At 73.0% G+C, this 56,540-nt stretch carries 51 protein-coding genes and 1 pseudogene (2 of these 52 cut by a window edge); 13 read left to right on the top strand and 39 right to left on the bottom strand.

Annotation, left to right across the window (positions count from 1 at the left end; translation table 11 throughout):
• From ACIQG9_RS21145 to ACIQG9_RS21135, 3 genes and pseudogenes are all read right to left on the bottom strand, one after another.
• Positions 1-657: pseudogene (locus ACIQG9_RS21145) on the bottom strand (3-hydroxyacyl-CoA dehydrogenase family protein); its annotated part reaches 285 nt to the left of the window's first position; the annotation flags it as partial.
• Positions 658-913: 256 nt separating this feature from the next.
• On the bottom strand, positions 914-1,978 hold the full coding sequence (locus tag ACIQG9_RS21140; RefSeq protein ID WP_400404890.1) for an alpha/beta fold hydrolase: 1,065 nt from the start codon (positions 1,976-1,978) through the stop codon (positions 914-916).
• Between the two features lie 232 nt (positions 1,979-2,210).
• Entirely contained in the window at positions 2,211-2,687 is a 477-nt protein-coding gene (locus ACIQG9_RS21135; protein ID WP_400404887.1) for an FHA domain-containing protein, read from the bottom strand.
• A gap of 195 nt (positions 2,688-2,882) precedes the next feature.
• On the opposite strand from ACIQG9_RS21135, the gene ACIQG9_RS21130 reads away from it, so the two are divergent.
• A complete protein-coding gene (locus tag ACIQG9_RS21130; protein WP_400404885.1) occupies positions 2,883-4,382 on the top strand; it encodes an aldehyde dehydrogenase family protein in 1,500 nt (499 codons plus the stop codon).
• Between the two features lie 144 nt (positions 4,383-4,526).
• Here ACIQG9_RS21130 and nucS read toward each other — a convergent pair whose 3' ends face one another.
• Complete coding sequence (gene nucS, locus ACIQG9_RS21125; RefSeq protein ID WP_400404882.1) at positions 4,527-5,186, bottom strand: endonuclease NucS; 660 nt, start codon at positions 5,184-5,186, stop codon at positions 4,527-4,529.
• A gap of 71 nt (positions 5,187-5,257) precedes the next feature.
• Between nucS and ACIQG9_RS21120 the strand changes: the two genes are divergently transcribed.
• Positions 5,258-5,875 (top strand): DUF4126 domain-containing protein, encoded by a 618-nt coding sequence (locus tag ACIQG9_RS21120; protein WP_400404880.1) that lies wholly within the window; start codon positions 5,258-5,260, stop codon positions 5,873-5,875.
• A gap of 160 nt (positions 5,876-6,035) precedes the next feature.
• Here ACIQG9_RS21120 and ACIQG9_RS21115 read toward each other — a convergent pair whose 3' ends face one another.
• Positions 6,036-6,632 carry a hypothetical protein gene (locus ACIQG9_RS21115; RefSeq protein WP_400404878.1) on the bottom strand — a complete coding sequence of 199 codons (597 nt, stop codon included), beginning with the start codon at positions 6,630-6,632 and terminating at the stop codon, positions 6,036-6,038.
• 1,265 nt (positions 6,633-7,897) lie between these two features.
• On the opposite strand from ACIQG9_RS21115, the gene ACIQG9_RS21110 reads away from it, so the two are divergent.
• Together ACIQG9_RS21110 and ACIQG9_RS21105 are read left to right on the top strand one after the other, a co-directional pair.
• Positions 7,898-8,344, top strand: coding sequence for a hypothetical protein (locus tag ACIQG9_RS21110; RefSeq protein WP_400404876.1), 447 nt, complete (start codon positions 7,898-7,900; stop codon positions 8,342-8,344).
• 73 nt (positions 8,345-8,417) lie between these two features.
• Entirely contained in the window at positions 8,418-8,714 is a 297-nt protein-coding gene (locus ACIQG9_RS21105) for a DUF1540 domain-containing protein (RefSeq protein ID WP_400404874.1), read from the top strand.
• Positions 8,715-8,925: 211 nt separating this feature from the next.
• On the opposite strand, the gene ACIQG9_RS21100 is transcribed toward ACIQG9_RS21105, so the two are convergent.
• Positions 8,926-10,932 carry a protein meaA gene (locus tag ACIQG9_RS21100; protein WP_400404871.1) on the bottom strand — a complete coding sequence of 669 codons (2,007 nt, stop codon included), beginning with the start codon at positions 10,930-10,932 and terminating at the stop codon, positions 8,926-8,928.
• A 152-nt stretch (positions 10,933-11,084) separates the two neighbouring features.
• Between ACIQG9_RS21100 and ACIQG9_RS21095 the strand changes: the two genes are divergently transcribed.
• Together ACIQG9_RS21095 and ACIQG9_RS21090 are read left to right on the top strand one after the other, a co-directional pair.
• Positions 11,085-11,930: an ABC transporter ATP-binding protein gene (locus ACIQG9_RS21095; protein WP_400404869.1), complete on the top strand. Its 846-nt coding sequence runs from the start codon at positions 11,085-11,087 to the stop codon at positions 11,928-11,930.
• A complete protein-coding gene (locus tag ACIQG9_RS21090; RefSeq protein WP_400404868.1) occupies positions 11,930-12,775 on the top strand; it encodes an ABC transporter permease in 846 nt (281 codons plus the stop codon). The genes ACIQG9_RS21095 and ACIQG9_RS21090 overlap by 1 nt, the downstream gene beginning before the upstream one ends.
• Before the next feature lie 150 nt (positions 12,776-12,925).
• Here the strand turns inward: ACIQG9_RS21090 and ACIQG9_RS21085 are convergent, their stop codons facing one another.
• Both ACIQG9_RS21085 and murA read right to left on the bottom strand, forming a co-directional pair.
• Positions 12,926-13,774, bottom strand: a complete 849-nt coding sequence (locus ACIQG9_RS21085; protein ID WP_400404865.1) for a 3-hydroxyacyl-CoA dehydrogenase family protein — start codon at positions 13,772-13,774, stop codon at positions 12,926-12,928.
• A 125-nt stretch (positions 13,775-13,899) separates the two neighbouring features.
• Positions 13,900-15,339, bottom strand: coding sequence for a UDP-N-acetylglucosamine 1-carboxyvinyltransferase (gene murA, locus ACIQG9_RS21080; RefSeq protein WP_400404862.1), 1,440 nt, complete (start codon positions 15,337-15,339; stop codon positions 13,900-13,902).
• On the opposite strand from murA, the gene ACIQG9_RS21075 reads away from it, so the two are divergent.
• Positions 15,338-15,910: a cob(I)yrinic acid a,c-diamide adenosyltransferase gene (locus ACIQG9_RS21075; RefSeq protein WP_400404859.1), complete on the top strand. Its 573-nt coding sequence runs from the start codon at positions 15,338-15,340 to the stop codon at positions 15,908-15,910. The two genes, murA and ACIQG9_RS21075, sit on opposite strands and share 2 nt — an antisense overlap.
• The gene (locus ACIQG9_RS21070; RefSeq protein ID WP_400404856.1) at positions 15,886-16,305 is read left to right on the top strand and encodes a VOC family protein; all 420 of its coding nucleotides are present in this window, start codon (positions 15,886-15,888) and stop codon (positions 16,303-16,305) included. Before ACIQG9_RS21075 ends, ACIQG9_RS21070 begins: the two co-directional genes overlap by 25 nt.
• Positions 16,306-16,405: 100 nt before the next feature.
• Here the strand turns inward: ACIQG9_RS21070 and ACIQG9_RS21065 are convergent, their stop codons facing one another.
• The 3 genes from ACIQG9_RS21065 to ACIQG9_RS21055 all read right to left on the bottom strand — a co-directional run bounded on the left by ACIQG9_RS21065 (position 16,406) and on the right by ACIQG9_RS21055 (position 19,435).
• The gene (locus ACIQG9_RS21065; RefSeq protein WP_400404853.1) at positions 16,406-17,128 is read right to left on the bottom strand and encodes a DedA family protein; all 723 of its coding nucleotides are present in this window, start codon (positions 17,126-17,128) and stop codon (positions 16,406-16,408) included.
• Positions 17,129-17,558: 430 nt separating this feature from the next.
• Positions 17,559-18,257 (bottom strand): response regulator, encoded by a 699-nt coding sequence (locus tag ACIQG9_RS21060; RefSeq protein WP_400404851.1) that lies wholly within the window; start codon positions 18,255-18,257, stop codon positions 17,559-17,561.
• On the bottom strand, positions 18,254-19,435 hold the full coding sequence (locus ACIQG9_RS21055; RefSeq protein WP_400404848.1) for a sensor histidine kinase: 1,182 nt from the start codon (positions 19,433-19,435) through the stop codon (positions 18,254-18,256). Before ACIQG9_RS21055 ends, ACIQG9_RS21060 begins: the two co-directional genes overlap by 4 nt.
• Positions 19,436-19,564: 129 nt before the next feature.
• Between ACIQG9_RS21055 and ACIQG9_RS21050 the strand changes: the two genes are divergently transcribed.
• The gene (locus ACIQG9_RS21050; protein WP_400404846.1) at positions 19,565-20,161 is read left to right on the top strand and encodes a class I SAM-dependent methyltransferase; all 597 of its coding nucleotides are present in this window, start codon (positions 19,565-19,567) and stop codon (positions 20,159-20,161) included.
• A gap of 12 nt (positions 20,162-20,173) precedes the next feature.
• On the opposite strand, the gene ACIQG9_RS21045 is transcribed toward ACIQG9_RS21050, so the two are convergent.
• The 13 genes from ACIQG9_RS21045 to glyA form a co-directional block, all read right to left on the bottom strand.
• Positions 20,174-20,629 carry a DUF2550 domain-containing protein gene (locus ACIQG9_RS21045; RefSeq protein WP_400404843.1) on the bottom strand — a complete coding sequence of 152 codons (456 nt, stop codon included), beginning with the start codon at positions 20,627-20,629 and terminating at the stop codon, positions 20,174-20,176.
• A gap of 12 nt (positions 20,630-20,641) precedes the next feature.
• Positions 20,642-20,920, bottom strand: a complete 279-nt coding sequence (locus ACIQG9_RS21040; RefSeq protein WP_400404841.1) for a F0F1 ATP synthase subunit epsilon — start codon at positions 20,918-20,920, stop codon at positions 20,642-20,644.
• 148 nt (positions 20,921-21,068) lie between these two features.
• Positions 21,069-22,211 (bottom strand): LCP family protein, encoded by a 1,143-nt coding sequence (locus ACIQG9_RS21035; protein WP_400404839.1) that lies wholly within the window; start codon positions 22,209-22,211, stop codon positions 21,069-21,071.
• A 291-nt stretch (positions 22,212-22,502) separates the two neighbouring features.
• On the bottom strand, positions 22,503-23,942 hold the full coding sequence (gene atpD / locus ACIQG9_RS21030) for a F0F1 ATP synthase subunit beta (RefSeq protein WP_400404837.1): 1,440 nt from the start codon (positions 23,940-23,942) through the stop codon (positions 22,503-22,505).
• Positions 23,942-24,871: a F0F1 ATP synthase subunit gamma gene (locus ACIQG9_RS21025; RefSeq protein ID WP_400404835.1), complete on the bottom strand. Its 930-nt coding sequence runs from the start codon at positions 24,869-24,871 to the stop codon at positions 23,942-23,944. The genes atpD and ACIQG9_RS21025 overlap by 1 nt, the downstream gene beginning before the upstream one ends.
• Before the next feature lie 9 nt (positions 24,872-24,880).
• The gene (atpA, locus tag ACIQG9_RS21020) at positions 24,881-26,521 is read right to left on the bottom strand and encodes a F0F1 ATP synthase subunit alpha (RefSeq protein WP_400404832.1); all 1,641 of its coding nucleotides are present in this window, start codon (positions 26,519-26,521) and stop codon (positions 24,881-24,883) included.
• A gap of 87 nt (positions 26,522-26,608) precedes the next feature.
• On the bottom strand, positions 26,609-27,430 hold the full coding sequence (locus ACIQG9_RS21015) for a F0F1 ATP synthase subunit delta (RefSeq protein ID WP_400404829.1): 822 nt from the start codon (positions 27,428-27,430) through the stop codon (positions 26,609-26,611).
• On the bottom strand, positions 27,430-27,969 hold the full coding sequence (locus ACIQG9_RS21010) for a F0F1 ATP synthase subunit B (protein WP_400404826.1): 540 nt from the start codon (positions 27,967-27,969) through the stop codon (positions 27,430-27,432). The genes ACIQG9_RS21015 and ACIQG9_RS21010 overlap by 1 nt, the downstream gene beginning before the upstream one ends.
• 27 nt (positions 27,970-27,996) lie before the next feature.
• Entirely contained in the window at positions 27,997-28,233 is a 237-nt protein-coding gene (locus tag ACIQG9_RS21005) for a F0F1 ATP synthase subunit C (RefSeq protein ID WP_400404823.1), read from the bottom strand.
• Positions 28,234-28,300: 67 nt separating this feature from the next.
• Entirely contained in the window at positions 28,301-29,098 is a 798-nt protein-coding gene (atpB, locus tag ACIQG9_RS21000; RefSeq protein ID WP_400404820.1) for a F0F1 ATP synthase subunit A, read from the bottom strand.
• Positions 29,099-29,109: 11 nt separating this feature from the next.
• Complete coding sequence (locus ACIQG9_RS20995; protein ID WP_400404817.1) at positions 29,110-29,346, bottom strand: hypothetical protein; 237 nt, start codon at positions 29,344-29,346, stop codon at positions 29,110-29,112.
• Between the two features lie 174 nt (positions 29,347-29,520).
• Positions 29,521-29,952 (bottom strand): hypothetical protein, encoded by a 432-nt coding sequence (locus ACIQG9_RS20990; RefSeq protein ID WP_400404815.1) that lies wholly within the window; start codon positions 29,950-29,952, stop codon positions 29,521-29,523.
• On the bottom strand, positions 29,945-31,234 hold the full coding sequence (gene glyA, locus ACIQG9_RS20985; RefSeq protein ID WP_400404813.1) for a serine hydroxymethyltransferase: 1,290 nt from the start codon (positions 31,232-31,234) through the stop codon (positions 29,945-29,947). Before glyA ends, ACIQG9_RS20990 begins: the two co-directional genes overlap by 8 nt.
• Before the next feature lie 35 nt (positions 31,235-31,269).
• On the opposite strand from glyA, the gene ACIQG9_RS20980 reads away from it, so the two are divergent.
• The gene (locus ACIQG9_RS20980) at positions 31,270-32,733 is read left to right on the top strand and encodes an SDR family oxidoreductase (RefSeq protein ID WP_400404810.1); all 1,464 of its coding nucleotides are present in this window, start codon (positions 31,270-31,272) and stop codon (positions 32,731-32,733) included.
• A gap of 96 nt (positions 32,734-32,829) precedes the next feature.
• Here the strand turns inward: ACIQG9_RS20980 and ACIQG9_RS20975 are convergent, their stop codons facing one another.
• The 4 genes from ACIQG9_RS20975 to prmC form a co-directional block, all read right to left on the bottom strand.
• The gene (locus ACIQG9_RS20975; RefSeq protein WP_400404806.1) at positions 32,830-34,947 is read right to left on the bottom strand and encodes a transglycosylase domain-containing protein; all 2,118 of its coding nucleotides are present in this window, start codon (positions 34,945-34,947) and stop codon (positions 32,830-32,832) included.
• A gap of 146 nt (positions 34,948-35,093) precedes the next feature.
• Positions 35,094-35,705, bottom strand: a complete 612-nt coding sequence (locus tag ACIQG9_RS20970) for a phosphotyrosine protein phosphatase (protein ID WP_400404803.1) — start codon at positions 35,703-35,705, stop codon at positions 35,094-35,096.
• Positions 35,706-36,350, bottom strand: coding sequence for an L-threonylcarbamoyladenylate synthase (locus tag ACIQG9_RS20965; RefSeq protein ID WP_400405186.1), 645 nt, complete (start codon positions 36,348-36,350; stop codon positions 35,706-35,708).
• On the bottom strand, positions 36,350-37,237 hold the full coding sequence (gene prmC, locus ACIQG9_RS20960) for a peptide chain release factor N(5)-glutamine methyltransferase (RefSeq protein WP_400404800.1): 888 nt from the start codon (positions 37,235-37,237) through the stop codon (positions 36,350-36,352). Before prmC ends, ACIQG9_RS20965 begins: the two co-directional genes overlap by 1 nt.
• A gap of 135 nt (positions 37,238-37,372) precedes the next feature.
• Between prmC and ACIQG9_RS20955 the strand changes: the two genes are divergently transcribed.
• Entirely contained in the window at positions 37,373-38,917 is a 1,545-nt protein-coding gene (locus tag ACIQG9_RS20955) for a diguanylate cyclase domain-containing protein (protein WP_400404797.1), read from the top strand.
• Between the two features lie 86 nt (positions 38,918-39,003).
• Here ACIQG9_RS20955 and prfA read toward each other — a convergent pair whose 3' ends face one another.
• The 4 genes from prfA to thrB form a co-directional block, all read right to left on the bottom strand.
• A complete protein-coding gene (prfA, locus tag ACIQG9_RS20950) occupies positions 39,004-40,092 on the bottom strand; it encodes a peptide chain release factor 1 (RefSeq protein WP_400404794.1) in 1,089 nt (362 codons plus the stop codon).
• Between the two features lie 106 nt (positions 40,093-40,198).
• The gene (rpmE, locus tag ACIQG9_RS20945; protein WP_400404791.1) at positions 40,199-40,423 is read right to left on the bottom strand and encodes a 50S ribosomal protein L31; all 225 of its coding nucleotides are present in this window, start codon (positions 40,421-40,423) and stop codon (positions 40,199-40,201) included.
• 620 nt (positions 40,424-41,043) lie between these two features.
• Positions 41,044-43,224: a transcription termination factor Rho gene (rho, locus tag ACIQG9_RS20940; protein ID WP_400404788.1), complete on the bottom strand. Its 2,181-nt coding sequence runs from the start codon at positions 43,222-43,224 to the stop codon at positions 41,044-41,046.
• 296 nt (positions 43,225-43,520) lie between these two features.
• Positions 43,521-44,465 (bottom strand): homoserine kinase, encoded by a 945-nt coding sequence (gene thrB / locus ACIQG9_RS20935; RefSeq protein WP_400404785.1) that lies wholly within the window; start codon positions 44,463-44,465, stop codon positions 43,521-43,523.
• A 107-nt stretch (positions 44,466-44,572) separates the two neighbouring features.
• On the opposite strand from thrB, the gene ACIQG9_RS20930 reads away from it, so the two are divergent.
• The gene (locus tag ACIQG9_RS20930; protein WP_400404782.1) at positions 44,573-45,058 is read left to right on the top strand and encodes a hypothetical protein; all 486 of its coding nucleotides are present in this window, start codon (positions 44,573-44,575) and stop codon (positions 45,056-45,058) included.
• A 7-nt stretch (positions 45,059-45,065) separates the two neighbouring features.
• On the opposite strand, the gene ACIQG9_RS20925 is transcribed toward ACIQG9_RS20930, so the two are convergent.
• From ACIQG9_RS20925 to argS, 7 genes are all read right to left on the bottom strand, one after another.
• Positions 45,066-46,310 carry an MFS transporter gene (locus tag ACIQG9_RS20925; RefSeq protein ID WP_400404780.1) on the bottom strand — a complete coding sequence of 415 codons (1,245 nt, stop codon included), beginning with the start codon at positions 46,308-46,310 and terminating at the stop codon, positions 45,066-45,068.
• An 11-nt stretch (positions 46,311-46,321) separates the two neighbouring features.
• Positions 46,322-47,134: a polysaccharide deacetylase family protein gene (locus tag ACIQG9_RS20920; RefSeq protein WP_400404777.1), complete on the bottom strand. Its 813-nt coding sequence runs from the start codon at positions 47,132-47,134 to the stop codon at positions 46,322-46,324.
• Positions 47,135-47,323: 189 nt separating this feature from the next.
• Positions 47,324-50,599: an efflux RND transporter permease subunit gene (locus ACIQG9_RS20915; RefSeq protein ID WP_400404775.1), complete on the bottom strand. Its 3,276-nt coding sequence runs from the start codon at positions 50,597-50,599 to the stop codon at positions 47,324-47,326.
• A gap of 232 nt (positions 50,600-50,831) precedes the next feature.
• Positions 50,832-51,881, bottom strand: a complete 1,050-nt coding sequence (thrC, locus tag ACIQG9_RS20910; protein WP_400404772.1) for a threonine synthase — start codon at positions 51,879-51,881, stop codon at positions 50,832-50,834.
• 117 nt (positions 51,882-51,998) lie between these two features.
• On the bottom strand, positions 51,999-53,312 hold the full coding sequence (locus tag ACIQG9_RS20905) for a homoserine dehydrogenase (RefSeq protein ID WP_400405183.1): 1,314 nt from the start codon (positions 53,310-53,312) through the stop codon (positions 51,999-52,001).
• Positions 53,313-53,320: 8 nt separating this feature from the next.
• The gene (lysA, locus tag ACIQG9_RS20900; protein ID WP_400404770.1) at positions 53,321-54,706 is read right to left on the bottom strand and encodes a diaminopimelate decarboxylase; all 1,386 of its coding nucleotides are present in this window, start codon (positions 54,704-54,706) and stop codon (positions 53,321-53,323) included.
• Positions 54,707-54,752: 46 nt separating this feature from the next.
• Entirely contained in the window at positions 54,753-56,417 is a 1,665-nt protein-coding gene (gene argS / locus ACIQG9_RS20895) for an arginine--tRNA ligase (RefSeq protein WP_400404767.1), read from the bottom strand.
• A 98-nt stretch (positions 56,418-56,515) separates the two neighbouring features.
• On the opposite strand from argS, the gene ACIQG9_RS20890 reads away from it, so the two are divergent.
• Positions 56,516-56,540: the 5' portion of a DUF3105 domain-containing protein gene (locus ACIQG9_RS20890; RefSeq protein ID WP_400404764.1), read on the top strand. Its footprint extends 791 nt past the window's final position; 25 of the gene's 816 nt are visible here — the first part of the coding sequence; the start codon lies at positions 56,516-56,518; its stop codon lies beyond the right edge, outside the window.

The following is a 56,540-nucleotide window of genomic DNA, read 5'->3' as shown; positions in this document are numbered from 1 at the left end:
CGCCGCGTCGATGTCCTCCCGGCTGGCGTACCGGGCCTCGACCATGCTCACCGCGTGGTTGAGGTAGCCGAAGAGCAGCGCGTTGGCGATGAAGCCGGCCCGGTCGTTGATGGTGACGTCGACCTTGCCGAGCCGGTTGCAGAGCGCCTCGACGTCGGCGACCACGTCGGCGGAGGTGACCACCGTGCGGACCACCTCGACCAGCTTCATCACCGGGGCCGGGTTGAAGAAGTGGATGCCGATGACCTGGTTGGGCCGGCCGGTGGCGACCGAGATCTCGGTGACGCTCAGCGACGAGGTGTTGGTGGCCAGGATCGCCTCGGGCTTGCAGACCCGGTCCAGCTCGGCGAAGATCCGCTGCTTCAGGTCGAGGTGCTCGGGGACCGCCTCGATCACCAGGTCCACCGAGTGCAGCGCGCCCAGCCCCACCTGGAAGTCGACCCGGGAGTGCAGGGCGTCCCGGTCGACCTCGGCGAGCTTGCCCTTCGCCACCGCCCGGTCGGTCGAGCCCTTCAGGGTGGCCCGGCCGCGCTCCAGGGCCGCCTCGGAGATCTCCACCGCGACGACGTCGACACCGTTGCGGGCGAACACCTCGACGATGCCGGCACCCATGGTGCCCAGACCCACCACACCCACTCTGGTGAACTCGCGCGCCACGACCGGCCTCCCCTGGTTGACTCCGCCGCCGACATGAACGGCCGCTAAGGTTATGCGCCGGAGTCTGCCACGTGACGCTGTGTTGTCGAGACGCCGTGGGATATTTCACGCACCACGCCCAGGACGCCGTGACGGCCCCTGCTCCGGCTGCCCTTCACCGCCTCCATCACGCCCTCGCCGCAGCCCGGCCGGACGGTCACCGGGACCCGGTCAGGCCGTCGCGGTGGCCCCGATCGGGCCGGTGCCGCCGCCCCGGTCAGGCGGTCAGCGTGGTTCCCGTCAGGGCCAGCAGTTCGGCGACGAACTCGGCCGGGCGTTCCAGGTGTGGGCTGTGCCCGCAGCCCGGCAGGGCGACCTCCCGGTAGCTGCCACCGGCGGCGGCGTACCGCTCCAGCACCGCCCGGGTCTGGCCGATCATCGGCTGTGGCGGGCACGCCTGCTCCCCCGGCCAGCCGGGCACCACGCCCAGCGACCCCAGGTACGCCAGGTCGAACAGCGAGGTGTCGGAGACGATCACGTCGGCCTCGCCGCGTACCCAGGTGACCGGCGGCTTGACCTCGACGGCGACCAGCTCGTCGGCGATCCGGAAGTGGGCCGGGGCGAGCGCGTTGAGCACTCCCCGGTCGCCCGGTGCGGTGCCCGGCCAGTGCGGCGAGGCCACCGCCGTGCCAGGGTAGTTGTCGTCGCCGGTGGCGGTGGAGAGCAGGCTGTCCAGCAGCAGCTCCTCGTCGTCGGCGATGCCGGCCGGGTCGGCCACGTAGGCGGTCCGCAGCACGGTGCGGGGGCTGGTCGGCGCGTCCGCGCTCCGGTCACCGGCAGCCAGCCGGGCCACGAAGTCGGCGTTGACGCTGCCCGCCCCGGTGCCGGCGAAGTCGGGGGTGGTCGGGGTGCCGGCCAGGTCCCGGGTGCCGCCGAAGCCGTACGGGGAGACCGGGGCCTCCAGCAGCAGCCCGGGCACCCGGTCGGGCCGGTCGACCAGCAGGCGCATCGCCACTCCCCCGCCCAGGGAGTGCCCGACCACCACTGGTCGGGCCCCGGGGGCGAAGAGTCCCGGGGCGTCGAGCAGGGCGGCCAGGTCGTCGGCGAAGTCGGCCAGCCCCCGGCCCGCGTCGACCGGGGCGGTCTGCGTCCCCCCGTAGCCGCGCAGGTCGGGTGCGACCAGCCGGAGCGTCGCCGGAAGCCGCCGCAGCAGTGGTTCCCAGAAGGCCGAGGACGAGCCGTTGCCGTGCACCAACAGCACCGGTACGCCGTCCGGCGGCCCGGCCACCCGGACCCGTTGGCTGATGCCGTTGGCGGTCACGGTCCGCTGCGCGATCTCCATCCGGGGCATGCTGCCACGGGTACCCGGACCGGTCCATGGTGCGGCGACCCACCACCCGGCCACCCGCTATGTGTCCGGTCCCCGGTCGACGCCACCCAGGGCCCGGCCCGGCCCATGCCGCCCAGGGCGTCCTGCTCAGTGACCGCCAGGGTCTGCGGGGTCGGCGCGGTTCTCGCCGGTCACCGGGTGGGACGGGGCCGGATCACCCGCCGTCCCGCCTAGCGGGGCCGGATCAGCGGCCGTCGACGCCGACCGGGGCCGGCACCGGAGTGGTGGTCGGCCTGCTGTCGGGCGGCCCGGCGGCCCGGGTCGGCAGCGGCAGGGTCGGGCGGTAGTCCCGGCGGCCACCGCCGATGCCCCCGGCGAAGCTCAGCCCGACCGGGTCGGTGGTGGCCAGGCCCGGGTCGAAGTAGCGCAGCTCGGTACGGCCCAGCCGGATGACGTCGCCGTCGGTGAGCGACTCGACGCCGGTGATCCGCCGGTCGTTGAGCCAGGTCCCGTTGGTGGAGCCCAGGTCGACCAGGGTCACCCCGGCCGTCGTCAGCCGCACCTCGGCGTGCCGCCGGCTCAGGTGCGGATCGGCCACCGCGATGTCGGCGGTCGGCGCCCGGCCGATCACCTGCGGCCGTGGGCTGACGCGGAAACGCGCCCCACGCATCGGCCCGCCGGCCACCGTCAGCAGCGGCATCAGTTCCGGATGATCCTCCATGGACAGTCAGCTCCCCACCCACCGTCGCCCCGCGGCCCAGCCTGCCAGCTCCGCGTGACCACCTCACCACCCGCCCGGTCACCTCCGCGACGCCTCAAGGACAACTCCGCTCCACCAAACAGGCGGCGGCCCGGACCCGCCGGCAACCACCACCGGGACCTACCGGCCGGTAGCTTCCGGGTCTAGACTTCCGCCATGACGGCTGTGCATGTCCCGGGCACCCCGGTCATCTCCGACGGCCGGCTGGTGTCGACCAGCCCGGCCACCGGCGCGGAGGCCGGCAGCCTCCCGGTCGCCACCGCCGAGGACGTCGCCCGCGCGGTGGCCCGCGCCCGGGCCGCCGGCGAGTGGTGGGCCGCTCTCGGCTTCACCGGCCGCCGGGAACGGCTGCTGCGCTGGCGTGCCCTGCTCGCCCGCCGGATCGAGCAGCTCGCCGAGCTGGTGCACGTCGAGGGCGGCAAGCCGGTCGGCGACGCGGTCGTCGAGATCCTCACCGCCATCGAGCACGTCGACTGGGCGGCCCGCAACGCCCGCCGGGTGCTGGGGCCGCGCCGGGTCCGCTCCCGGCTGATCCTCGCCGAGTTCTCCGGCCACCTCGAATACCAGCCGCACGGGGTGGTCGGCGTGATCGGCCCGTGGAACTATCCGGTCTTCACCCCGATCGGCTCCGCCGCGTACGCGCTCGCCGCCGGCAACGCGGTCGTCCTCAAGCCCAGCGAGTACACCCCGGCGGTCGGGCAGTGGCTGGTCGACACCTTCGCCGAGGTGGTGCCGGAGCAGCCCGTGTTCACCGCCGTGCACGGCCTCGGCGACGTCGGCGCGGCGCTCTGCCGGTCAGGCGTCGACAAGCTCGCCTTCACCGGCTCCACCGCCACTGCCAGAAAGGTGATGGCGGCCTGCGCCGAATCCCTGACCCCGGTGCTGATCGAGGCCGGCGGCAAGGACGCCATGATCGTCGACGCGGACGCCGACCTGGACGCCGCCGCCGAGGCCTGCGTCTGGGGCGCGCTGACCAACGCCGGCCAGACCTGCATCGGCATCGAACGGGTCTACGCGGTCGACCCGGTCTTCGACGCCTTCGTCGGCAAGGTGGTCGCCCGCGCCGAGCGGCTCACCGTCGGCGCGGACGGGGCCGACATCGGCCCGATCACCATGCCCAGCCAGATCGAGGTGATCCGCCGGCACATCGACGACGCGATCGCCGCCGGCGGTCGGGCGGCGCTGGGCGGGCCCGCCGCCGTGCAGCCGCCGTACGTGCACCCGACCGTGCTGGTGGACGTCCCCGAGTCCTCGGCCGCCGTCCGCGAGGAGACCTTCGGGCCGACGCTGACCGTCACCCGGGTACCCGACGCCGACGAGGCCGTACGCCGGGCCAACGCTCTGTCGTACGGCCTGGGTGGTGCGGTCTTCGGCCGCCGCGACGCGGTGGCGATCGCCCGACGGCTGCGCTCGGGGATGGCCTCGGTCAACTCGACGCTCACCTTCGCCGGGATGTCCACGCTGCCGTTCGGCGGGGTGGGCGACTCCGGGTTCGGCCGGATCCACGGCGAGGACGGGCTACGCGAGTTCGGCCGGGCCAAGTCGATCACCAAGCGGCGGGCCCGGTCACTGCTGCCCTCGATGACGTTCGAGCGGACCCCGGCCGACGTGGCCCGCATCGTCCAGGCCGCCAAGCTGATGTACGGCCGCCGTTGAGCACGCCCGCGATGCGGCCCGGTCGGGGCACGCCCGTCCCTGTCGAGGGGGCGGGGCGGGGTGGCGTCCTCGCCGGCCAGCGAGGCGATGCCGCGGGGCGGCGCGGCTTGGGGCACGCCTCGCCCGACGACGGGTGGCCGGCTGTCAGAACAGGGTCAGCTCGTCGCGCTCGATGCCGCGCAGCTTGTCGTAGTTGACGACCACGCAGCGGATCCCCCGGTCGGTGGCGAGCACCCGGGCCTGCGGCTTGATCTCCTGAGCGACGAAGACACCGGTGACCGGGGCGAGCAGCGGGTCCCGGTTCATCAGTTCGAGGTAGCGGGTGAGCTGCTCCACCCCGTCGATCTCGCCGCGCCGTTTGACCTCGACGGCGACCGCGCCGGAGTTGGCGTCGCGGCAGAGCAGGTCGACCGGGCCGATCGCGGTCATGTACTCGCGCCGGACCAGGGTGAAGCCCTCGCCGAGCGCCCCCGGGTTGGCCGCCAGCAACTCCTGGAGGTGCGCCTCGACGCCGTCCTTGCGCAGCCCCGGATCGACGCCCAGCTCGTACGAGGTGTCCTGGAAGACCTCCTCCAGGGTGATCCGCAGTTCCTCGCCGGCCTTGTTGACGACCCGCCACACGCCGGGTGCCTCTTCCAGCCGACAGGGCGGGCTCATCCAGTTCAACGGCTTGTACGCCCGGTCGTCGGCGTGGATCGACACCGACCCGTCCGCCTTCACCATGAGCAGTCGGGTGGCCGGCGGCAGATGAGCCGAGAGCCGTCCGACGTAGTCCACCGAGCACTTCGCAATCACCAGCCGCACCCGACGAGACTAGCCGAGGACCGGCCCGTCGCCGTCGAGCGGCACTGGCGTGCCGGTGCGATGCTGAGACGGTGTTCGAAGTCCTCACCGGTACCGGGCTCGCCGCGTCGGCGGGCCTGAACGCCTACATCCCCCTGCTCACCATGGGCGTGCTCGCCCGTTACACCAGCCTGATCGACCTGCCCAGCGGCTGGCAGTGGCTGGGCAACGGGTGGACCCTGCTGATCCTGGCGGTGCTCCTCGCGGTCGAGGTGGTCGCCGACAAGGTGCCGGTGGTCGACCACGTCAACGACGTGGTGCAGACGGTCATCCGCCCGACGGCGGGTGGCCTGGCCTTCGGGGCGGGCGCGGGCTCGGAGACGGTGACGGTCAGCGACCCGGGCGGGTTCTTCACCTCGCACCAGTGGGTGCCGGTGGTGACCGGCGTGGTCATCGCCCTCGGTGTGCACCTGCTCAAGTCGGCGGCCCGGCCGGTGGTCAACGCGACCACGGCGGGTTTCGGAGCCCCGGTCGCCAGCACCGCCGAGGACGCCACCAGCGTGGTGATGTCCCTGGTGGCGATCATCCTGCCGGTGCTGGTACTGGCGTTCGCGCTCGGCCTGGTGGCATTCGTCGTGTGGTTCCTGCGCCGACGCCGGGAGCGCCGCCGGGAGCGGGAGGCCGCCCGCGCCGCCGGCTACCGGGTCTGACCTCCCAGGTACGCCCCCGTCCGATCCTCCAGGTACGCCCGGCCTGCCCCCGTCTGACCTTCCGGGTACGCCCGGTCTCGTCCGGGCAGCAGCCGAGACGCCGCTGGCCGGCACCCCGGTTCGGGGTGCCGGCCAGTCTGCTGGTCGTGATCGGTGAACGTCAGCCGTTCCAGTGCTGGGCGACGAGGTCGGCGGCCTGCTGCTCCCACTGCGCGTACGCGTCCGGGTACGCCGACACCTGCACCGTCTGGGCGGCCTCGGTCAGCGGCATGTCCCGCCAGCCGTCGACCTGCTTGAGGCCCTTCTGGAACGCCATGGTCGAGTAGACCGGATCGGTGATCTGCTCGGGGGTGCCCCAGCCGGAGGAGGGGCGCTGCTGGAACAGGCCCAGCGAGTCGTGGTCGTTACGGTCGCCGAGGTGGCCCAGGTTCTCCAGCTTCGACTCCTGCAGGGCGGTACCGACAGAGATCACCGCGGCCCGCTCGTTGAGGCCGGACTTCTTGGTGGCGGCGACGATCGCCTTCACGTTGGCGGTCTGCTCGTCGTTCAGGTCGATCCGCGACTGGGCACCCTGCGTGCCGTGCGGGATCAGCTTCGCGGCGTCGGGCTTGTCGGCCTGCACGGCCACGGCGACGGGCTTGGCGTCGACCGTGGGGGCGGTCGTGGTGGTGTGGTTCAGCGGACCGGCGGCGAGACCACCAGCGAAAGCCAGACCAGCAATACCGAGCACACTCTTACGCAGAATCGTCGTGTTCATCGAGGGCTCCTTCATAGGGGGACGACACCCACCACCGGCCCGAAGGCCGACAGTGCCCGACAGGAAAGAGGGGGCCGGGCACCAGGGGCGTAAGCACCACAACAGGGCACTCAGGAAACAACACGGGGAAAAGACTCAGAAGATCACCGGCTGGGGCCGACACGCGCCAGCGGGCTCGCTGGGGGTCGCGCGGCGAGCGGGGGCTCGCGTTGCCGGGACCATGCACAACGACCCGCCAGCCACCGACATTCCCGCCGGCCCGGGGCCGCTGCTGCGGTCGTACCGAGGTGTAACCACCGGGGGCCCGCCACCATTCCGCCACCAGCGTGCCGCCGGTCACCCGGAACCGCGCACCGGCCCCAACAACGGACAACCGACCCGACGCCGACCCCGACCCACGCCCAGGCCCACGCCCACGCTCAGGAAAAGCGCACGCCCACGCCACCCGCCACCCCGCCACCCGCCACCCGCCACCCGCCACCCGCCACCCGCCACCCGCCACCCGCCACAAAACGTACATAAATCACCGAACGGGGCGCGCATGCCGCCACCGAAACGGGTTACACCACAGGCATCCGCCGGTTCGGGTGCATCTGTTGTCGCCATCGCAGCAACAAACGCACCCGAAGGGAGGCAGCGCGACATGATCGTTCGAGTTGCTCAGGCATGAGCCGGTGCCGGCCGCCTTCCTCCTGACCGGCAGGCGGGTCGAGGGCTACCCGGAACGACGCGACGGGCGACCGGTGCGGCGTAACGAACGACAGCCACCGCGACGACCCGGCCATTGATCGGTGAGGCTTAGCGAAGGGCTACCCGGAACAACCGCCGAGTGACCGGTGAGGCATAGCGAACGGGGGCCACCCGGAACGACGCGGCGGGTGACCGGTGCGGCGTAACGAACGACAGCCACCGCGACGACCCGGCGACCAACCGACAGGGGCCTGGTGGGCAGCGGCCCGTTCGTCGGACTACTGGATCCGACCAGGCTCGCCGGCCAACAGGCGGACGTGGTGCGCGGCGACCCGTTCGCGGAGCAGGGCTGACCTCAACTCGGGTCTCTGCTCTCCCAATCCCGGACAGCGACAGCGACCCCACACGGACGGCGGATCGACCACAGCCCCACCGGCGGTCGCGACCGGGACCAGCGCCCCAGCTCCCACCGGCGTCGTGCCACGGCCCGTCGGGGCCGGCCATCGCGGCCGGGGTGGGCGGGTCGAGCGCCCTGACCCGCACGGGCGTTGCGCGCGGGTCTTAGCCTGCGGCCCATGACCTACCAGCCGATCCCGGCCGCCCCGCGCGGCAACCGCACCCTCCGGACGGTCCTCGTCGTCGTCGGCATCGTGTTGGCGGTCTGCTGTGTCGGCGGCGCGGTCGGTGGTTGGTTCATCTACGGGGCGGCGAAGGACACGCTGACGCCGGTCCGCGAGGCCACCACCACGTACCTGGACGCCGTGCGGGCCGGCGACCACCAGCGGGCGTACGACCAGCTCTGCGCGCGGGAGCGGGAGCGGACCACGGCGGCGGAGTTCGCCCAGCGGCAGACGACCCAGCCCCGGCTGGTCGGGTACGACGTCGACGGCGTGCACGTCAACAACACGAACGGCCTGGTCCGGGGCACCGTGACGGTGCGGCTGACCACCGACGGCGGCGGTACGCGTACCCAGGTGTTCACGCTGCTCAAGGAGGACGGCGCCTGGCGGGTCTGTGGGTGACGGCCGGCGGAAGTCGAACACGGCACCCTCTCAAATGCCTAATATCGGGGCATAAGCCGAGAGGGAGGTCGCCATGACCGCAGCGATGGAGATGCCCCGCGTGCAGGAGTGCGCCGCGTCGTCCTGCGCCTACAACCACACCAACGACTGCCACGCGTTCGCCATCACGATCGGCAGCAGCGACCACGCCCACTGCCACACGTTCGTGGAGTTGCCGGTGCGCGGCGGGATCGACCAGCTCATCGCGCAGGTGGGCGCGTGCAGCCGGGCGGACTGCCAGCACAACTCCGAGCTGGAGTGCCGCGCCCCGGCGATCACCGTCGGCCCGGACAACGACATGGCCGACTGCATGACATACCAGAGCCGCTGAGCGCAGGGGGCCCGCCGCGTGGCGGGCCCCGCCGCATCAGATCAGGCCGCCGTGCTCCCGGGCCCCGCCGCATCAGGCCAGGCCGCCGCCCTCCCGGACCCCACCGCATCAGGCCAGGCCGCCGCCCTCCCGGACCCGCCACATCAGGCCAGCCCGCCCTCCCGGCCCCGCCGCATCAGATCAGGCCGCCGCCCTCCCGGACCCCGCCACGTCAGACCAGGCCGTTGCCCTCCCGGATCACGGTGACCAGCTCGTCGATGATGCCGGTGAGGGCGAAGTCCTTCGGGGTGAAGACCCGGGCCACCCCGGCGGCGCGCAGCGCGTCGGCGTCCCCGGCGGGGATGATGCCGCCGACCACCACCGGCAGGTCTCCCCGGCCGGCGGCGCGCAGCCCGTCCAGCACCGCCGGCACGGCCGCCAGGTGCGAGCCGGAGAGCACGGAGAGGCCGACCAGGTCGACGTCCTCTTCCACGGCGGCGGCGACGATCTGCCCGGCGGTCAGCCGGATGCCCTGGTAGACCACCTCGAAGCCGGCGTCACGGGCCCGTACCGCGATCTGTTCCGCGCCGTTGGAGTGCCCGTCCAGGCCGGGCTTGCCGACCAGCAGCCGCAGCCGGCCGCTGCCCAGCTCCCGGGCCGTGGCGGCGACCCGCTCCCGGACCGCCGCCAGGGTGGCGTCCCCGCCGGCCCCGGCCGCCCCGGTCAGCCCGGTCGGCGCCCGGTACTCGCCGAAGACCTGCCGCAGCGTGCCCGCCCACTCGCCGGTGGTCACCCCGGCCCGCACGCAGGCCAGCGTCGCCGGCATCAGGTTCGTCGTGGTCGCGGCGTCCGCGCGGAGCCGGGCCAGTGCCGCGTCCACCGCCGCCGCGTCCCGCCCGGCCCGCCATTCGCGTACGGCGGCGGTGGCGGCCGTCTCGACGGCCGGGTCGACCCGCTCGACGGCCTGGGCACCGGCGGCGGTCAGTGGGGACGGCTCGGTCTCGGTGAACCGGTTGACGCCGACCACCACGTCGGCGCCGGACTCCAGCCGGCGCCGGCGCTCGGCCAGCGAGCCGACCAACGCGCTCTTGAGGTAGCCGGTCTCCACGGCGGCCACCACGCCGCCCAGCTCCAGCACCTTCGCCAGCTCGACCCGCGCCCCGGTGACGATCCCGTCGACCAGCGCGGTCATCACGTGCGAGCCGGCGAACAGGTCGGGGTACTCCAGCAGGTCCGACTCGTACGCCAGCACCTGCTGCATCCGCAGCGACCACTGCTGGTCCCAGGGGCGGGGCAGGCCGAGCGCCTCGTTCCAGGCGGGTAGCTGCACCGCGCGGGCCCGGGCGTCCCGGGAGAAGGTGACGCCGAGCATCTCCAGCACGATGCGCTGGATGTTGTTCTCCGGCTGGGCCTCGGTCAGGCCGAGCGAGTTGACCTGCACGCCGTAGCGGAACCGGCGCTGCTTCGGGTCCCGCACGCCGTAGCGCTCGCGGGTGATCTCGTCCCAGAGCGCGCCGAAGGCGCGCATCTTGGCGATCTCCTCGACGAAGCGCACCCCGGCGTTGACGAAGAAGGAGATCCGCTGGACGACGTCGCCCATCCGCTCGGCGGGCACCTGCTCGGAGTCGCGCACGGCGTCGAGCACGGCGACGGCGGTCGCGAGGGCGAAGCCGACCTCCTGCACCGGCGTCGCGCCGGCCTCCTGGAGGTGGTACGAGCAGATGTTGACCGGGTTCCACCGGGGCATCTCGCCCAGGGTGTACGCGATGACGTCGGCGGTCAGCCGCAGCGACGCCGCCGGCGGGAAGATGTACGTCCCCCGGGACAGGTACTCCTTGATGATGTCGTTCTGCGTCGTCCCGGCGCAGCGGGCCAGCTCGGCGCCCTGCTCGGTGGCGACGGTGCCGTAGAGGCCGAGCAGCCACATCGCCGGCGCGTTGATCGTCATCGAGGTGTTCATCCCGGCGAGCGGCAGGCCGTCGAAGAGGGCCCGCATGTCGCCCAGGTGGGCCACCGGCACCCCGACCCGGCCGACCTCGCCGGCGGCCAGTTCGTGGTCCGGGTCGTAGCCGGTCTGGGTGGGCAGGTCGAAGGCGACCGAGAGGCCGGTCTGCCCCTTGGCCAGGTTGCGGCGGAAGAGGGCGTTGGTGGCCGCGGCGGAGGAGTGCCCGGCGTACGTGCGCATCACCCAGGGGCGGTCGCGCTCCGGCAGCCGGCCCGGGAGAGCCTTCTCGTCCATGGCCGGAGTTTAAGTTACCGTTCAGTAAAACGGGCTGTGGAAAACCACACAGGTCCATGGAGCGGACCACCGGGCACAGCCGGCGCGGCATGGCGGACACCACCACACCCCCGGGCAGCCGGCACCGGCCCGCAGGTCGCACACTGGACGTCATGGATGACGAGCTCGCGATCTCCGTACGGGGACTGCGCAAGGCGTACGGCGACAACGTCGCGGTGGCGGGGGTGGACCTGGACGTCCGCCGGGGCGAGGTGTTCGCCCTGCTCGGCCCGAACGGCGCGGGCAAGACCACCACCGTGGAGATCCTGGAGGGCTACCGGCGGCGCGACGCCGGCGAGGTGCGCGTACTCGGCAGCGACCCGGCCCGGCCGGCGGCGGACTGGCGGTCCCGGGTCGGCATCGTGCTCCAGGGCACCGGCGAGTTCGACGAACTGACCGTCGCCGAGGTGGTCCGGCACTTCTCCGGCTTCTACCCCGGGGCCGACGACCCGGACAAGGTCGTCGAGCGGGTCGGGCTGGGGGCCAAGGCGAAGGCCCGCACGCACACCCTCTCTGGCGGGCAGAAGCGCCGGCTCGACGTGGCGCTGGGCATCATCGGCCGCCCCGAGCTGCTCTTCCTCGACGAGCCGACCACCGGTTTCGATCCGGAGGCCCGGCGCGAGTTCTGGGAGCTGATCCGGGACCTGGCCGCCGCCGGCACCACCATCGTGCTCACCACCCACTACCTGGACGAGGCCGAGTCCCTGGCCGACCGGGTCGGGGTGATCGCCGCCGGGCGGGTCGTCGAGGTGGCCCCGCCGAACCGGCTCGGCAACCGGCAGGACGCCCTGGCGACGGTCTCCTGGCGTACCCCGGACGGGACGCCGGAGACGGCGCAGAGCGCGACGCCGACGGCCCTGGTGGCGGAGCTGGCCGCGCGCTTCGGCGGTGAGGTGCCCGGTCTCACGGTGACCCGGCCGACCCTGGAAGACGTCTACCTGAGCATGATCGGACACTGATGACCACCACCACGAAGCCGGCGGCCCCGGTCGCCGCCCACCCGGCCCGGCGGATCGGGCCGGGCGCGCTCGCCCTGCGGCAGGGCCGACTGGAGATCACCCAGTTCCTGCGCAGCCGGGAGTCCGTCGTCTTCACGATGGGCTTCCCGATCATCATGATCCTGATCTTCGCGTCGATCTTCGACGGGACGATCGGCGGCGGGGTGAAGTTCACCCAGTACTTCATCACCGGCATGATCGCCACCGGCCTGATGACGGTGAGCTTCCAGAACCTCGGCATCTGGATCCCGATCGAGCGGGACCGGGGCGTGCTCAAGCGCTACCGGGGCACCCCGATGCCGAAGTGGGTCTGGTTCGCCGGCAAGGTGCTCATGGTGGTGGCGATCGGCGTCGCCGAGACCGCGCTGCTGCTGGTCGTCGCCGTGGCCCTGTTCGACCTCGACCTGCCCGGCACCGCCGGCAGGTGGTTCACCTTCGGCTGGGTCGCGGTGCTCGGGGTGACCGCCTGCACCCTGTGCGGCATCGCCATCTCGTCGCTGGCCCGCACCGCGCGCAGCGGTTCGGCCGTGGTCACCCCGGTCTCCCTGGTGCTCCAGTTCGTCTCCGGGGTGTTCTTCGTCTTCACCGACCTGCCCGCCTGGATGCAGCAGGTCGCGGCGCTCTTCCCACTGAAGTGGATGTGCCAGGGGCTGCGGGCGGTGTTCCTGCCGGACAGCTTCGGCGCCCAGGAGCCCGGCGGCTCCTTCGAGCTGGGTCGGGTCGCCCTGGTGCTCGCGCTCTGGTGCGTCATCGGCCTGGTCCTCTGCCTGACCACCTTCCGCTGGACCACCAAGCGCGACGGCTGACCCACCGCGCCCGCCCCACCGCCCCACCCCGTCCCGTCCGCGCCGGTCCGGGGTCGGCCATGGTCAAATGCGTCTCGCCGAGGTAGCGGTGTCTGCTCAATGGCGACACCGCTACCTCGGCGGGATTGCGAACCTGCCCAGCGACGGGAGTCAGTACGAGTAGAAGCCCTGGCCGGTCTTGCGGCCCAGGTCGCCGGCGGTGGCCATCCGCTGGAGCAGCTCCGGCGGGAAGAACTTCTCGTCGGCGGTGTCGGTATAGATGTTCTTCGTCGCGTTCAGCAGCACGTCCACGCCGGTCAGGTCGACCGTGGCGAGCGGGCCCATGGCGTGACCGAAGCCCAGCTTGCAGGCGGTGTCCAGGTCCTCTGCCGACATCACCCCGGACTCGACCAGCTTCACCGCCTCCATGGCCAGCGCGCAGATCAGCCGGGTGGTGACGAAACCGGCGATGTCCCGGTTGACCACCACGACCGTCTTGCCGATCCCCTCGGCGAACGCCTTCGCGGTGGCGATGGTCCCGTCGCTGGTCTTGTAGCCCCGCACCAGCTCGCAGAGCTTCATCATCGGCACCGGCGAGAAGAAGTGGGTGCCGACGACCGCCTCCGGCCGCTCGGTCACCGTGGCGATCTGGGTCACCGGGATGGCCGAGGTGTTGGTGGCCAGCACCGCGTCGGACTTGCAGATCTTGTCCAGCGCGCGGAACACCTCGTGCTTGATCTCGATCTTCTCGAAGACCGCCTCGACCACGATGTCCGCGTCGGCCGCCGCCTCCAGCTCGGTGGTCGGGGTGATCCGGCCCAGGGTCGCCTCCACCTCGGACGGGTCGATCTTCCCCTTCTCGGCGAACTTCGCCAGCGACCTGCGGATGCCGTCGAGGCCCCGCGTGGTGGCCGCGTCGTCCACGTCCCGCAGGGTCACCTGCCAGCCCGCCTGCGCCGCCACCTGGGCGATGCCGGAGCCCATCAGCCCGGCCCCGACGACCGCGAGTCGACCCGCCATCTGCTTCTCCCTCGCTGCGTGTGAGTGTCTGACAGCACCCTAGTCGGCGAGCCTGAACGACGGCTAAGCCCCTCGTACGCGCCTCGGCGGGACGACCGGCCCGGTCGCCCCGCGAATGGACCGACTCAGATGGTCAGGTCGGGCGCCTCCGGGGTGGTGCCCCGCTCCACCTCGACGCCGAGCGCCCGCAGGTCGGCCACGAAGTCGGGGTAGCCCCGGTCGACGTGGTGCACGTGGGAGACCTCGGTGACCCCGTCCGCGCAGAGCCCCGCGATGATCAGACCGGCGCCGGCCCGGATGTCGGTGGCCCGCACCGGGGCACCGGAGAACCGGTCCCGGCCCCGGACCACGGCGTGGTGGCCGTCGGTCTTGATGTCCGCGCCGAGACGCATCATCTCGTTGGCGAACATGAACCGGCCGTCGAAGATGTTCTCGGTGATCAGGGACGCGCCGTCGCTCACCGCGGCGAGCCCGATCGCCATCGGCAGCAGATCGGTGGCGAAACCGGGGTACGGCAGGGTGACCACGTCGACGGCGGACGGCCGGTCGTCGGCGCGTACCCGGAAGGCGTCGCCCCGGGTCTCCACCAGCGCGCCGGCCGCCACCAGCTTGTCCAGCGCGACCTCCAGGTACGCCGGGTCGATCCCGGTGACCGTGACGTCCCCCCGGGTCATCGCCGCGCCGAAGGCCCAGGTGCCGGCGACGATCCGGTCCCCCACCGTGGCGTGCCGTACCGGACGCAGCTCGGACACCCCGACGATCCGCAGGGTGGAGCTGCCGCAGCCGGAGATCCGGGCACCCATCCGGTTGAGCATGGTGCAGATGTCGACGATCTCCGGTTCCCGGGCCGCGTTGTCGATCACCGTCGCGCCCCGGGCCAGAACCGCCGCCATCACCAGGTTCTCGGTGGCGCCCACGCTCGGGAAGTCCAGCACGATCTCCGCGCCGTGCAGGCCGTCCGGGGCGGCGGCGATGACGAAGCCGTGCTCACCGGAGATCTCCGCGCCCATCCGGGCCAGCCCGGCGATGTGCATGTCCAGGCCCCGGGAGCCGATGGCGTCGCCGCCCGGGTGGGCGACCCGCACGTACCCCCGGCGGGCCAGCAGCGGGCCGAGCACGCAGATCGACGCCCGCAACCGGCGGACCAGGTCGTAGTCGGCCTCCGTACCGGGCCGTTCGGGCACGTCGATGACGACCGAGCGGGACCGGGCCAGCCCGCCGTGCGCGACCATCGGGTCCACCGGGTCGTCCGCCTCGAACCGCACCCCGCACCCGAGCCGGCGCAGCACCTCGCCCATGATCGCGATGTCGGTGATCCGGGGGACGTTGGTGATCACGCTGCGCCCCGGCGCGAGCAGCGCCGCCGCCATCAACTTGAGCGCCGAGTTCTTCGCGCCGACCACGTGCACCGTGCCGGCCAGGCGGGCGTCCCCGCCCACCCGGATGACGTCGACGTCGTCGACCGCCGGGTCACCGGCGTCACCCGGCCCCACCCCCGCCGGCCAGCCGGCCGGCTCCGGCCGGGCCGGGATCGTCAGGTCAGGTATCCGTAGGCTGTGCGTCATGGCCGTCCACCTCACGCGCATCTACACCAGGGCCGGCGACGCCGGCATGACCAGGCTGAGCAACAACGAGCAGGTGCCGAAGACCGATCCGCGGATCGCCGCGTACGCGGATGTCGACGAGTGCAACGCCGCGATCGGCGTGGCGCTCGCCCTCGGGCAGCTCGACGACGAGCTGCGGGCCGTGCTGGAGTCGATCCAGAACGACCTGTTCGACGTCGGCGCCGACCTGGCCACCCCCGTCGAGCCGGACCCGGAGTACCCGCCGCTGCGGGTCACCGAGGAGTACGTGGAGCGCCTCGAAGGCTGGTGCGACGAGTACAACGGGCGCCTGAGCAAGCTCGACTCCTTCATCCTCCCCGGCGGCACCGCGGGCGCGGCGCTGCTACACGTGGCACGGACGATCGCCCGGCGCGCCGAACGGGCGGCCTGGGCCCTGGTCGCCCACGATCCGGATCGCACCAGCCCCCTTCCGGCAAAGTATCTCAACCGGCTCTCCGACCTGCTGTTCATCCTGTCAAGAACGGCAAATCCGGCCGGCGATGTGCTATGGGTGCCGGGCGGCAAGCGCTGAGCGCCGGCGCGCTGCACCACGTCGAGCTCTGGGTACCCGATCTCGACGCCGCGAAGCGGAGTTGGGGCTGGCTGCTCGGTGAACTCGGCTGGACGCCGTACCAGGACTGGCCGGCCGGGCGGTCCTGGCGGCTCGGCCCGACGTACCTGGTCATGGAGCAGTCGCCCGCGCTCACCGGGCGGATCCACGACCGGCTCGCCCCCGGGCTCAACCACCTGGCGTTCCACGGCGGTCCGCCCGCCGCGGTGGACCGGCTGGTCGCCGCCGCCCCGGCCCACGGCTGGACGCTGCTCTTCCCCGACCGCCACCCGCACGCCGGCGGCCCCGACACGTACGCCGGCTACCTCACCGACCAGCAGGGCTACGAGGTCGAACTGGTCGCCGGGACCGACTGACCGGCACCGCCGGGAGCTGGCAGGTCGGACAGGACGTGGGCTGACAGGTGGGACAGGACGTGGGCCGGCGCGCGGGTCAGTACGTGGGCCGGCGCGCGGGTCAGGACCGGTCCAGCGCGCCCCGGCGGGTCGGGGCGCTCCGCCCGGCACCCGGCCGCCGGGAACCGGGCACCCGCCATCGCGGTGGCCGACCCGACCGGGCCGCCCCGGAACAGCGCCGGACCGGAGCCCGCCGACGACGAACCCGGCGTACGGTCAGCGCGACCGCGACGGCCGCGACCAGCACCACCGCGGCAGCGGACGGCAGCCCGGCGGACGCCGCGCCGGCCGCCCAGCCGAGCAGCACCGTGCCGGGTACCCAGACCAGCACCGCGACCCCGTCGAAGAACACGAACCGGGGGTACGGCAACCCGGCCGCGCCGGCCACCCGGGGCACCAGGGTACGCACGAACGCGGTCCACCGGCCGAGCAGCACCGCCGTACCGCCCCTGGCGGCGATCAGCGCCTCGGCCCGCCGCCAGCGGTGCTCGCCGACCCACCGCCCCAGCCGGCCGGCACGCAGCCGGGGCCCGAACAGTCGGCCCTCCAGGTAGCCGAGCTGGTCCCCGACGAAGGCCGCGAGGGTGGTGACGGCGAGCGCCACGCCGAGGTCCAACCGACCGGCCCGGGCCAGCAGCCCGACGGTCAGCATCGTGGTCGCCGCCGGCAGTACCACCCCGACCAGCAGGCCCACCTCGGCGGCGAGCACCGCCGCCGCGATCAGCAGGACGTACCCGGGCGGCAGGGTGCCGAGGCGGTCCAGCAGGGAATCCACGAAGGTCATGTCAGCAAGCGTGGTGCACCGACCCGGCCCCGCCGGTCCTCCCGGCGGCCGGGCCGGATCCTCCGGGTGGCCGGTCGGCCCCCTAGGGCGATGACCACCCAACCGCTACCGGTTGTCCCGAGCGGTGGATCCGCGCGGTCAGTCGATCTCGCGCCATGGACGACCGACGTGGGGCACCCCGCTGCCGTCGGGGTGGGGCTTTGTGCCGTTCGTGGGCGGGGCGCCGTGCCGACGGGGCGGGGCGCCGTGCCGACGGGGACACCTTCACTCCGAAGCGGTATGCCGCTCTGTCATATTTATGCCGCAGGGGCATAGCGGTGTCCCGGCATACCATTGCCGGGCGGAGAGTTTTCGGGCGGAATGTCGGGTTTTGTCGAGCGGCTGGGTGGGGGTCGGGGCGGTCAACCCGGCCGACGTCCGGACGCGGCGCCTAGGGAGCAGCCAGGGTGGGCACCGGGTTGAAGTCGTCGTCCACCAGTCCGAGCCGGTGCGCCACCACCGCCGCCTGCACCCGGTTGCGCAGGTCCAGCTTCTCCATCGCCGCCGAGACATGGGTCTTCACCGTGGTGACCCCCAGGTGCAGGCGGGCACCGATCTCCGCGTTGGACAGGCCGGTGCCGACCAGCGCCAGCACCTCCCGCTCCCGGGGGCTGAGCAGCCGCAGCCCCGGCTGCGGCACCCTGGTCTCCGGCCGCAGCTCATGGTTGTGGGCGGCGATCGCCCGGCGGACGATCCGGGCCAGCACCGGCGGTGCCACCAGCGCCTCGCCCCGGGCCGCCCGGCCCACGGCGTCGATCAACTCCTCGGGCGCGCCGTCCTTCACCAGGTAACCGATCGCCCCGGCGCCCAGCGCGCCGTAGACGTCGGCGTCGTCGGCGAAGGTGGTCAGCACCACGACCCGGACCCCTGGTTGCCGGCCGAGGATCCGGCGGGTCGCCTCGATGCCGTCCATCCGGGGCATCCGCAGATCCATCAGGACGATGTCGGGGCGCAACCGCTCCGTGAGACGGACCGCCTCGTGACCGTCGCCCGCCTCGCCGACGATCTCGAAACCGCCGGCGGTGCGTAACAGCAGGCCCACGCCGGCCCGGACCAGCGCCTGGTCGTCCACCACGAGCACCCGGATCACGGAGCCTCCCGTACCGGCAGCCGGGCCAGCAACCGCCACCCGCCGGCGTGGGTCGGGCCGGCGGTCAGGGTGCCGCCCAGCAGCCCCACCCGCTCCCGCATCCCGGCCAGGCCGTGCCCGGACGAGGGCAGGACCGGGCCGGGCCGGGGGTGCTCCGGGCCGCTGTCGCGCACCTCGACCAGCAGCCCGACCGGCTCCGACCGGACGACCACGGTGGCGCTCGCGCCCGCACCGGCGTGCTTGAGGCTGTTGGTCAGCGCCTCCTGGATCACCCGGGCGGCGGTGGTACGCACCACCAGCGGTGTGCTGGCCGCCCGGTCGTCGATGGTGACCCGCACGGCCAGGCCGGCGGCCCGGACCAGCCGCTGCGCCTCGGTGATGATCTGCTCGGGCTCCACCATCGGCGCGCCGCCCTCGATCGCCTCCGGGTCACGCAGCACCTCCAGCAGCTCGCGTAGCTCGTCCAGCACCCGTCCGGCGGTGGACCGCAGGTCGCCGAGCGCCGCCACGGCCTCGTCCACCCGCCCGGTCCGCCGGGTGGCGTACTGGGCGGCCCCGGCCTGGAGGGCGATCGCCGCGACGTGGTGGGCGACGATGTCGTGCAGGTCCCGGGCGATGCTGGCCCGCTCGGCGAGCCGGGCGGCCCGGGTCTGCATCTCCTGCCGCGACTCGGCGTCCCGGGCCCGCTCCTCGGCCACCATCGCGGCGTTGCGCAGCCCCCGCAGGTAGCGGCCGAAGGCGACCGGCGCGGCCGACGACCCGACCAGCATGGCCAGCCGGAGCAGACCCGCACCACCGGCCAGCACGGCCGGCGGGCCCGAGGCGACCACCGTGTAGACCACGACCGCGAGGAACAGCGCGAAGGCCGCGCCGGTGGCCGGCCAGCCCGCCCGGTACGCGACGAACCCCAGCGCCGCCGCGGCGCACAGCAGCGGGGTTCCCGTGCCGAACGGCGCGAGCTGGACCGCGGCCAGCATCAGCGCGATCTCCAGCACCAGCACCGGCCAGGGCCACCGGCGCACCCCCACCAGGGCCAGCCCCGCGGTCGCGGCGAGCACCGCGTTGACGCCCCGGTCGGTGACCCCCGGGGTCACGCTGTTCAGACTGCTGGCCAGCCCCAGCCCGGCCGCGACCAGCCCGAGCAACAGCTCCGGCCACCAGGCGCGTCCACCTCTCACCCGGCCAACCCTACGGAACGCCCGACCGACGGCGGTCCTCCCAGCGGTCGCCCGACCTCCTCCGGGTGGCCGGTCCACCGGCCACCGGAGCGATCCGGCGTCCCGGCTGCCGTTCCTAGCCTCGGCGGCATGAGCGATTCGTGGACGTTCCTCAGCCAGTTCTCCCGGCATCCGTTCACCGTCGGCGCGGTGGCCCCCAGCGGGCCGGGGCTGGCCGCCGACATCACGGCGGCGGTGCCCCGCACGGGGGACCCGGTGGTGGTCGAGCTGGGCCCGGGTACGGGCGCGTTCACCCACGCCATCCAGCGCCGGCTCGGCGGTCGGGGTCGGCACCTGGCGCTGGAGGTCAACCCGCGCTTCGCGGCGCGGGTGGCGCGGCGGTACCCGACGGTGGAGGTGGTGCTCGGCGACGCGGCGGCGCTCGGTGGCCTGTTGGCCGCGCGCCGGCACCCGTCCGCCGACGTGGTGGTCAGCGGCCTGCCCTGGGCGGCGTTCCGCGAGGGCCGGCAGCGCAGCGTGCTGGACGCGGTGGCGGCCGGGCTGGCCGACGGGGGCGCGTTCACCACGTTCGCCTACCGGCACGCGCTGTGGACACCGCCGGCCCGGCGCTTCCGCAGCCTGCTGGAGCGGGTGTTCGACGAGGTCACGGTGGGCCGTACGGTCTGGGGGAACCTGCCGCCGGCACTGGTCTACCACTGTCGCCGCCCGGTACGCGCCGGAGGCTGACGGCGCGGCGGGTCAGGCGGCGGGCCAGTCCTGGGAGGCCAGACGCGGCGAGGCCGCCCCGGGTGGGGCGGCCTCGAGCCAGGAGAGGAAACCGGTGACCGTGGAGCGCGCCATGGCGATCTCGACCGGAGCATGCTGACTGGTACAGCGGATGATCACCCAGTCGGCGGGCATGGAGAGGCGTTCCTGCCCCTCGGCGAGGCGCCGCCGCTCCACCACCAGCTCCTTGCGGGAGAGCACCCGCTTGGGCCGCAGCGCGAAGCTGAACATCCGGTACCACCGGAGTTCGTCGCCGACGAAGCGGGCGAAGCCCGGGGACCAGCCGCGGCCGTCCAGGACGGTGGTGACCCGGACGCTCAACCGGATGATGCCCCCGCTGAGGGTGACCAGGGCCCGCCGGAGGAAGAGGATCAGGAGCGCGGCGAGGATCACCGCGATACCGATTCCGATCCCTTCCACGATCCTCATCGGCGGGTCGGCTCAGCGGGCCGGGGTGGCCGGGGTGGCGCTCTCGGCGAGGACCGTCACGCCCTCACCGGTCACCGACAGGAAGCCGCCGGCGATGTCGTAGGCGACCTGCTGACCGCCGGCCTGCTTGATCCGGACCTGGCTCGGCTCCGCGAGCTGGCCGAGCAGCGGCGCGTGGCCGGGCAGCACGCCCAGCTCGCCCTCGGTCGTCCGGGCGACGACCATCTCGGCCTCGCCGGACCAGACCTTCTCCTCGACGGCTACGAGCTCGACGTGAAGCTGCTGTGCCACGCTGTCTCCTTGCTGCGGCGGCGGATTGTCGAAAGTCTAGTCCCGCCGGCGGGAGCAACCCAACGCGGGTGGCGAGACCTGCACCACCCGGGTGGCGACACGCCGGTGCCGGGCCGGCGCGGAGCCGGCCCGGCGGGTGCTCGGGGCGTCACTTGGCCTTGTTGCGGAACTCCGGGTGTTCCAGCATGAAGGCGTCCAGTTGCTCGTCCCTGAGGGCGGCGAAGAAGTCGTCGGCGACGGGGAGCAGCCGCTCGCCCCGGTAGGCGGAACCGGTGCCGATCCCCTCCCCCGGCAGCTTGATCAGCTCGACGTTCTCCGAGCGGATGCCCTTGAGCGCGATGGCGAAGTCGACCACGCTGCTGCCCCGGCCGTTGAAGGTGAGCGACTGGCCGGCGGCCCGGATCACCCGGTCCAGCATGATCGGGTTGGTCACCACGTCGGCGCTGAACGCCTGGTTGACCATGGCCTTGATGAACTGCTGCTGGTGCCGCTGCCGGCCGTAGTCGGAGTCGGGGACGCCGTTCTTCGGGTAGCGCTGCCGGACGTAGTCCAGCGCCTGCCACCCGCTCAGGTGCTGGTCGCCCTTCTTGTACACCGCCTGCGGGCCGATGTAGCCCGCGCCGTTCGGGTTGCCCTTGCGGTGCGTGCCGTCCGGCTCGCGGTGCTCGGAGCGCACCTCCCGCTCGATGTACATGTCGACGCCGCCCATCGCGTCGACGATCTTCTGGAAGCCGGTGAAGTTGATGATCGCGCCGGCGTCGAACCGGTCGATCCCGATCACCTTCTGTACGGTCTTGGCGAGCAGTTCGAAGCCCTGCGGCGTGCTCGGGTTCTCGCCCTGCACGATGCTGCCGTGCGACATCGCCCCGTTGATCTTGCCGGAGCCGCCCCGGTAACCCGCCTTGTCGAACTTCGGGATGTCGACGTACAGGTCACGCGGGATGGAGAAGATGTACGCCCGGTCGAGCGACTCCGGCACGTGCAGCACCATGATCGAGTCGGCCAGCGGCGGCGTCTCCGGATTCCGGGGGTCGATGCCCACCAGGAGGATGTTCAGCGGCCCCTTGACGTTGCTCTTACGCTCCTGCGCCCCGGCCGCCTGGTCGCCGAAGAGGTCGGCCTTGCCCACCGAGCCCTCGTAGCGGGACAGCAGCGCCTCGTAGCCCACCAGCACCGCCCCGCTGAGCACCATCAGCACCACCCCGAAGATGGTGCACGTCCGGGCCCAGCGCGGCACACCCGACCAGATGGACGACTTGCCGCCGCCCTTGCCGGCCTTACCCACGAGCATCTCCATTCGTCGCGCCCACGACAAGGAGACGGGCGCACGCAGCCGAAAAGTTGCACCGGATCGGCGCCCGTCGCGGGCGCCGCGCCCGAAACGGTACCCCGCTGCGGTGGGAACCGGTTACCCGGCAACCGGGCAGCCGGCGCGACCAGCCAACCGACGGGCGAAGGCCGGCTGCCACCCCCGTGACCGGAGGGCGGCGGTCACCCGACGGGCGAAGGGCCACCAGCCACCCGACGGGCGAAGGCCACCCCGGCGAACCGGGGTGGCCTTCGTCAGACGCCTGTCGGAGGGTCAGCCCTCCGCCATCAGCTCCTTCGCCTTGCGCTCCAGGTCCTCCAGACCGCCGCACATGAAGAAGGCCTGCTCGGGGAAGTGGTCGTACTCGCCCTCGCTGATCTTCTTGAACGCCTCGATGGTCTCCGCGATCGGGACCGTCGAACCCGGCACGCCGGTGAACTGCTCGGCGGCGTAGGTGTTCTGCGACAGGAAGCGTTCGATCCGCCGCGCCCGCTGCACGGTGATCTTGTCTTCCTCGGAAAGCTCCTCGATACCGAGGATGGCGATGATGTCCTGCAGGTCCTTGTACTTCTGCAGGATCCGCTTGACCTCGGTGGCGACCGCGAAGTGCTCCTCGCCGACGAACTCCGGGGCGAGGATCCGGGACGAGGACGCCAGCGGGTCCACGGCCGGGTAGATGCCCTTGTCGGAGATCGACCGCTCCAGGTTGGTGGTCGCGTCGAGGTGGGCGAACGTGGTGGCCGGAGCGGGGTCGGTGTAGTCGTCCGCCGGCACGTAGATCGCCTGCATCGAGGTGATGGCCTGGCCCCGGACGGAGGTGATCCGCTCCTGGAGTTCGCCCATCTCGTCGGCCAGGGTCGGCTGGTAACCCACGGCGCTCGGCATCCGGCCGAGCAGCGTGGAGACCTCGGAACCGGCCTGGGTGAAGCGGAAGATGTTGTCGATGAAGAGCAGCACCTCCTGCTTCTGCACGTCACGGAAGTACTCCGCCATGGTGAGCGCGGAGAGCGCGACCCGCAGCCGGGTGCCCGGCGGCTCGTCCATCTGGCCGTAGACCAGCGCGGTCTTGTCGATGACGCCGGACTCGGTCATCTCGGCGATGAGGTCGTTGCCCTCACGGGTGCGCTCACCCACGCCGGCGAAGACCGACGTACCACCGAAGTTCCGGGCCACTCGGGTGATCATCTCCTGGATGAGCACCGTCTTGCCCACGCCCGCGCCACCGAACAGGCCGATCTTGCCGCCCTTGACGTACGGGGCGAGCAGGTCGATGACCTTGATGCCGGTCTCCAGCATCTCGGTCTTCGGCTCCAGGTCCGCGAAGGCCGGGGCCTTGCGGTGGATGCCCCACCGGTCGTCCGCGTTCAGCGTCTCGCCCTCGGTGAGGTTGAGGCACTCGCCGATGGCGTTGAAGACGTGGCCCTTGACCGCGTCGCCCACCGGGACGGTGATCGGCAGGCCGGTGTCGCGCACCTCGGCGCCCCGGACCAGGCCGTCGGTCGGCTGCATCGAGATGGCGCGGATCAGGTTGTCACCCAGGTGCTGGGCGACCTCCAGGGTCAGCGTCTTCTCACCGCCGGAGAGGGTCACGTTGACGTGCAGGGCGTTGAACAGGGCCGGCATGCCGTCGCGCGGGAACTCGGCGTCGACGACCGGGCCGATGACCCGGACCACGCGACCCGTGGCCGTCTTGGTCTCTACTGGGGCAGTCATCACACTTCACTTCCCGACGCGGCCAGCGCGTTCGCGCCGCCGACGATCTCGCTGATCTCCTGGGTGATCCCGGCCTGCCGGGCCGAGTTCATCTCACGCGTGTACTTCTCGATCATGTCTTCGGCGTTGTCGGTGGCGCTCTTCATCGCCCGCCGACGGGCCGCCGACTCGCTCGCCGCCGACTCCAGCAACGCCGCGTAGATCCGCGTGTTGATGTACTTCGGCAGCAGCGCGTCGAGCAGCGACTCCGCCTCCGGCTCGAACTCGTACGCCGGCAGCAGCCCCTCGGAGCGCGGCCGGTCCTCGACCTGCATCGGACCGATGACCTTGGCGACCGGGGTCTGGGTCATCAGCGAGTGGAACTCGGTGTAGACGATGTGCAACTCGTCGATCCCGAGCACCCCGTCCGCCCCCGGGTGGCTGTCCGTGTCGTCCGCGCCGGCGGTGAACGCCTTGATCAGCGTCTCACCCACCTCGCGGGCGTCGGCGAACGTCGGCTGCTCCGAGAAGCCCGTCCAGTTCGCCTCGATCGGCCAGTCGCGGAACCGGTAGAACCCGACGCCCTTGCGGCCGATGACGTAGAGCACGGGCTCCTTGCCCTCGTCCCGCAGCCGGGCGATCAGCGACTGGGCCGTCTTGATCGCATTGGAGCTGTAGCCGCCGGCCAGACCACGGTCGGAGGTCACCAGCAGGACGCCCGCCCGCCGAACCCGCTCGCGCGGGGTGAGCAGCGGGTGGTCGATCCGCGCGTTGGACGCCAGCGCGGTGAGCACCCCGGTGATGGCCTGGGCGTACGGCAGGGACGCCTGCACCCGGGCCTGGGCCTTGGCGATCCGGCTCGTCGCCACGAGCTCCATCGCCTTGGTGATCTTCTTCATCCCCTTCGCCGAGCGAATCCGTTGACGAAGAACGCGTACCTGGGCCGCCATGCGTCAGCCCTACTGCTTCTCGGCGTTGTCGCGGTAGCGGGTCACCGTCTCGCGGTTCTCCTCGCCCTCCAGCGGCTTGGCCGGGGCCTCGTTGATCCGGGGCTCGTCCTCCTTGCCCAGGAACGTCTGCTTGAAGCTCGCGATGGCCTGGTCGAGGGTGGCGGTCACCTCGTCGCCCCACTTGTTGTCGGCGATCGTCGCGAGGACACCCTCGTGCTTGTGCCGCAGGTACTGGAGGAACTCCGCCTCGAAGCGGCGGACGTCACCGACCGGGATGTCGTCCAGCTTGCCCTCGGTGCCGGCCCAGACCGAGACGACCTGCTCCTGCACCGGGAACGGCGAGTAGTTCGGCTGCTTGAGCAGCTCGACCAGGCGGGAACCGCGGTCGAGCTGGGCGCGGGACGCCTTGTCCAGGTCGGAGGCGAAGGCGGCGAACGCCTCCAGCTCACGGAACTGGGCCAGGTTGAGCCGCAGCGAACCGGCGACCTTCCGCATCGGCTTCACCTGCGCGGCGCCACCGACCCGGGAGACCGAGGTGCCGACGTTGATGGCCGGCCGGACGCCCTGGTTGAACAGGTCGGTCTCCAGGAAGATCTGGCCGTCGGTGATGGAGATGACGTTGGTCGGGATGAAGGCCGAGATGTCGTTGGCCTTCGTCTCGATGATCGGCAGGCCGGTCATCGAGCCGCCACCCAGCTCGTCGGAGAGCTTCGCGCAGCGCTCCAGCAGGCGGGAGTGCAGGTAGAAGACGTCACCCGGGTACGCCTCACGGCCCGGCGGGCGACGCAGCAGCAGCGACACGGCCCGGTACGCCTCGGCCTGCTTGCTCAGGTCGTCGAAGACGATCAGGACGTGCTTGCCGCCGTACATCCAGTGCTGCCCGATGGACGAGCCGGTGTACGGGGCGAGGTACTTGAAGCCGGCCGGGTCGGAGGCCGGCGAGGCGACGATGGTGGTGTATTCCAGCGCGCCCGCGTCCTCCAGGATGCCCTTGATCGAGGCGACCGTGGAGGCCTTCTGGCCGATGGCGACGTAGATGCAGCGGACCTGCTTCTTCGGGTCGCCGGAGCGCCAGTTGTCCCGCTGGTTGATGATGGTGTCCAGGGCGACCGTGGTCTTACCGGTCTTCCGGTCACCGATGATCAACTGCCGCTGGCCCCGACCGATCGGGGTCATCGCGTCGATCGCCTTGATACCGGTCTGCAGCGGCTCGTCGACGGACTGCCGGGACATCACGTTCGGGGCCTGGAGCTCCAGCTCGCGGAAGCCCTCGTCGGCGATGTCACCGAGCCCGTCGATCGGCTGGCCGAGCGCGTTGACCACGCGGCCGAGGAAGGCGTCGCCGACCGGCACGGAGAGCACCCGGCCGGTGCGCTTGACGCGCTGCCCCTCCTCCAGCTTGCCGGAGTCACCGAGAACGACGACACCGATCTCCCGGACGTCGAGGTTCAGCGCCACGCCGAGCGTGCCGTCCTCGAACTCCAGGAGCTCGTTGGTCATGGTCGAGGGGAGTCCCTCGACGTGGGCGATGCCGTCGCCGGTGTCGGCGACGGTGCCGACCTCCTCGCGGGAGACGTCGGTCGAGTAGGAGGAGACGTAGCGCTCCAGGGCGCCGCGGATCTCCTCCGTCGAGATGGTCAGCTCGGCCATCCTCTGCTTCCTTAAGTATCAGGGGCCCGGGATACCTAGTACCGACCGGTCCGAATGGCGTCGATCAAAGGGCTGCGAGGACGCTGATCAGCGCTTCGCGAGCGCGTTGCGGGTCTCGTGGAGACGGCGCAGGACGGTGCCGTCGTACAGGTCGGAGCCGACCCGCACGCTCACCCCGCCGAGCACCCCGGGGTCGACCGTCTGCTTGACGGAAACCTCTCGACCGTACATGGCGGAGAGGCGGCCACTGAGGCGACGTTCGTCCTCGTCACTCAACGGTGCGGCCACGGTCACGTACGCGACCTGGCGATCCCGCCGGTCGGCGGCCAGCTCGACCAGCCGGGTGAGCGCCCCGGTGAAGGAGCGTCCCCCGAACCCGCCGAGGGCGGCCTCGACGAGGCGGACGGTGACCGGACGGGCCTTGTCGGCGAGCAGCTCGCGGGTCAGGGCGACCCGCCGCTCGGCCGGGGCCATCGGGTCGGCCAGCGCGTTGCCCAGCTCCGGCTGACCGGCGACGACCTGACCGAAGCGGAACAGCTCGTCCTCGACCTCGCCGAGGTCGCCGGCGGAGTCGGCGCTGGCCAGCAGCGCCTCCACGCCGAGCCGCTCGGTGCCGTCGAGCAGTTCCGACGGCGCCGACCAGCGGCCGGACACCAGCCCGGTCAGCAGGTCGTGCGCGTCCGCGCCCACCTTGCCGGCCAGGATCCCGGCCAGCAGTCCGGCCCGGTCGGCACCGGTGCGGGCCGGGTCCGACAGCGCCCGGCGCAGCCGGGGCTCGCGCCGCAGCAGGTCGGCGACGGAGAGGATGTCGTCGGCGGTGGCGGCCACCGCCGACGGCTCCGCGCCGCGGACGTACGCGTCGAGGCGCTCGGCCGCGACCTTGTACGACTCCCGGCTGGCGGCCTGCATCAGCGGGCCCCCGCGCTCTCGAGGTTGCTCAGGAACCGGTCGACGGTCCCCTTGCGACGCGCCTCGTCGGCGAGCGACTCACCGACGATCTTGCTGGCCAGGTCGACCGCGATCGTGCCGACCTCGGTGCGCAGCTCGCGCACGATGGTGGCCCGCTCGGCGGAGAGCTGCTCCTTGCCGGCCGCGATGATCCGGTCGGATTCCTCCCGCGCCTTGGCGAGGATGTCCTGCCGGATGCCCTCCGCGTCGGCCCGGGCGTCGTCCCGGATCTTGGCGGCGTCGGTACGCGCCTCGGCGAGCTGCGCGCGGTACTGCTCGAGGAGCTGGTTGGCCTCGGCCTGGGCGGCCTCGGCGCGCTTGATACCGCCCTCGATCGCGTCCACCCGGGCCTGGAACGTCTGCTCCATGCGGGGGAAGACGAACTTCATCAGCACGATGCAGAGCACGATGAAGGCGACGCCACCGACCACGATCTCCTGCCAGAGCGGGATGATCGGGTTGTGGGTCGACTCACCACCCTGAGCGGCGAGCAGGTACATGGAAACCTCCCGGTCAGAAGGGCGGGATCAGGAACTGGTGCCAGCCCAGATGAAGCCGAAGGCGATACCCAGCAGCGCGAGCGCCTCGATGACGGCGAAGCCGATCCAGACGTACGGCAGGGTCATCCGGGACGACTCCGGCTGGCGGGCCGTCGACTGGATGTAGGCGGCGAAGACCAGGCCGACGCCGATGCCGGGACCGATGGCGGCGAGGCCGTAGCCGATGGCAGCGGTGCTGCCGTTTACCGCGGCGATAACGTCCATTGGTTGGTTCCTCCTGGTTATCACGCGTGACGGTCACGCGGGACGACAACGGGTGGTACGAGGTGACTCAGTGCTCTTCGGCGAGCGCGCCCTGCACGTAGCTGGCGGTGAGCACCGTGAAGACGTATGCCTGCAGGCAGATCACCAGGAACTCGAGGAAGGTCAGCGCGATCGTCATCACCCAGGACAGCACCGAGACCGGGGCCAGCCAGGCGTTGGCGCTGATCATCGCGAAGCCGCCGAGCGTGAAGACCAGCAGGAGCATGTGGCCGGCGAACATGTTCGCGAAGAGACGGACGGCCAGCGAGAACGGCCGGACGATGAAGGTCGAGAAGAACTCGATCGGGACCAGCAGCGGCAGGATGTACCAGGGCGCCGGCGGGAACAGGGAGTTCTTGACGAACTTGCCGAAGCCGTGGTGCCGGATGCCGACCCAGATGAACATCACGTAGCTGATCACGGCGAGGAAGGCCGGGAAGGCGATGTGCGAGTTCGGCGAGATCTGGAACAGCGGCACGATCGCGAAGAAGTTGGTCAGCAGGATGAAGCAGAACAGCGTGGTGAAGTACGGCGCGAACCGCACCCCCGCGTGCCCGATCATGTCGACCGCGATGTTGTTCCGCACGAAGCCGTAGATCGACTCGGCGAGCCACTGCTTCTTGGTCGGCACGAGCTGTGGCTTCCGGTAGGTCGCCAGGAAGAAGATGATCAGGACGCCGACGGCGATCCAGACCATTGCCGTGATCTTGGTGAACCAGTACGAGTCGGGCGCACCCCAGGGCAGGATGCTGGGCAGGTAGAAGTCCTCCACGCTGGGTGGGAATGCCGCCTGGCCCGCTGCCAGGACGTTCGCCTGTCCGAACACCGCGTCCCTTCCTAAGTAGGCGTGCCGAGTCGGCGGACGACCAGGATGATCCCCCCGGCCATGCCGAGCACGACGCCGATCCCGGTGGCGACGCCCCCGGTGTCGAGCCACTGGTCGACCAGCCAGCCGATGAAACCCCAGACGAGCATGCCCCCGATGAGGTACGAGAGCGCGGTCCAACCCTGACCGGCGCCGGTCGGAACGTCGTCCGGGCCGCCGGTGGGTTGGGGGGTTTGGTCACCAGCCATGACGGGGCGAACGATATCAGCCTGAGATATGAGGCTGTGCCTCACCCCCCGCACAACCTTCGTTGTGTGGGCATCTGGCGGGCAAAGTCGTCTGGAGGCACGCTACTCCCCTTCCGCCCGTGGGAGAATGACCGAACGTGGACAGTCGCGCGTGCCGTCCGAACGGTGGGACGGTCAGCCGACGGGTCGGCGGGCGTGCACCCTGGTCAACCACCAGATGTGCACCCCGGTCCAGCCGGCCACCCCGGCCGCGATACCGGCACAGAGCGGAATCAGCCCGTCCCAGCCGGTCGACGCCACCCCGACCATGACCACCCCGAGCAGGGTGAACTTCGCCGCGTACAGGCCCAGTCCCAACGGGAGCACGAGCTGCGGGTTGATCGCGTCGGCCCAGGCCAGCACCACCGTGGTCAGGGTGTAGCTGAACGCGGTCACCGCCACCCCGGCCGCCGCGCCGAGCGCCGCGGCACCGCCGCCGGTCACCCCGCCGACCACCGCCGCCACCGCGCCCAGCGCCGCCGAGGCCGCCAGCAGCACCGGCAGGTGGCGCAGCCGCCACCGCCGGTCGTCGGCCGCCGCCGGCACCCGCGTCCCCGGCTCAGCCACGGGGGTACGCCGGGAAGGCGGCGGCCAGCTCGGCGACCTCGCCGGCGATCCCGGCGAGCGTGTCGGCGCCCCCGGGCGCGGCGGGATCGGTCCGGACCGCCCGGGCGATCAGCGACGCGACCTGCCGCATCTCCGGCTCACCCATGCCCTGGGTGGTGACGCTCGGGGTGCCCACCCGGATGCCGGAGGCGACCATCGGCGGGTGCGGGTCGTACGGGATCGCGTTCTTGTTCAGGGTGACGGTGGCCGCGTCGCAGCGGGCCTCCGCCGCCGCCCCGGTCACCCCGGTCTCCCGCAGGTCGACCAGGGCCAGGTGGGTGTCGGTACCGCCGGAGACCGGGCGCATCCCCTCGTCGGCCAGCCCGGCGGCGAGCGCCCGCGCGTTGGCGACCACCTGCGCGGCGTACGCGCGGAACTCGGGCTGGGCGGCCTCGCGCAGCGCGACCGCCTTGGCCGCGACGGCGTGCATCAGCGGGCCGCCCTGGGTGAACGGGAAGACCGCCTTGTCGATCCGGGCGGCCAGCGGCTCCCGGCACAGGATCATGCCGCCGCGCGGGCCGCGCAGCACCTTGTGGGTGGTGAGGCAGACCACGTCGGCGTACGGCACCGGGGACGGGATCGCCTTCCCGGCGACCAGCCCGACGAAGTGCGCGGCGTCCACCATCAGGTACGCCCCCACCTCGTCGGCGATCTCCCGGAACCGCGGGAAGTCGATCAGCCGGGGATACGCCGTGGCCCCGCAAATGATCATCTTGGGGCGATGGGCCCGCGCGAGATCCCGCACCTCGTCGTAGTCGATCAGCTCGGTGTCCCGCCGGACGGTGTAGCCGACGGTGTGGAACCAGCGGCCGGAGAAGTTCACCCGGCTGCCGTGGGTCAGGTGCCCGCCGTGCGGCAGGTCCATCGCCAGCACGGTGTCCCCCGGCTGCACCAGCGCGGCGTACGCGGCCAGGTTGGCGCTCGCCCCGGAGTGCGGCTGGAGGTTGGCGTGCTCGGCGTCGAACAGCTCCTTCGCCCGGGCGATGCCGATCTCCTCGGCCCGGTCCACCTCGGCGCACCCGCCGTAGTAGCGCCGGCCCGGGTAGCCCTCGGCGTACTTGTTGGTCAGCGTCGAACCCAACGCGGCGAGCACCGCCGGTGAGGTCAGGTTCTCGCTGGCGATCAGTTGCAACCCGCCGCGCAGCCGGTCCAACTCGCCGAGCACCACCCCGGCGATCTCCGGATCTACGGTACTGAGCTGCTGGAAGTCCGGCCCCCAGAAGGTGTCACTCGCGTTCTCCACAGCGGAGAAGTCTACGGAGCCGCACACTGGTGACCGTGAGATGCCTCGTCACCGGAGCCACCGGCTACCTCGGCGGACGCCTCGCGCCCCGGCTGCTGGCGGCGGGGCACGAGGTGCGCTGCCTGGCCCGCCGGGCCGGCCGGCTGCGCGACGTGCCGTGGGCGGCCCGGGTCGAGGTGGCCGAGGGCGACCTGCGGAAACCGGAGACGTTGCCGGCCGCGTTCGACGGCGTCGACGTCGCGTACTACCTGGTGCACTCGCTCGGGCAGGCCGACTTCGAGGCGGCCGACCGGGAGGCGGCGACCAACTTCGTCACGGCCGCCGCCGCGGCCGGCGTACGCCGGATCGTCTACCTGGGCGGGCCGGAGCCCCGGGAGGGCGGCGAGGTCCCGTCGCCGCACCTGCGGTCCCGGGCCGAGGTCGCCCGGATCCTGCTGGCCGGCGAGGTCCCGACGGTCGTGCTGCGGGCCGCCATCGTCATCGGCTCCGGCTCGGCGTCGTTCGAGATGCTGCGCTACCTCACCGAACGGCTGCCGGCGATGGTCACCCCCCGCTGGGTACGCAACCGGATCCAGCCGATCGCCGTCCGGGACGTGCTGCGCTACCTGGTCGGCTGCGCCACCCTGCCGCCCGAGGTGGACCGGGCCTTCGACATCGGCGGCCCGGACGTGCTCACCTTCCGGGAGATGATGCAGCGCTACGCGGGGGTCGCGGGGTTACGCCGCCGGGTGATCGTGCCGGTGCGACCGCTGACCCCGGCGCTGTCCGCGCACTGGGTCGGGTTGATCACCCCGGTGCCGAACGCCATCGCCCGGCCGCTGGTGGAGAGCCTGGTCCACGAGGCGGTGGCGCACGAGCACGACATCGCCCGGTGGATCCCCGACCCGCCGGGCGGGCTGACCCGCTTCGACGACGCGGTCGCGCTGGCCCTGATCAGGGTGCGCGACGCCCAGGTGGAGACCCGCTGGTCCACCGCGAGCGGCCCGGACGCCCCGGCCGAGCCGCTGCCCAGCGACCCGGACTGGTCCGGCGGCACGGTCTACACCGACGTACGGGAGCGGACGGTCGACGCCCCGGCGGCCACCCTCTGGCGGGTCGTCGAGGGCGTCGGCGGCGAGCACGGCTGGTACTCGTTCCCGCTCGCCTGGTCGGTACGGGGCTGGCTGGACCGGCTGGTCGGCGGGGTGGGGCTGCGCCGGGGCCGGCGCGACCCGCACCGGCTCCAGGTCGGCGAGGCGCTGGACTTCTGGCGGGTCGAGGAGATCGTGCCCGGCACCCTGCTGCGGCTGCGTGCGGAGATGCGCCTGCCCGGCCGCGCCTGGCTGGAGATGCGCGCCGAGCCGGTCGACGGCGACCGCGCCCGCTACGTCCAGCGCGCCGTCTTCCTCCCCCGTGGCCTCTCCGGCCACCTCTACTGGGCCTCGGTGGCCCCGTTCCACGCCGTGGTCTTCGGTGGCATGGCCCGCAACATCGCCCACCACGCCGAACACCCCGGCTGACCGGCACCCACCCGGCATCGGGGGTGGGTGCCGCTGCCGGCTCCACCGGTCGCCGACCGGTTCGCGCGGCACCACCTGCGGAGGACCGGGCCGGGGTCAGTTGCCGTCGCGGGGGCCGGTCAGGCGGTAGGTGACGGCTTCGGAGGGTGGGACGAAGTCGCGGGCGGGGGTGTCGGCCAGGGCGGTGGCGAGGACCCGGCCGACGGCGTCGACCATCCGGGTCTGCACGGCCGCGCCGACGGCGTCGCGGGGGTCGTCCGGGTTGGCGGCGATCTGGGCGACGGCGAGCTGCGGGGTGAAGGCCACCACCGACTCGGTCTCGTTCTGTTCCGAGCTGCCGGTCTTGCCGGCCACCGGGCGGCCCAGCAGCGGGCGCAGCCGCTCGGCGGTGCCGCCGTCGCAGCGCCGGTACATCGACTGGTCGCCGACCGGGCAGCGGGCCGCGTCGGTGGCGGCCCGGGCCACGTCGGTGTCGACCACCTGCCGGCAGTCCGGCCGGCCGGCGGCCACCTCCCGCCCGGCGCTGTCGGTGATCGACCTGACCGGCAACGGCGCGCACCAGGTTCCCTCGGCGGCCACCGTGGCGTACGCGTTGGCCAGGTCGAGCGGGGTGGTGGAGGAGACCCCGAGGGTGAACGCCCCCCAGTTCTTGGCGCCGGAGCGGGCCAGTTCGGCATCGTCGGGGGCGCGGAACCGGATGCCCAGCCGCTCGGCCATCTCCACCACCCGGTCCGCCCCGACCTGCTCGGCCAGCCAGGCGAAGTAGGTGTTCACCGAGCGCCCGAAGGCGGTCCACATGGTGCGGTAGCCGTCCATCCAGTCGGGGGTGGCGTTCACCGGGCACCACCGGCCGCCGCAACTCGCCTCGCCGCTGTCGGCCGGGAACCGGGTCACGATCCGGCTCGGCGCGTCGAAGCGCGTCTCCAGCGGCAGCCCGGACTCCAGGGCGGCCAGCAGGGTGAAGAGCTTGAACGTCGAGCCGGCCTGGTACCCCTCGATGCCGTTGCCACCGGCGACGAGCTGGTTGACGGTGTTCGGGTAGTTCCGCTGCCCGGCCGGGTTGGCGGCCACGCTGTAGGTGCGGTTCACCGCCAGGGCGAGCACCCGGCCGGTGCCCGGCTGGACCACCGCCGTGGGTGCCGCCCGGGGGTCGTCGACGGTGTAGATGCCGGTCACCTGGCCCAGGGCGGCCCGCTGCACCGCCGGGTCCAGCGAGGAGACGATCCGGAAGCCGCCCCGGCGCAGGTTGTCCTGCCGTTCGGCGGCGGTGCCGCCGAAGGCGGGCTGGGCGCTCCACCACTGGGTGAACCAGTCGCAGAAGAAACCCCAGTCGTTCTGCGCCTCGGGCACCGCCGTGCAGTCGTTCGGCGTCGCGCTGGGCCGCAGGTCGAGCGGGGCGGCCTTGGCCGACGTCGCCTCGGCCGCCGGGACGTACCCCAGCTCCACCAGCCGGTCCAGCACGTAGCTACGCCGGGCCAGCGCCGCGTCGGCGTCACCGTTGATCGGGTCGTCGGTGTCTGGGGAGCGGACCAGCCCGGCCAGCAGCGTGGCCTGGGCCAGCGTCAGCCTCGCCGGCGTGGTGGAGAAGTAGCGCTTGGCCGCGGCGGCGATGCCGTACGCCCCGGCGCCGAAGTAGGCGATGTTGAGGTAACGGGTGAGGATCTCGTCCTTGTTCAGCTCCCGCTCCAGCGCCAGGGCGTACCGCATCTCCTGGAGCTTGCGGGCGGTGCTGATCTCGGTGGCCTTCTTCCGCTGCTCCTTGGTCAGCCGCGGGTCGTTGCTGAGCACGTTGCGGACGTACTGCATGGTCAGCGTGGACGCGCCCTGCCGGGTCCGCCCGTCGCGCTGGTTGACCGTGAAGGCCCGCACCACGCCCCGCAGGTCGACGCCCCGGTGCTGGTAGAAGCGGGCGTCCTCGGCGGCCACGATGGCCTGGCGCATCGTCGGCGCCACCTTGGCCAGCGGCACGTCCACCCGGTCCTCGGTGTAGAACGAGGTGATCAGGGTGACGCCGTCGGCGGCGTAGAGGTTGGACCGCTGCGCGGTGGGCGGCGTGCGCAGGGTGTTGGGCAGCTCGGCGTAGGACGACGTGATCCCGCCGAAGCCGAGGCCGAACACCAGGGCGAGTGGCAGGGCCGCCGCCGCCAGCACCAGGCCGGCGAGTACGCCGGCGAGCAACACGGTGAACGCCTTGTGGAGGTGGGCCCGGATCATCAGTACTCCCCGCAGGAGTCGTCAGGACCCGTCCAGCATGACCCGCGAAAACACCGGAACTCTCACCTTTCCCCAAAGCCGGAGAAAGTTCGCGGAACGGACACGGCGCGCGGGACGGGACACGCCGCCCCGGTCACCCGGGAGGGTCAGGGCAGCAGCGCCGCGACGAGCGGGTGCACCGCCTCCTCGATCTCGTCGGCCACCCGGCTGAAGCACTGGTCACCCCGGCCCCACGGGTCGTCCAGGTCGTCGGAGTGCAGCGGGGAAGCGCCCTGCCGGGCCCCGTCTGCCGCCGCCACCAGGGCCACCCCCCGGGCGTACACCGCCTCCGGGGTGGCCTCGGCCGGCGGCAGGGCGGCGACGTCCACCGCGCCGAGCAGCCGGCCGAACTCGCCCAGCACGAAGGTGCGCGCCGCCGCGTCCGGGCGCAGCGCCACCACGTACTCCTGCTGGTCGGCGGTGGCGGTGAGGACGAGGTCGGCGGCGTCGATCAGGTCGGAGCGCAGCTTGCGCGCGGCGAAGCCGTCCACCTCACCGCCCCGGGTCAGCACCTGCCGGGCCGCCGGCGGGTTCATCTCCTCACCGGCGTGCCAGCCGCCGGTGCCGGCGCTGTGGCTGTGCAGCAGCCCGTCGGAGCCGCCCGGGTCGACCCCCAGCCGGCCCAGCCGCTCGTGGACGGCGAGCACCAGCAGCCGCTCGGCCATCGGGGACCGGCAGATGTTGCCCATGCAGACGTGCAGGACGGTGAAGGGCGGCACTCAGGCACCCCGCTCGTCGAGGATGTCCGGCGCCACGTCGCGGAGCTTGTCCAGGTCGATCGCGCCGAGCCGGAGCAGCCGGGGCACCCCACCGGTCAGGTCGACGATGGTGCTCGGCACCGGGTCGGGGCACGGGCCGGCCTCCAGGTAGGCCCGGACCGAGTAGGCCAACTGGTCGCGGGCCTCCTCGGCGGTCAGCGCGGCCGGCTGGCCGACCTTGTTGGCCGACGCCACCGCCATCGGGCCGGTCTCCCGCAGCACCTCCAGCGCCACCGGGTGCAACGGCATCCGCACCGCCACCGTGCCGCTCTCGTCACCCAGGTCCCAGGCCAGGCTCGGCGAGTGCTCGACCACGATGGTCAACGCACCGGGCCAGAACGCCTCGACCAGGTCCCGGGCCGACTTCGGCAACGAGAAGACCAGGCCGTCGAGGGTGTGCCGGGAGCCGATCAGCACCGGCGGCGCCTGCCGGCTGCCACCCTTGGCGTCGGCGAGGGCCTTGACCGCGTACGGGGTGAACGCGTCGGCGCCGATCCCGTAGACGGTGTCGGTCGGCAGGACGACCAGCTCGCCGTTCTTGACCGCCTCGATGGCAGCGGCGATGCCGCGGTCCCGGTCGGCGGGCGACCGACAGTCGTAGAGCATCACGAGGAGCCAGTCTGCCACGCCTCGGCCCGGACGGCGTGCGGGCCGTCCGCCCGGCGGGACGCGGTGGCGAAACGGGACCGGCCGGCCAGGTCCCGGTGCTCCTCGACGGAGGCGTACCGGCCGTCGGCGGTGAGCAGCGCCGACACCACCGCGCCGTGCGTGTCGTCGTGCTCGACGCCCAGGCCACCGCCGGGGCGCAGCAACTCGGCCGCCCGGCCGAGCACCGGCCGGATCACGTCCAGCCCGTCCGCCCCGCCGAAGACCGCCTCGTCCGGGTCGTGGCCGGCCACCTCCGGCGGTACGGCCACCGCCCGGGGCACGTACGGCGGATTGCACAGCAGCACGTCGACCGCGCCGACCAGGCCGGCGAGCAACTCCGGGTCGGTGACGTCGGCGGCGACCACCTCCACCGGCCGGTCCCCGGCGGCGGCCCGCTCGGCGGCGTTGCGCCGCAGCCACTCCAGTGCGGCGGGCGACCGCTCCACCGCCACCACCCGGGCGGCCGGCAGCTCCTGGGCCACGGCCAGCGCGATCGCCCCCGAACCGCTGCACAGGTCGACCACCACCGGGGCCGGCCGGGCCCGCGCCCGGGCGATCCCCCACCCCGCCAGCAGCTCCGTCTCCGGTCGGGGCACGAAGACCCCCGGCCCGACCGCCAGCTCCAGATGCCGGAACCCGGCCCGGCCGGTCAGGTGCTGCAACGGCTCGCGGTCGACCCGGCGGGCCACCAGCGCCTCGTACCGGTCCCGCTGGCCGGGCGTGAAGCCGTCCGCCAGCGCCAGCCGGCCCCGGGGCACGTCCAGCACGTACGCGGCGAGTTGTTCCGCCTCGGCCCGGGCGGATGCCACCCCGGCGGCGGCGAGGGCACGGGCGGCGCGGGCCACGACGAGCGAGGGTCGCTCACCTTCTGTCCCTTCGGACGGGTGGCGTGGGAGGGAGGTCACGACATAATCATGATGCGTCGGGGGTCGCACCACGAGCGGGTGCGTCCGGACGCACACCGACAGGAGGTTCGCCAGGTGGGGTGGCTCGACCGGGTCGATGACCAGGTTGACGCCCTGGCGCATGCCCGCGCGTTGCAGGAGGCGAGCCGGTCGGCCGAGGCGGTGGGCGTCCTCGACCGGGTGCTGCGCACCACCGCCGACCCGTACACGACCGCCGACGCGCGGGTGCAGCGGCTCTGCGCGCTGATCAATCTCGGTCGGACGGCCGAGTTCACCCGGGCCATCGAGGACGCCTCCGGCGCCGTCCGCGACCTGCCCGAGCCGTACCTGCACGGGCACCTCAACGCGCTGGCCGCGCTCGCCGCGCACCACCAGGGCGCGCTGGACCGCTGCGTCACCCACCTGGTCCGGGCGGCCCGGGCGCTCGGCGCGGCGGAGGACCGGGACCGGGACACCGCCTGGGGCTGGCACGACCTGGCGATGGCCTACTCCTACCTCAGCTTCCACGGCTACGCGCTGGGCGCGATCGAGCGGGCCCGCCAGCACGGCGCCAGCGCCGGCATCCCGGAGGAGACCTTCGCCGCGCCCGGCATCCGGCTGCGCAACGCCGTCGCCCTGGACCACAACGGCGACAGCGACGGCTGCCTGCGGGTGCTCCGCGACATCGCGGCCGACCTGGAACGCTTCGTCCGGGACGGCCGGGCCGAGCGGATCCGCCCGAGCAGCCTCGCCGCGTACGGCTACGCGGCGGCCCGCCGGGCGGCGCTGGGTGACCCGGCGCCGGCCGGGACGGACCTCGCCCGGCTGCTCGACCACGGCGGGGACAGCGCCCGGGCCCGGGACATGCGCCAACTCGGCCAGGTCTGCCTGGCGATCGCCGGTGGACGCCCGATCGAGGCGATCACCCGGCTGGACTCGGCGCGGGTCTCCGCCGAGACCCTCGGCGCGGCCGAGCCGTCCCGGCTGCGCAGCATCGCCTTCGCCCGGGCCGGCGACCACGCCGCCGCGCACCGGGCCGACCGGATGGCGTTCCGCCTCGCGGCACAGCGCAACGACCGGCTGCGGGACGTCTACATCGACGGCATCGCGGCCCGGATCGACCACGAGGAGATGCGCCGGGAGGCCGCCCGCTACGAGGGCGAGGCGCTGACCGACCCGCTCACCGGGCTGCCCAACCGGCGCCGGCTGGAGCGGTACATCGCCTCCGTGGTGTCCCGGGGCGAGCGGGTGGTGATCGGCGTCTGTGACCTCGACGGCTTCAAGGCGGTCAACACCCACCACGGGCACCACTCCGGTGACCTGGTGCTGCAACGCATCGCCGGGGTGATCAACCGGGTGATGCGGCGCGGCGACTTCGTGGCCCGCTACGGCGGCGACGAGTTCGTGGTGGTGCTCTCCGGGGCCGGGATGACCGAGGCGACCGAGGTGGCCCGGCGGATCGACGCGGCGATCCGCACCGAGGACTGGGAGTCGCTGGTGCCGGGCACCCCGGTCGGGGTGAGCATCGGCTTCGCCGAGGTCACCGGCGCGGGCGGCTCGTTGCGCGACGCGCTCGGCACCGCGTTCGAGATCGCCGACCGGGAGATGTTGCAGGCCAAGACCCGCCCCCGGGCCTCCTGACCAGCACCCGGTCGCCACCCACCGCACCCGCCGGTCCAGGCCGCCCGGCCCAGGTCGCGGCGCTGGCCGACCCGGGCGGGCCCGGGTCAGCGGCGGGTCAGCTCGGTGTCGCCGGCCAGCCGGGCGGCCCGGTCGGCCTCGGCGAGGGCGTCCAGCACGCCGTCCAGCTCACCGGCGAGGGCCAGGTCGAGGTTGTACGCCGTGTAGCCGATCCGGTGGTCGGTGATCCGGTTCTGCGGGAAGTTGTAGGTGCGGATCCGCTCCGAGCGGTCCACCGTGCGCACCTGCGCCTTGCGGGCGTCCGAGGCGGCGGCGTCGGCCTGCTCCTGCGCCACCGCCAGCAGCCGGGCCCGCAGGATGCGCATCGCCTGCTCGCGGTTCTGCAACTGCGACTTCTCGTTCTGGCAGGAGACCACCACACCGGTGGGCAGGTGGGTGATCCGCACCGCCGAGTCGGTGGTGTTCACCGACTGGCCGCCCGGCCCGGACGAGCGGAACACGTCGATCCGCAGGTCGTTCGGGTCGATCGTGACGTCGACGTCCTCCGCCTCGGGCAGCACCAGGACGCCGGCCGCGCTGGTGTGGATGCGGCCCTGCGACTCGGTGACCGGGACCCGCTGCACCCGGTGCACGCCGCCCTCCCACTTGAGCCGGGACCAGACGCCGTTGCCGCCGTCCGGCACGCCCTTGGTCTTGATCGCCAGCGAGACGTCCTTGACCCCGCCGAGGTCGGAGTCCTGCGCGTCGATCACCTCGGTGAGCCAGCCGTGCCGCTCCGCGTACCGGGTGTACATCCGCAGCAGGTCACCGGCGAACAGCGCGGACTCCTCGCCACCCTCGCCGGCCTTGATCTCGATGATCACGTCCTTGGCGTCGTGCGGGTCGCGCGGGATCAGCAGTTCGGCCAGCCGCTCCTCCAGCGCCGGCAGGCCCGCCGCGATCGACTCCGCCTCGTCGGCGAACGCCGGGTCCTCGGCCGCCAGTTCCCGGGCCGCGGTCAGGTCGGCGCGGGCCTGCTCCAGCTCGCCGGCCGCCTTGTGCAGCGGGACCAGCTCGGCGTAGCGGCGGCCCACCCGCCGGGCGGTGTTCTGGTCGGCGTGGATGGCCGGGTCGGCCAGCCGCTTCTCCAGCCCGGCGTACTCGTCGAGGAGGGCGGCCAGGCGCTCGCTGCTCATGCGGGGGTGCTCCTTCGACGACGTCCAGGCGGGTGGCGGAAAAGTGGGCGGAACGGACGAACGCCCGTGCCCGGCACAGGGCCGGACACGGGCGTCGTCGGTGGAGCTACTTGGCCTTCTTCGCCTGAACCTTGGCGTACTTCTGCTGGAACTTGGCGACCCGGCCGGCGGTGTCGAGGACGCGCTGCTTGCCGGTGTAGAACGGGTGGCAGGCGCTGCAGGTCTCGACGCTGATCGCGCCGCCCTTGGCGGTGCTGCGGGTCGTGAAGGAGTTGCCGCAGGAGCACTTGACCTCGGTGGTCACGTACTGCGGGTGGATGTTGGGCTTCATGTCGCCTCGGTCCTTTCGTCAGGTGGTCGCCGGGTCGCCGCTGATCTCCCCGTCGCCCGGTGCGCGACGGACTCGGGCGTGAACCGGAACCGGTGGCCGATTGACCAGTGTGCCATGGGCGTGAGCCGACCCGACGGGCGGGCCGCACGATCGGTCCGGCGGTGGTAACGCCCGCCGCATCGGCAGCATTCCCGCCGCCCGCGACCAGCATTCCCCGGGCGGCGCCACACCCGGTTCGTACCCGGATGTCCGCTACCGGAACGTCGCCGGTCCCGACTCTCCTCCGGGCCACCGACGGCCGTCCGGACGTGCCGCTGCCGGCCGGCGGGCCGACCCCCGGCCGGGCGGGCTCCTCCCCAGAGCCAGGAGCCCGCCCGGCGGCGGCCGGTCAGGCGGCGGGCGCCTCCCCAGGTTCCTCCGCCGCCGTCGGATGATCCCGGCCCGGACGCCGCTGGCCGGCGCGACCGGGTCCGGATGGGCGACAGTCAACCCGTCACCGGACAGAATTTTCAAGACCTGGCGCCTTAACCGAAGGAAAATTCCGCCCCGGACACCCCGGGTACGACGAGGGGCACGGCCGGTGCGGCCGTGCCCCTCGTCGTGGTGTCAACCGGGTGCGGTCACTCCCCCGGCGTCGACTTGGCGATCTGCATCAGGAACTCGATGTTGGTGCGGGACTGCTTGAGCCGGTCGAGCAGCAGGTCCAGCGCCGCCTGCGAGTCCAGCGAGTGCAGCACCTTGCGGAGCTTGTGGATGATGGCCAACTCCTCCGGCGCGAGCAGGATCTCCTCCTTACGCGTACCGGACGAGCTGACGTCCACCGCCGGGAAGGTGCGCTTGTCGGCGATCTTCCGGTCCAGCTTCAGCTCCGCGTTACCGGTGCCCTTGAACTCCTCGAAGATGACCGTGTCCGCCATGGACCCGGTCTCCACCAGCGCGGTGGCGAGGATGGTCAGCGAGCCGCCGTTCTCGATGTTGCGGGCCGCACCCAGGAACCGCTTCGGCGGGTAGAGCGCGGTGGAGTCGATACCACCCGACATGATCCGGCCGGAGGCCGGCGCCGCCAGGTTGTACGACCGGCCGAGCCGGGTCACCGAGTCGAGCAGCACGACCACGTCGTGCCCCAGCTCGACCAGGCGCTTGGCCCGCTCGATCGCCAACTCCGCCACCGTGGTGTGGTCCTGCGGCGGACGGTCGAACGTGGCCGCGATGACCTCGCCCTTCACCGAACGCTGCATGTCGGTGACCTCTTCGGGCCGCTCGTCCACCAGCACCACCATCAGGTGGCACTCCGGGTTGTTGTGCGTGATCGCGTTCGCGATCGCCTGGAGCACCATCGTCTTACCGGCCTTCGGCGGCGACACGATCAACGCCCGCTGCCCCTTGCCGAGCGGCATGACCAGGTCGATCACCCGGGTGGTCAGGATGTGCGGCTCGGTCTCCAGCCGCAGCCGCTCCTGCGGGTACAGCGGGGTCAGCTTGTAGAACTCGGGACGACGCTTCGCCTCGTCCGGCTCCATGCCGTTGATGGTGTCCAGCCGGACCAGCGGGTTGTACTTGTCCCGCCGCTGGTCGCCGCTGCTGCTGTCCCGGGCAGCCCGCACGGCACCGGTGATCGCGTCACCCCGGCGCAGGCCGTACTTCTTGATCTGCGACATCGAGACGTACACGTCGTTCGGGCCGGCCAGGTAGCCGGTGGTCCGGACGAAGGCGTAGTTGTCGAGCACGTCGATGATGCCGGCCACCGGGACCAGCACGTCGTCCTCGCCGACCTGCGGCTCACGGCCACCGCCGTTGTCGCCGTTGCCCTCGACCCGGTCGCCCCGGCCGCGTCGGCGGTCCCGGAACCGGCTGCGCCGGCCACGCCGACCGCCGCCCTCGCCATCGTCGTCCGGGTCGTTGTCGCGCTGGGCCCGGTCGCCGCCACGGTCGTTGTTGCGGTCACCGCGATCGTTGCGGTCGCCCCGGTCGTTGCGGTCGCCCCGGTCACTGCCGACCCGCTCGCCGCGCTCGGCCCGCTCACTGCCGGCCCGCTCACCGCGCTCGGCCCGGTCACTGCCGGCCCGCTCACCGCGCTCGGCGCGGTCACTGCCGGCCCGCTCACCGCGCTCGGCCCGCTCGCCGCCGGCCCGCTCACCGCGCTCGGCGCGGTCACCACGGTCGCCGCGCTCGGCTCGCTCGCCGCCGGCCCGCTCGCCACGCTCGGTTCGCTCGCCACGCTCGCCACGCTCGGTTCGCTCGCCGCCGGCCCGCTCGGCCCGCTCGCCACGGTCGCGGCCACCACGGCCCTCGGCCCGCTCGGGACGCTCGCCGGCCTCGGCCGGTGCCTCCTCGGTCCGCGTCTCGACGGTCCGCGCCTCGGTCGGCCGGCTCTCGGCGGCCCGCTCCTCGGCTGGCCGGCTCTCGGCTGCGGCGGCCCGGCTGCGCCGGGTCCGGGGCCGACCCTCGGTCTCACCGGTGGCGGCCGGGGCGGTGGACGCCGGCTCCGCGGTCCGCTCCGGGGCCACCTCGGCGCGGACCTCCTCACGGGCGGGGGCAGCCGCAGCCGCCACCTCGGCCCGCGGTCGAGGGGTGCCGGTGGCGCCGCCGCCCTGCTGCCGCTCGGAGATCGCGCTGATCAGCTCGCCCTTGCGCATGCGTGCCGTACCGGAGATGCCGAGCGACGCGGCCAGGCTCTGCAGCTCCGGCAGCAGCATCGCCGACAGGCCGGTGCCGCTACGCCGACGGCGGGCGGGGGCGGCGGTGGTGGCATCGCCAGCGACGTTGGAAACATCCGACGTCACGTCGGTGGTGTCGCTCAATGGATTCCTTCCCTCGATAGGCCGGGACTGCCCGGAGTCGACAAGCAAGGTGGCCGGGCGGCCTCGGTGCACCCGCCTCGCATGACGCGTCGCGGGAGTCTGTAGCACAGCAGCCAGTCGGTTTCCCGACTCACCAGAATCGGTGAGCAGGTCTCGCCGTCTGTGGCGACCTGTGGAAACTGCGGTGCGGCGTGGGCCTTTGGCAGGGGTGACGGGCTGACCGCCGAGAGCTTCGGGGGTGCGCCGACCCGCAGGGAGATCGCATGCTTCGCGGCTGTGCTGAGTCTAGAGCGTAATCAACTCTTCCGACCTGCGGCAACAGGGTCCCGCTCGGCGTGTCCCAGTCTACCCCGCGCGACCGTCGCGCCGCGCACCTCTACCGGCAACCGCCAGACTTCCCATTCTGTTCCCGGTTCGAACCCGCCGGGCGGCTCGGTGAACGCCAGCGCGGTCGGCCCCGCCCCACTGACCACGGCCGCCACACCGGCCGCACGCAACGCTCTGACCAGGGCCGCCGTCTCCGGCATGCCCGAGGCGCGGTAGTCCTGGTGCAGCCGGTCGACGGTGGCCGGCAGCAACAGCGCGGGCTCGGCCGTCAGCGCGTGCACCAGCAACGCCGACCGGCCCGCGTTCGATGCCGCGTCGGCGTGCGGCACGGTGGCCGGCAGCGCCGCCCGCGCAGTCGCCGTCAACCCCCGCCCGGCCGGGACGAAGACCGTGGGACGGACGCCCCCGGCGACCGGCAGCGAGACCGCCCGGGCACCGGTGGACTCCGTCCAGGCGACGGTGAAGCCGCCGAGCAGGCAGGGGGCGACATTGTCCGGATGGCCCTCGATCTCGGCGGCCAGCCGCAGCACGGCGGCGTCGTCGAGCCGTTCCGTGCCGTCGGTGACCAGCGCCCGGGCCAGCAGCACCCCGGCGACGATGGCGGCCGAGGAGGAGCCCAGCCCCCGGGCCTGCGGGATCCGGTTGACGCACTCCAGCGCCAGCCCCGGCGGCTGCCCGCCGAGCACGTCGAAGGCGGTCCGCATCGCGGCGGCCACCAGGTGCCGGTCGTCCGCCGGCAGTTCGCCGGCGCCCTCGCCGGCCACCGCCACCCGTACGCCGGCCGGGGTCACCTCGGCCGCCACGTCGTCGTGCAGGCCGAGGGCGAGCCCGAGGGCGTCAAAACCGGGGCCCAGGTTGGCGCTGGTCGCGGGCACCCTCACCCGCACCGGCCCGGAGGCGAAAGTCGTCGGCACCGGCTCATGCTAGGGCCCCGGGGTGACGTCGCGCCTGCTCGCCCGGACGGTGGGACCGGCCCACCTCGGTTAGCCTGACGCCGATCCAGCGGCAGTCGGGAGGCGACATGGGCATGTTCGGGTACCGGTTCATGCAGTTGGTGGGGGTCCTGCCCACCCTGCTCCTGCTGCTGGTCGCGCTGGTTCTCGCCGGCACGGCGCGACGGCGACTGCCCGGCCGGGCCCGACCGTTGCTCCTCGCCGGGGCCACCGTCCTGCTACTGATGGAACTGGTCAGCGTGGTCTGGTTGCTGGCCCTGCCGGACCTGGTCCGCTCCCGGGTGGGCTCCGGCGGCCTGCGCCAGTTCGAGCTGCTGAATCTCACGGTCAGCGCGGTCCAGTGGATCGGCTACCCGATCGGCCTGGGCATGATCGTCGCCGCCGTGTTCGCCGGCCGGGCCGCACCGCCCGCGCCCGTCGGCGGGTGGGGCGGCTGGCCGCCTCCGGCCACCGATCCGGGCACCGCCCCGGCGGCAGCCGACCCGACCGCCACGCCGTGGGGCGGGTCTGACCGCCCACCGGTCGCCCCGCAGCAGGTCACCCGCCCGGACTGACGACGCCTCAGCGGGCCGGCTCCGTTGCGGGCCGGCCGGCCGGGTCGACGAGCGAGAGCCGCCGGGTGGCGATCCGCCAGCCGACCGCGTACCCGAGGGTGACCAGGGCGCAGCCGGCCAGCACCACCCGCTCGTCCACCACGTCCACGACGGCGGCCACCACGAGCTGGCTGACCGAGATGGCCAGGGTCGCCAGCATCATGTCGGTGGCGAACACCCGGCCGCGCAGCCGGTCCGGCACCTCGCCCTGGAGGGCGAAGTTGGACAGCACCCAGTTGCTGCCGCCGCCGAAGTGGGCGGCGAACACCAGCACCAGCACCAGCGGGAACCAGGTCGCCACCGACGCACCGAGGTAGGCCAGGCCGTACAGGGACATCGACAGGGCCAGGCCGGGCAGCAGCCAGGCCCGGTTGGTCAGCACCCGACTCATCAGGATCGGCCCGACCAACGCCCCGGCGCCGCGCGCCGCGAAGAGCAGGCCGGTGCCGACCGGCCCGACGCCGTACACGGCGGCCAGCAGCGGGAAGACGGTCAGCACGCCGTTGCCCAGCCCGACCGCGGACTTCACCGTGACCAGGGCCAGCACCCGGGGCCGGTGCCCGATGTGGCCCAGCGCCTCGCGGATCGCCGCCCAGGTGCGCGGCGTCGGCTGGTCCGCCTCCCGGGGGGCCTGCAACGGCCGGCGGATCAGCGCGGCCAGGCCGGCGGCCAGGGTCAGGCCGACCACCGCCACCCAGAAGCAGGCGTACGGCCCGACCGCCGCGCTGAGCACGCCACCGAGGGACGCGCCGACCACGGTCATCGTGCCCCAGGCCGAGCCGGCGACGGCGTTGCCCGCCGCCAGGTCGGCGGGGTCGAGCACGTTGGGCAGGGCGGCCTGTGCGGCCGGCGAGTAGAACGCCTTGCCGACCGCCATCGCGGTGATCGCGACCATGGCCAGCCAGGCCGTGCCGGCGTCCCGGACGCCGAGCAGCAGCAGCACGCCGAGCAGGGTCGCGCCGTTCGCCACCATCATGGTCTTGCGGCGGTCGAACCGGTCGGCGATGGTGCCGGTGTACGGCAGCAGCAACGCCACCACCCCGGTGTCCAGCGCGAGCACCAACGCGCCCCACACGCCGCTGCCGGTCAACTGCGGCAGCAGCACCAGCAGCGGCACCATGACGAACCAGTCGGCGCCGAACACCACCAGCTCGGCCAGGAAGAGGTTGCGGAAGTCCCGGTTGCGGGCGAGGACCGAGAACGTGGAGGACACGTGCCCGAACCCTACCCCCCGGTCGCCCGGCCGAGCAGTTGGGAGACGGTGACGAAGGTGTAGCCCCGGTCCCGCAGCCCGTTGATCATCGCGCCCAGCCCCCGCAGCGCCACCTGGCGGTTCTCCGACCCGCCGTCGTGGGCCAGCAGGATGGTGCCCGGCACGACGTCGGCCACGATCCGCCGGGCGTGCCCGGCCGGGTCGTCCGGGTACCCACCCTCCACCATCTGCAGGGACCAGAGCACGACGCGGTAGTCGAGGCGTACGGCGGCGTGCAGCACCCCGCCGCCGACGTGGCCGTACGGGGGCCGGGCCAGCCGGGGCGGCACCCCGGCGACCTCCGCGATCGCCTCGTGGGACCGGCGAAGGTCGTCGTGCACCTCGGCGGCGGCCAGCCGCGCCAGGTCCCGGTGCCGCCAACTGTGGTTGCCCACCTCGTGCCGGGCCAACCGACCCCGGATCAGCTCGCCGTGCCGGCGGACCCGCTGACCGACCAGGAAGAAGGTGGCCGAGACCCCGTACCGGTCCAGGGTGTCCAGTACCGTCGGCGTCCACCGTGGCAGCGGCCCGTCGTCGAAGGTGAGCGCGACCAGCCGGTCGGTGGTCGGTACGTGCCAGACCACCTGGAGTCCGCCGGCACCCACCTCCTGCCGCCGGTTGCCGACGGTGGCGCTGGCCGGGCCGCCGGACACCGGGAGGTGCCGGTCGGCGAGCCAGGCCCCCTGCGACATCCCGGCGGCGCCCAGCGCGGCGCCCCCGGCCAGCAGCGCCCCGCCGCCCAGCACCCGCCGCCGGCTCCAGCGCCCGCCGCCCGCGTCGACCATCCCACCCCCGTCCGTGTCATCACCCTCGGTGGGTGAGCGACAACCGACGGTGGGTGACCACAGGGTGACCGTACCGGGCCGGCAGTCCGGTGTCCCGGGGCCGACACGACGCGCCCCCGGCCGGTGACACCGGGGCCGGGGGCGGTCGGAGGCTCGGCGGTCGGGCGGTGCCGCGCCGGGCCGGCGGAACTACTCGCTCGGCGGCAGCGGCGACTGCCGGCTCTTCGGCAGCCGCAGCACCTCGAACTGGTCGGTGCCGTCCACCAGGGCGGCCGAGGGCCTGGGCCGGGCCGGCGGCACGGCCGCCGTACCGGGGGCACCCGCCGGGGCCGGGACCGGGTCGGCCTCGGGCCGCTCGACGGCGGCCTCCCCGGCCGGGTCCGCGCTGCCGGACGTCGGCCCGCGACGACGGGCCCGCCGCCCGCCCAGCGACTCCTTGGTCCGCTCCACCATCGTGTAGAGGGTCGGCACCAGGACCAGGGTGAGCAGCGTGGAGCTGAGCAGGCCGCCGATCACCACCACCGCGAGCGGCTGGGAGATGAAGCCGCCCTCGCCGGTGAGGCCGAGGGCCATCGGCAGCAGCGCGAAGATGGTGGCCACCGCGGTCATCAGGATCGGCCGCAGCCGACGCCGGCCGCCCTCGACCACCGCCTCGGTGACCCCCATCCCCTGGGCCCGGTACTGGTTGACCAGGTCGAGCAGCACGATCGCGTTGGTCACCACGATGCCGACCAGCATCAGCACGCCGATCAGCGCCGGCACGCCCAGCGGGGTGCCGGTCGCCAGCAGCAGGCCGATCGCGCCGGTCGCCGCGAACGGGATCGAGATCAGCAGGATCAGCGCCTGGGTGATGCTCCGGAACGTCGCCACCATGATCAGGAAGACGATCGCGATCGCGGCCAGCACGGCCAGGCCCAGGTCACCGAAGGCGTCCTGCTGCTGGGCGCTGGCGCCACCGACGGTGATCGTCGCCCCCGGCAGGTCGATGCCGTCCAGCCGCTTCGTCAACTTCTGCGTCGTCGCGCCGAGATTCGAGCCGGTGGCCGTGCCGGTCACCGACACGCTGCGCTCGCCGTCGATCCGGGTCACCTGCTGCGGCCCGTCGCCCTGGGTGACCTCGGCGATGGCGTCCAGCTTCACCGGGCCGACCGGCAGCGCCCGTAGCTGCTCCACGGTCAGCGGCGGGTCGACCGTGCTCCGCAGCACCACGTCCTGCTGGCCGCCGTCCAGCGTCACCCGGCCCAGCGGGCTGCCCCGGTACGCCTGGGCGACCAACTGCCCGACCGCCGCCTCGCTCAGCCCCACCCGGGCCGCCGCCAGCCGGTCGACGGTGACGTCGACCCGGGGCACCCGGTCGGCCAGGCTGGTGGCGACGTCCTCGACGCCGGGGGTGCCGGCCATCGCGGACCGGACCTCCTCGGCGGCCCGGTTCAGGGTCTCCTGGTCGGCGGCCTGGACGACGACCTCCAACTGGTTGCCCGAGGCGCCGCCCTGCCCGGCGTCGAAGCTCAGCTCGCCGGCGTCCGGACCGAGCTTGTCGAACTCGGCGCGCAACACCCGCTTCATCTCCTTGGCGTCGGTGTCGCCACCGAGCGCCACCGACCAGCGGGCGGTGTTGTTGCCCCCGCCGCCCTCCCACGGCCGGTCGCTGCCGCCCGCGGTCACCTGGTACGTCTCGACCCCGTCGGTACGCCCCAGCACCTCCTCGACCCGGCGGGCCGCCTGGTCGGTGGCGGCCAGCCCCGACCCGGCCGGCAGCTTCTGGCTGATGCTCAGGGTGTCCTGGCCGGAGTCGTCCAGGAAGTTGGTCTCCAGCTTCTGGGCCAGCCCGAAGGTGCCGAACAGCACCAGGATCCCCACCGCCACGGTGATCCAGCGGGTCCGGCGGGTCCGGGTGGCGAACCCGATGGCCGGCAGGTACGCCCGCTGCAACGGGCTGCGCAGCTCCTTCTCCTCGGCGGCCCGCCGGACGGCGTCGTCCACCCCGTCGCGCGGCGGCTTGAGGAACCAGTACGCCAGCACCGGGATCACGGTCAGCGACACCAGCAGCGAGGCGAGCAGGGCCACCGTGACGGTGATCGCGAACGGCGCGAAGAGCTGCCCGACGAAGCCGCCCACCAGCGCGATCGGCGCGAACACCGCGACCGTGGTGAGGGTCGACGCGGTGACCGCCCCAGCCACCTCACGGACCGCGACGACGATCGCGTCCCGCTTGGGTTCGCCGTACTCCAGATGGCGTTTGATGTTCTCCAACACCACGATCGAGTCGTCGACCACCCGGCCGACCGCGATGGTGAGCGCGCCCAGGGTGAGCAGGTTGAGCGAGTAGTCGCCGATCCAGAGCGCGAGCAGGGCCACCACCACCGACAGTGGGATGGAGACCGCGGTGACCAGGGTGGAGCGCACCGAGAGCAGGAAGACCAGGATCACCACGACCGCCATCAGCAGGCCGAGCAGGCCCTCGGTGGTCAGGCTCTCGATCGACTTCTCGACGAACGGGGCCTGGTCGAAGACGATGGTCAGCTCGGCGCCGGAGGCGGAGCGCAGGTCGTCCAGCCGGTCCCGGATGTCGTGCGAGATCCGCACCGCGTTGCCGTCCGGGGACGCGGTGACCTGGACGCCGATGCTCTCCTTGCCGTTGGTGCGGGTGAGCGCGCTGGCCGGGGCGAGCTGCTGCTCGACGGTCGCCACGTCACCGAGGCGGACCGGAGCGGTCTTCGGCGCGGTCGAGGTGAGCACGATGCCGCGCAACTCGTCCAGGGTGGTGACCGGGGCGCCCACCTGCACCGGCAGCGCGCGGGTGCCGTCGACAACCGCACCGGCCGGGACGGCGACCCCGTTGGTCTTCAGCGCGGTGGCGATGGCGGTCGGCGCCAGCTTCGCGGCGGCGAACTTCGCCGGGTTCGGAATGATCGTCACGACCTGGTCGCGGGTGCCGGTCACCGAGACCGAGCGGACGCCGTCGATCCCCTCCAACTCGGGCACGACGGTGGCGCGCAGCTTGTCGGCGAGCGCCTGCTCGTCACCGCCTCCGGTGGCGGCCAGCACCACGGCCGGCAGGTCGTCGGTGCTGCCGGTGATGACCTGCGGGTCGACCTCGGCCGGCAGTTGCGCGTCGATCCGGCTGAGCGCGGTCTGCATCTTGTTGGCCACGTCGTCGACGTCGGTGCCGAACGCGAACTGCACCGAGACGGTCGCCGACCCCTCCCGCGACGTGGAGACGACCTTCTCCAGGCCGGAGATGCTCTGCAGGCTGTTCTCGATCGGCTCGGTGACCTGCGACTCGACGATCTCCGGCGAGGCACCGGGGTAGACCGCGACGACGAACGCGCCCGGGAACTCCAGCGACGGCAGGAGCTGCTGCTTGAGCGAGGGCACGGCGAACGCCCCGAACGCCGCGGTCACCACCGCGATCAGGGCGACGAGGCCCCGGTTGGCGAGACTGGATCTGGCGAGCAGCGACATCGGCGTGGCTCACTCCTGGGAGAGGGATACGGGGGCAGTCAAAGTCTGCCCGACCCGATCTCCCCCACCCCCTCGGGGTCGCCACCCGCTCCCCGGCCGCCCTCCCCACCTGTCGATCGTGGGATTACCGGCGGGGAGAGCGCGTGACCGGTGCCGCCGATCTCGTGATCAGCGGGAGCCGGCGGGACGAGCGCCGGGCGGCAGGGGTGGGTCGGGCGGGGTGGGGGGTGGATCAGGCCAGGTCCAGCGAGCGGGCGGCGGCGAGGGCGTCGTTGGCGATGGTGAGCGGGGCGGGGGCGGTGGAGATCGCCCACTCCGGGTCCTTCAGGCCGTGCCCGGTGACCGTGCAGACGACCGTGGAACCGGCCGGGACGAGACCCGCCGCGGCCTGCTGGAGCAGGCCGGCCACGCTGGCCGCGCTGCCCAGCTCGACGAAGACCCCCACCTCCCGGGCGAGCAGCCGGTACGCCGCCAGGATCTCCCGGTCGGTGACCGCCGCGATCAGGCCGTGCGAGGCGTCCCGGGCGTCGAGGGCCTTGGTCCAGCTCGCCGGGTTGCCGATCCGGATGGCGGTGGCGATGGTGGACGGCTCGGGCACCACCTGGCCGGTGACGATGGGAGCCGCCCCGGCGGCCTGGAAGCCGTACATCTTCGGGGCCTTGGTGGCGTTGCCGTGGTGCAGGTCCTCCGAGTAGCCCAGCCAGTACGCCGAGATGTTGCCGGCGTTGCCGACCGGCAGGCAGTGGATGTCGGGGGCGTCGCCGAGCGCCTCGACGATCTCGAAGGCGGCCGTCTTCTGGCCGTGCAGCCGGTCCGGGTTGACCGAGTTGACCAGCGCCACCGGGTAGTCCTGGGCGAGCTTGGCGGCGAGCGCCAGACAGTCGTCGAAGTTGCCCTGCACCTGGAGCAGCTTCGCGCCGTGGACCAACGCCTGGGCCAGCTTGCCCAGCGCGATCTTGCCCTGCGGCACCAGCACCGCGCAGGTGATCCCGGCCCGGGCCGCGTACGCCGCGGCGGAGGCGCTGGTGTTGCCGGTGGAGGCGCAGATGATCGCCTTGTCGCCGGCCTCGACGGCCTTGGAGACGGCGAGCGTCATGCCCCGGTCCTTGAACGAGCCGGTCGGGTTGGCGCCCTCGACCTTCAGGTGGACGTCACAGCCGAGCCGGGCGGAGAGCACCGGCGCGGGCAGCAGCGGGGTGTTCCCCTCGTGCAGGGTGACGACGGGAGTGGCGTCGGTGACCGGCAGCCGGTCCCGGTACGTCTCGATCAGACCCCGCCACATCTCGCTCTCCTCGCCTCTACCGCCACCCCGGTCGCGCCGGGGCCCCCTCCAGCCTGGACCACCCTCGCGGGCCGGCCCACCCCGCACCCGCACCTAACCACCAGGCGAGACGCCGGGTTACGCCCCGCCCTCGACCCGTAGCACGCTGGCCACCGACCGGACGATGTCCAGCCCGCGCAGCTCCCGCACCGTCGCGGCGAGCGCGGCGTCGGGCGCGACGTGGGTGACGATGACCAGGTCGGCGTCCTCACCCCGGCCGGCCGGCCCGCCACCCGCCGGCCCCTGGCGGACGGTGGCGATCGAGACGTCGTGCCGGGCGAACACCCCGGCCACCGCCTGGAGCACACCCGGCCGGTCGGCCACGTCGAGGCTGATGTGGTAGCGGGTCAGCGCCTCCCCCATCGGCCGGACCAGCAGGTCGGCGTAGGCGGACTCGCTGGCCGCGTGCGCGCCGGCGAGCCGGTTGCGGGCCACCGCCACCACGTCGCCGAGGACGGCGCTGGCGGTGGGCGCGCCACCGGCGCCCCGGCCGTAGAACATCAGTTGCCCGGCCGCCTCGGCCTCGACGAAGACCGCGTTGAACGCGTCGCCGACGCTGGCGAGGGGGTGGCCCAGCGGGATCATCGCCGGGTGCACCCGGACGCCGACCGTCTCCCGGCCGGCCGGGTCGGTGCCCCGGGCGGCGATGCACAGCAGCTTGATGGTGCAGCCCATCGCCTTGGCGCTGGCCATGTCGGCGGCGGTCACCTCGGTGATGCCCTCGCGGTGCACGTCGGCGGCGGTGACCCGGGTGTGGAACGCCAGCGAGGCGAGGATGGCGGCCTTCGCGGCGGCGTCGAAGCCCTCCACGTCGGCGGTCGGGTCGGCCTCGGCGTAGCCCAGCTCGGTGGCCTCCTCCAGGGCTTCGGCGAAGCCGGCGCCGGTGGCGTCCATGGCGGAGAGGATGAAGTTGGTGGTGCCGTTGACGATGCCGGTGACCCGGTTGATCCGGTCCCCGTGCAACGACTCGCGCAGCGGACGCAGCAGCGGGATCGCCCCGGCGACGCTGGCCTCGAAGTAGAGGTCGGCACCGCCCTCGGCGGCGGCGTCGTGCAGCGCCGCGCCGTCCTCGGCGAGCAGCGCCTTGTTGGCGGTGACCACGCTCTTGCCGGCCCGCAGCGCCTCCACCAGCCAGCTCCGGGCCGGCTCGATGCCGCCGACCACCTCGACGACGACGTCCACGTCGTCGCGTTTGATCAGGCCGAGCGGGTCGGTGGTGAACACCGCCGGGTCGACGGGGAGGTCGCCCCGGTCCCGGCCGACCCGGCGTACGGCGATGCCGGCGATCTCCAGCGGAGCGCCGATCCGGGCGGCGAGGTCGGTCGACTGCTCGTGCAGCAGCCGGACCACCTCACTACCGACCGTGCCGCAGCCGAGCAGCGCCAAGCGCACAGGTGACGTCATCCCACATCCAAAGCGAGCAGGTCTTCTTCGGTCTCCCGGCGGACGATCAGCCGGGCCCGGCCGTTTCGCACCGCGACCACCGGGGGCCGGGGCACGTGGTTGTAGTTGCTGGCCATGCTCCGGCAGTACGCACCCGTGCCGGGGACCGCGACAAGATCTCCGGGCTGCACGTCGGCGGGCAGGAATTCATCCTTCACCACGATGTCCCCGGACTCACAGTGCTTTCCCACCACGCGGGCGAGCAGCGGCTCCGCCGTCGAGGCCCGGTTGGCCAACGTCGCCGAGTACGACGCGTCGTAGAGGGCGGTGCGGATGTTGTCGCTCATCCCGCCGTCCACGCTCACGTACGTCCGGATCCCGTCGACGTCCTTGACGGTGCCCACCTCGTAGAGGGTGAAGACGGCGGGCCCGACGACGGCCCGGCCCGGCTCGATCGACAGGTGCGGCACGAGCAGGTTCTCCGCCGCGCACTCCGAGTCGACGATCTTGCGGAGCCGCTTGGCCAGCTCCGCCGGGGTGGCCGGGTCGTCCTGGGTGGTGTACGCGATGCCGAAGCCGCCGCCCAGGTCCAGCTCGGGCAGCTCCACCCCCCGGGCGTCGCGGATCTGCGCCTGGAGGGCGAGCACCCGGCGGGCGGACACCTCGAAGCCGCTGGCGTCGAAGATCTGCGAGCCGATGTGCGAGTGCAGGCCGCGCAGGTCCAGCACGCCCTCGTCAATGACCTTGACGGCCGCCGCGGCGGCGGCCCCGCCGGTGAGCGAGAAGCCGAACTTCTGGTCCTCGTGGGCGGTGGCGATGAACTCGTGGGTGTGCGCCTCCACGCCGACGGTGACCCGGATCAGCACCCCGGGCCGGACCCCGCGCTCGCGGGCCAGCGCGGTGAGCCGGTCGATCTCGGTGAACGAGTCGAGGATGATCCGCCCCACCCCGGCGTCCAGCGCCCGGGTCAGCTCGGCGGTCGACTTGTTGTTGCCGTGGAAGCCGATCCGCTCCGCCGGCATCCCGGCCGACAGCGCGGTGGCCAGCTCACCGCCGGTGCAGACGTCCAGGTGCAGCCCCTCCTCGGCGATCATGCGGACCACCGCCCGGCAGAGGAACGCCTTGCCGGCGTAGTAGACGTCCACGTCGGGGAAGGCGGCCCGGAAGTCCCGGGCGCGGGAGCGCAGGTCGTCCTCGTCGAGGACGTACGCCGGGGTGCCGTACTCGGCCACCAGGTCGCGGACGTCGAGGCCGGCGACGGTCAGCGCGCCGTCCGCGGCGCGCGCCACCTGGCGCGGCCACAACTGCGGCACCAGGGCGTTGACGTCCACCGGGGTACGCAGCCAGGCCGGCCCCCGGTGGCCGATGTCGCCGTGCAGGGCACCGGCTTCGTGGGCACGCATCAGCGCGGTCCTCCGTCCGGCCGGTGGGTGGGTTCGCGCACCGTGCTCACATCCGCTCCGGCGCGGAGACGCCGAGCAGGCGCAGCCCGTTGGCGATCACCGTACGGGTGGCGTCGTTCAGCCAGAGCCGGGCCCGGTGCAGGTCGGTGACCTCCTCGTCGCCGCGCGGCAGGATCCGGCAGTTGTCGTAGAACCGGTGGTACGCCCCGGCCAGGTCCTCCAGGTAGCGGGCGACCCGGTGCGGTTCGCGCAGCTCGGCGGCGGCGGCGACCACGGCGGGGAACTCGGCGAGCGCCTTGAGCAGTTCGTTCTCCTTCTCGTGGTCGAGCAGCTCCGGCCGGAAGGCGTCCGCGTCACCCCGGTCCAGGCCGACCTCGGCGGCGTTGCGGCCGACGCTGGCCGTCCGGGCGGCCACGTACTGCACGTAGTAGACCGGGTTGTCGCGGGTGGCCCGGGTCCACAGCTCGACGTCGATGTCGATCGGCGAGTCGCTGGAGTAGCGGGCCAACGCGTACCGGGAGGCGTCCACCCCGATCGCGTCGACCAGGTCCTCCAGGGTGACCACCGTGCCGGCCCGCTTGCTCATCCGCACCGGGGCGCCGTCGCGGACCAGGTTGACCAGTTGGCCGATGAGGATCTCCAGGTTGACGGCCGGGTCGTCGCCGAAGCAGGCGGACATCGCCTTCATCCGGCCGAGGTAGCCGTGGTGGTCGGCGCCCAGCATGATCACGACCCGCTCGAAGCCGCGCTCCCGCTTGTCCAGGTAGTAGGCGCAGTCGGCGGCGAAGTACGTCCACTCGCCGTTGGACTTGCGCAGCACCCGGTCCTTGTCGTCGCCGAAGTCGGTGGTGCGCAGCCAGGTGGCCCCGTCGGCCTCGAACAGGTGCCCCTGCTCCCGCAGCCGGTTCAACGCCAGGTCCAGCTCGCCCCGGTCGTGCAGGTCCTTCTCGTTGAAGTAGGTGTCGAACTCCACCCCGAAGCTGCGCAGCGAGGACCTGATCTCGGCGAACATCAGCGCCACGCCCTCGACCCGGAACACCTCCTGGGCAGCGGCGTCGGCCAGGTCGAGCACGTCCGGCCGGATCGCGCGGACCTGCCCGGCGATCTCGGCGATGTACGCCCCGCCGTAGCCGTCCTCGGGGGCCGGCTCGCCCTTCGCGGCGGCCAGCAACGACCGGGCGAACCGGTCGATCTGCGAGCCGGCGTCGTTGAAGTAGTACTCGGTGCCGACGTCCGCGCCGGTGGCCCGCAGCAGCCGGCTGAGCGCGTCGCCGACGGCGGCCCAGCGGACCCCGCCGATGTGCACCGGGCCGGTCGGGTTCGCCGAGACGAACTCCAGGTTGATCTTCAGGCCGGCGAGCCGCTCGCTGCGGCCGTACTCCGTGCCGGACTCGACGATCGCCCGGGCGAGCTGGCCGGCGGCGGCCGCGTCCAGCCGGATGTTGAGGAAGCCCGGACCGGCGATCTCCACCGACTTGACCCCGGCGGCCCGGCCGAGCTGCTCGGCCAGCGCGGCGGCCAGCTCCCGGGGCGGGACGCCCACCTTCTTGCTGAGCTGGAGCGCCAGCGTCGAGGCGTAGTCGCCGTGGTCGGGGTGGCGCGGTCGCTCCACCGTCGTGCGCTCCGGAAGCGCGGCGGGGTCGAACCCGCGCTCGGTGAAGACGGCGTGGGCTGCGGAGAGGACGACCTCGGCGAGTTCTGCGGGAGTCACCGAACCATGTTATCGGGGGTAGACTCGGGCACTCGGCGGCGACCCTGAGCGTCACCCGGCCCGCCAGATCCCCTGACCGACCGACCTGACGAGGCACGATGAGCATCAGCACCCCGGGCGGCC

Origin of the sequence: Micromonospora sp. NPDC092111 (genome assembly GCF_044755745.1) — a bacterium.
Classification (GTDB): Bacteria; Actinomycetota; Actinomycetes; order Mycobacteriales; family Micromonosporaceae; genus Micromonospora.
Note: the sequence above shows the minus strand (reverse complement) of the source record. Positions and strands in the feature narration are given on the sequence as shown.

What these genes read in the sequence shown, in the direction of transcription:
- ACIQG9_RS20975 (WP_400404806.1), bottom strand. Translation starts at nt 34,947, where the DNA reads ATGATCCGGGCCCACCTCCACAAGGCGTTCACCGTGTTGCTCGCCGGC.
- ACIQG9_RS20930 (WP_400404782.1), top strand. Translation starts at nt 44,573, where the DNA reads ATGGGCATGTTCGGGTACCGGTTCATGCAGTTGGTGGGGGTCCTGCCC.
- ACIQG9_RS21045 (WP_400404843.1), bottom strand. Translation starts at nt 20,629, where the DNA reads ATGAGGATCGTGGAAGGGATCGGAATCGGTATCGCGGTGATCCTCGCC.
- atpA (WP_400404832.1), bottom strand. Translation starts at nt 26,521, where the DNA reads ATGGCCGAGCTGACCATCTCGACGGAGGAGATCCGCGGCGCCCTGGAG.
- ACIQG9_RS21025 (WP_400404835.1), bottom strand. Translation starts at nt 24,871, where the DNA reads ATGGCGGCCCAGGTACGCGTTCTTCGTCAACGGATTCGCTCGGCGAAG.
- ACIQG9_RS21115 (WP_400404878.1), bottom strand. Translation starts at nt 6,632, where the DNA reads ATGAACACGACGATTCTGCGTAAGAGTGTGCTCGGTATTGCTGGTCTG.
- ACIQG9_RS21135 (WP_400404887.1), bottom strand. Translation starts at nt 2,687, where the DNA reads ATGGAGGATCATCCGGAACTGATGCCGCTGCTGACGGTGGCCGGCGGG.
- ACIQG9_RS21010 (WP_400404826.1), bottom strand. Translation starts at nt 27,969, where the DNA reads ATGTACCTGCTCGCCGCTCAGGGTGGTGAGTCGACCCACAACCCGATC.
- ACIQG9_RS21085 (WP_400404865.1), bottom strand. Translation starts at nt 13,774, where the DNA reads ATGGCGGGTCGACTCGCGGTCGTCGGGGCCGGGCTGATGGGCTCCGGC.
- atpD (WP_400404837.1), bottom strand. Translation starts at nt 23,942, where the DNA reads ATGACTGCCCCAGTAGAGACCAAGACGGCCACGGGTCGCGTGGTCCGG.
- ACIQG9_RS21095 (WP_400404869.1), top strand. Translation starts at nt 11,085, where the DNA reads ATGGATGACGAGCTCGCGATCTCCGTACGGGGACTGCGCAAGGCGTAC.
- prfA (WP_400404794.1), bottom strand. Translation starts at nt 40,092, where the DNA reads ATGAGCAGCGAGCGCCTGGCCGCCCTCCTCGACGAGTACGCCGGGCTG.
- ACIQG9_RS21090 (WP_400404868.1), top strand. Translation starts at nt 11,930, where the DNA reads ATGACCACCACCACGAAGCCGGCGGCCCCGGTCGCCGCCCACCCGGCC.
- ACIQG9_RS21105 (WP_400404874.1), top strand. Translation starts at nt 8,418, where the DNA reads ATGACCGCAGCGATGGAGATGCCCCGCGTGCAGGAGTGCGCCGCGTCG.
- lysA (WP_400404770.1), bottom strand. Translation starts at nt 54,706, where the DNA reads ATGCGTGCCCACGAAGCCGGTGCCCTGCACGGCGACATCGGCCACCGG.
- ACIQG9_RS21075 (WP_400404859.1), top strand. Translation starts at nt 15,338, where the DNA reads ATGGCCGTCCACCTCACGCGCATCTACACCAGGGCCGGCGACGCCGGC.
- ACIQG9_RS21100 (WP_400404871.1), bottom strand. Translation starts at nt 10,932, where the DNA reads ATGGACGAGAAGGCTCTCCCGGGCCGGCTGCCGGAGCGCGACCGCCCC.
- ACIQG9_RS20965 (WP_400405186.1), bottom strand. Translation starts at nt 36,350, where the DNA reads ATGCTCTACGACTGTCGGTCGCCCGCCGACCGGGACCGCGGCATCGCC.
- ACIQG9_RS21035 (WP_400404839.1), bottom strand. Translation starts at nt 22,211, where the DNA reads ATGCTCGTGGGTAAGGCCGGCAAGGGCGGCGGCAAGTCGTCCATCTGG.
- ACIQG9_RS21065 (WP_400404853.1), bottom strand. Translation starts at nt 17,128, where the DNA reads ATGACCTTCGTGGATTCCCTGCTGGACCGCCTCGGCACCCTGCCGCCC.
- ACIQG9_RS20915 (WP_400404775.1), bottom strand. Translation starts at nt 50,599, where the DNA reads ATGTCGCTGCTCGCCAGATCCAGTCTCGCCAACCGGGGCCTCGTCGCC.
- ACIQG9_RS21130 (WP_400404885.1), top strand. Translation starts at nt 2,883, where the DNA reads ATGACGGCTGTGCATGTCCCGGGCACCCCGGTCATCTCCGACGGCCGG.
- ACIQG9_RS20920 (WP_400404777.1), bottom strand. Translation starts at nt 47,134, where the DNA reads ATGGTCGACGCGGGCGGCGGGCGCTGGAGCCGGCGGCGGGTGCTGGGC.
- murA (WP_400404862.1), bottom strand. Translation starts at nt 15,339, where the DNA reads ATGACGCACAGCCTACGGATACCTGACCTGACGATCCCGGCCCGGCCG.
- ACIQG9_RS20995 (WP_400404817.1), bottom strand. Translation starts at nt 29,346, where the DNA reads ATGGCTGGTGACCAAACCCCCCAACCCACCGGCGGCCCGGACGACGTT.
- ACIQG9_RS21140 (WP_400404890.1), bottom strand. Translation starts at nt 1,978, where the DNA reads ATGGAGATCGCGCAGCGGACCGTGACCGCCAACGGCATCAGCCAACGG.
- ACIQG9_RS21005 (WP_400404823.1), bottom strand. Translation starts at nt 28,233, where the DNA reads ATGGACGTTATCGCCGCGGTAAACGGCAGCACCGCTGCCATCGGCTAC.
- ACIQG9_RS21110 (WP_400404876.1), top strand. Translation starts at nt 7,898, where the DNA reads ATGACCTACCAGCCGATCCCGGCCGCCCCGCGCGGCAACCGCACCCTC.
- thrC (WP_400404772.1), bottom strand. Translation starts at nt 51,881, where the DNA reads ATGTGGCGGGGTCTGATCGAGACGTACCGGGACCGGCTGCCGGTCACC.
- ACIQG9_RS21070 (WP_400404856.1), top strand. Translation starts at nt 15,886, where the DNA reads ATGGGTGCCGGGCGGCAAGCGCTGAGCGCCGGCGCGCTGCACCACGTC.
- ACIQG9_RS21015 (WP_400404829.1), bottom strand. Translation starts at nt 27,430, where the DNA reads ATGCAGGCCGCCAGCCGGGAGTCGTACAAGGTCGCGGCCGAGCGCCTC.
- rpmE (WP_400404791.1), bottom strand. Translation starts at nt 40,423, where the DNA reads ATGAAGCCCAACATCCACCCGCAGTACGTGACCACCGAGGTCAAGTGC.
- ACIQG9_RS21050 (WP_400404846.1), top strand. Translation starts at nt 19,565, where the DNA reads ATGAGCGATTCGTGGACGTTCCTCAGCCAGTTCTCCCGGCATCCGTTC.